We start from the raw sequence: 53,106 nt of genomic DNA, 5'->3' as shown, positions 1-53,106 counted from the left end.
GGTGGCCAATGTGGACAGCGCCTATCTGTATACGCCGGATGATGGCGGGTTCCGCGCCAGGTTGTTTTCGCCCACGGCGGGCATCCCAGAGGACCCGGCAACGGGCTCGGCCAGCGCGATCCTTGCGGCGCAATTGCTGGCTGCGGGTGATCTGCCAGATGGCGAGACGCGGCTGATGCTGCGACAGGGGATCGAAATGGGCAGGCCATCGCAGATCGGTTTTGCTGCGATGGTCGAGAATGCCGCGCTGGTTCAGATCCGAATCAGCGGCCGCGCCGTGAAGGTCGCAGAAGGACGGATCGCCATACCGGAGGACAAGGAATGACCAAGGGTTACTGGATCGCGCATGTCACCGTGGATGATCCCGCCGGGTATGAGGGCTATCGCCAGGCGAATGCGGCGGCCTTTGCGAAATATGGCGGGCGGTTTCTGGTGCGCGGCGGGGCGCAGACCGTGGTTGAAGGACAGGCGCGCCAGCGCAGTGTGGTCATCGAATTTCCCAGCCTCCAGGCCGCGACCGACTGTTTCCACAGTCCCGAATATCAGGCGGCGCTGGCCATTCGCAAACCCGTCAGCAGCGCCGATGTGGTGATCGTCGAAGGGCACAACCCAGAGGTATAACCACTTGTGTTGACGACCGAAAAGGCTATCATTTCGTGATGTTTCGCAACTTGCTGACGCGGCTTTTCGCCGAAGATCCCGAACCAGGCAGAATCGACGCCACCGATGCAGAGGTGGCGCTGGCGGCGCTTTTGGTGCGCGTGGCCCGCGCCGATGACCGTTATCATCAGATCGAGCAGCAGCGAATCGAACAGGTTCTGGCGCGCCGTCGGGGGCTAAGCCCTCAGCAGGCGGCCGAACGTCGCGCCGCTGCCGAAATGATCGAGGCCGAGGCCCCCGATACCGTCCGCTTTACCCGCACGATCAAGGATCGCATCGCGCTGGAGGATCGCTTTGGCGTGATTGCCGCGATGTGGGAGGTCGCCTATTCCGACGAAGATCGCGGCCCGGACGAGGAAACCGTCATCCGCTTGGTTGCCGGGCTGCTGGGCATCAACGACCGTGATTCGGCGCTGGCCCGGCAGCAGGTCTTGGAAAACATGGGCCTGACCAGCAAGGACTGAAAAAGGCGCGGCCGGTCAGGCCACGCCCTCGGCCACCAGCCGGGCCGCGATTCGCGCATAGGCTTCGGCCACCGGACCGTCGTCCAGGGCCACAGGCCGCCCCGCATCGCCGGCAAGCCGCACATCCAGCCGCAAGGGAATCTCGCCCAGGAAGGGCAGATTCAGGGCCGCCGCCTCGGCCGTCACGCCGCCATGGCCGAAAAGATGTTCTTCATGGCCGCAATTCGGGCAGATATAGGTCGACATGTTCTCGATCAGCCCCAGAACCGGGGTTTTCAGCTTGTCGAACATGTCGATGGCGCGGCGCGCATCCAGCAGGGCGACATCCTGGGGGGTCGAGACGATCAGCGCGCCGGTCACCGCCGCCTTCTGGCACAGTGACAATTGCACATCGCCCGTGCCCGGCGGCAGGTCGATCAGCAGCACGTCCAACTCGCCCCAGTTCACCTGACCCAGCAATTGCTGCATCGCGCCCATCAGCATCGGCCCGCGCCAGACCACGGCCTCGCCTTCCTTCAGCATCAGGCCGATCGACATGACGGTGACGCCATGGGCGTGCAGCGGCTCGATCCGCTGGCCATCCGGGCTGGCAGGGCGACCCGAGACCCCCATCATCCGCGGCTGGCTAGGGCCATAGATATCGGCATCCAGCAGGCCGACACGCCGCCCCTGACGGGCCAGCGCAACCGCCAGATTCGAGGTGACCGTGGATTTGCCGACACCGCCCTTTCCCGAACCGATGGCAATGATCCGCGCCACGCCGGGAATCGGCTGCGGACCGGCCTGCGGCTGCGGATGGCGGCCCAACTTGATCGGGGGCGGCTGATCCGCGGCGCGCGCCTGCGCCGTCAGCACGATGGATACCTGCGTCACACCGGGCAGGGCCAGCAGCCGGCGCCGCGCCTCGTCCTCGATGGGGCCAAAGGCGCGGGCCTGATCAGCGTCACGCAGCTCCAGCACGAATCGAACCGTGCCACCGTCAATGCCGAATGCGCGGATCAGATCTGCCTGACCAAGCGTTCCGCCACCCGGAATCTGGATCCCCTCGATTGACGCAAGGGCAACTTCACGGTCGATGCTCATCTCTTAACCTCATTGTCGAATTCTGGCTAAAATGATGGAACCGTATCGCGAGGGCAACAACCGCGTCCAAATGTCGCGCAAACGGGCCAACAGACCCTGCGTCACATCACGGTTTTGCGTCAGAAATGTGGACGCTAACGGCCATACCAGCGAAAATTTGAACGTATTTTCAGCAACTCACGACAATTTAGGTCAGTGCCAGTTATGCAATTACTGCATGGCAGAAATCCGCATCCAGCCATTGTGCAATCGCAGCATTGGGGCCATCTTGTTCTCAACGAAACGCCGGATCATCCGGATCTGGCGAAGACGAGATGAGCAGACGCAAGGAATACGAACATGGCTGCACTTGATCATATCCACGGCAGCGACCGCAAAGAGGCCGGCATCCGCGCCAAGCTGAGCGCCTTTGTCGCCGGCATCCAGGACGCCCGTGCCCGCAACGCCGTTTACCGGCAAACGATCCGCGAACTGAACGCGCTGACCGCACGCGACCTGGACGATCTGGGCATTCACCGCTCGATGATCACCCGCATCGCCCGCGAAGCTGCCTACGGCACCGCGAAGTAAGAAGGTTTCGAATCCCTGGCCCCCTCCTCCTCCCTGGGGCAAGGGTTCAGGCGGCATCCTCCCTCCTCCTCCCTAGAGGATGCCGCCAACAGATTGCAGGATCGCCCGTCCTCCTCCCTAGGGTGATCCTGCCACAGCGGCGGCCCGTCTCCTCCTCCCAGGGCCGCCGCTGACAGAATACGGGGGCACGCTGTCACTCCTCCTCCCTTGACAGTGCCTTCGTCCGCGGTGACCGCCCCTCCTCCTCCCTGGGCATCACCGCACCCCATACGCGGCCCCTCCTCCTCCCTGGGCCAGCGTTGTCGCGGCGGCGCCCCTCCTCCTCCCTGGGCGCCGCCGCTTTTCTTTTGTTCACGCGCACGTTATGGGCGGAATATGCTTAGCTATCAGCACGCATATCACGCCGGGAATCTGGCAGATTTTCACAAGCATGCGCTGCTTGCGGTGGCGCTGGACTATCTGATGCGCAAGGATAAGCCGCTCAGCTATCTTGAAACCCATGCCGGGCGCGGCTTGTACAGGCTGGACAGCGCCGAGTCGCAAAAGACCGGCGAGGCTCAGGCCGGTATCCGCCGGGCCGAGGCCGAAAGCTGGCTACAGGCCGGCCATCCCTATCTGTCCGCACTGGCTGCGGTGCGCGCGGCCCATGGACGGACCGCCTATCCCGGATCGCCGCTGGTGGCGCATTACTTCCTGCGCAAGAAAGACAGCGTGCATCTGGCCGAGCTGCATCCGGCCGAACATGCCGCCCTGTCCTGGGTGGCGGGTTTTGCGACGATCCATCGCCGCGACGGTTTCGCCATGGCGCAGTCGCTGTGCCCGCCGACGCCGCGCCGGGGTCTGATGCTGATTGATCCCAGCTATGAGGTGAAGTCGGAATATGACGATATCCCCCGTCATATCAGCCAGATCGTCCGCAAATGGAATGTCGGCACGATCGCGCTGTGGTATCCGATCCTGACCGACGAGCGCCACCTGCCGATGTTGAAGCGGCTGCGCAGCGATCATCGCGATGCGCTGGTCTCCGAGATCCGCTTTCCACCGATCCGCCCGGATCACAACATGGTCGGATCAGGCATGTTCTGGATCAACCCGCCCTGGGGCCTGGACCGGGAAGCCGCGCGGCTGGAAGAGGCCGTGGCCAAGGCGATGAGCAAGTAACAGAGGGCCGTTCCCGGTCAGAACGGCACGTCATCCCCGCCGGCTGCACCCGAAGGCTGGACATAGGCGGCCTTGATCGTCTTGAAGCCAGTGGTGAATTGCACGGTCAGCGTATCCTCGGCGATGCCCATGATGGTGCCGTTCCCGAATTTCTGGTGAAACACCCGGTCGCCCACGGCAAAGCCCGCTGCCGGATCGGCGTCGATCACCACGGGCGTGCGATGCACAGGCGCCCTGCGAACGGCGGCGTTGGCCTGCATCCGCTTCCAGCCGGGCGAGTTATAGACATCGGCCTGCGCCGCCCGGTCATGCATGTCGGTTCCGGCATTGGCCCCGGCAAAGGCCATCGCCGCGCCATAGCCGCCACCATAGAGGCCGGGCGGGGTCAGCACCTCGACATGATCGGTAGGCAACTCGTCGACAAAGCGCGAAGGCATGCTGGATTGCCACTGCCCATACAGCCGCCGATTGCCGGCAAAACTGATCGTGGCCAGCCTTTCGGCCCGCGTGATGCCGACATAGGCAAGCCGCCGCTCTTCCTCCAACCCCTTGTTGCCACTGTCTTCCATCGCGCGCTGGCTGGGAAACAGCCCGTCTTCCCAACCGGGCAGGAACACGATGGGAAATTCCAGCCCCTTGGCGGCATGCAGGGTCATGATGCTGACCTGTTCGGTCGTCTCGCCCTCGTCCCGATCCATGACCAGCGCGACATGCTCCAGAAAGCCCTGAAGATTGTCGAATTCTTCCAGCGCCTTGACCAGTTCCTTCAGGTTGTCCAGCCGGCCCGGAGCATCGGGCGTCTTTTCGTTCTGCCACATGGCGGTGTAACCGGATTCATCCAGAATCCGCTCGGCCAGTTCGACATGGTTGGCGCTGCTGTCGATTGCATCGGCATGCCAGCGCCCGATGCCGGCCACGAAATCACGCAGGTTGGCCAAGCCCCTGCCGCCCAGATGCCCCTCGTCCACGGCAATCCGCGCGCCTTCCAACAGGCCCACGCCATTTTGCCGCGCAACCGTCTGGATCGTCTTCACCGCCTTGTCGCCAAGGCCGCGCTTGGGGGTGTTCACGATCCTTTCAAAGGCCAGATCATCGGCCGGGCTGACCACCAGCCGGAAATAGGCCATGGCATCGCGAATTTCCTGCCGCTCATAGAAGCGCGGTCCGCCAATCACCCGATAGGGCAGGCCGATGGTCATGAACCGGTCCTCGAAGGCGCGCATCTGATGGCTGGCGCGCACAAGGATGGCGATGTCGTTCAGGCTTGTCCGGCCGATGCTGGCGCGGTGGCCGCCCTGGAATGCCTCGATTTCCTCGCCGATCCAGCGCGCCTCGGCCTCGCTGTCCCAATGGCCGATCAGGCGAATCTTTTCGCCCTCTTCCTCGGCATCGGTCCACAGGGTCTTGCCCAGACGGCCCGCATTCGCGGCGATCAGCCCGGAAGCCGCGGCCAGGATATGCGGGGTTGAGCGGTAATTCTGTTCCAGCCGGATCACCCGCGCGCCGGGGAAATCCTGTTCGAACCGCAGGATGTTGCCCACCTCGGCCCCGCGCCAGCCATAGATCGACTGGTCGTCATCGCCCACGCAGCAAATGTTGCGATGCGCCTGCGCCAACAGCCGCAGCCACATGTATTGCGCGATATTGGTGTCCTGATACTCGTCCACCAGAATATAGCGGAACCGATCCTGCCATTGTTGCAGCACATCGGGATGGGCCTGAAACAGCGTCACGCAATGCATCAGCAGATCGCCGAAATCGACGGCATTCAGCGCAAGAAGCCGGTCCTGATAGGCGGCGTAAAGCTGACCGCCCATGCCGTCAAAGGCCGCGCCCTCGCCCTTGGGCAGCCGCGCCGGGGTGATGCAGCGGTTCTTCCAGCCGTCGATCAGTCCGGCCAATTGCCGCGCAGGCCAGCGTTTTTCGTCGATATTTTCAGCCGCAATCAGCTGTTTCAGCAGGCGCAGCTGATCATCGGTGTCCAGAATGGTAAAGCTGGGCTTCAGATGCAGGCCATCCCTGCCGATCAACTCGGCATGGCGGCGCAGGATCTTGACGCTGATCGAATGAAAGGTGCCCAGCCAGGGCATGCCCTCGACCGCCTCGCCCAGCAACCGGCCAATGCGCAGCTTCATCTCGCGCGCGGCCTTGTTGGTGAATGTCACCGCCAGAATCTGCCCAGGCCGCGCCTTGCCCAGCATCAAGAGATGCGCAATCCGCGTGGTCAGCGCGCGGGTCTTGCCCGTCCCCGCCCCCGCCAGCATCAGAACCGGGCCGTCCAGCGCCTCGACCGCTTCGCGCTGCGCGGCGTTCAACCCCTCAAGATAGGGGGCCGGGCGCGCGGCCATGGCGCGCTGCGACAGCGGCACGGCAGCCTGGAAGGCATCGGTATCATCGAACTGACTCATGCGTGAAACATAGCGATGACCGCCCCACATGGGAAGAGTGTGTTCTTATTATGTTCCCAACATTCGTGAAAATGCCACCTTCGCCACAGAAGCCGTGCAATACGGTCCTTGACGCAAGACCTGTTCCCCTTCAGCAAGGGTGCCGGGTTAACGATCATCAGGAGATTTCCATGCGTCATTTCAGGCCTTTGCTTCTTGCCACCTCAATTGCCTCGCTCTCATTGCCGCTGTCAGGCACGGTCGTGCTGGCGCAGGAACCGGCGCAGGCGGCGACCGGCGCGTGCGGGCAGCCTGTGGCGCTGAATGCCGGCACTCTCAGCTTTGATCAGCAGCCGACGGGCGTGACGGGCGAGTTCGTGCAGCTGACGCGCAACGAACCGCAATATGTGGAAATCACCACCACGGCCCCGATCGCGCTGACCATGGCGACAGATACCAGCCAAAGCGACCCGACGCTGGCGCTGTTCGATCAGCAGGGCAAGGTCGTGACATCGGATGATGATGGCGCTGACGAATCCAACGCACGCATCGTCGCTGCTATGCAGCCCGGCACCTATTGCCTGCAAGTCGATCAGTTCTTTGACCCCGAAACAGCCGGCGCCATCGTGCCCGTCACGGTCGCGCCGGCCCCCGGCCCCGATGCCTGCATCACCAGATCAGATGCGCCGGTCGAGATCGGCACGGGCAGCGACGAAATCATCACCAGTGGGCGGCTGTCCGGTGCCGTGACCATGGCTGTGACCGTCAAGGCCGGCACCGGCGTTCAGATCATGGCCAGCAGCCCCGTCTTTGACACCTTCCTGCGGCTGGAGGATCAGATCGGGCAGCTGGTGTCCGAAGATGACGATGGCGGCGGCGATACCAACAGCAAGCTGGATCTGGTCGCGGAAAACGAGGATCGCACCCTCTGCATCAGCCTGACCGCGCTTGGCGATGACGAAGGCGGGCTTTATGCCCTGTCGATCGCGCCGATCAGAACGCCCGGCTGACCAGGGCGCAGGCCCAACAGCGACGAACGCGCGGCCTGGGTCAGGCCCTGAGCCGCGCGAACAATGCCGGGTCCAGCGATTGCTGGGCAAAGGTCGGGCCATCGGTCAGCACGCTGACCGCGTCATGGGAATGCAGCGATTCCTGATGGCTGGCGACGACGTGGAAATCGCCGAACCGCTCATCCTCGACCAGCGCGCCGGCAAAGGCGCGCACCGCGTCCTCGACAAAGATCGGATTGGCGGCGTTCAACTCGGCAAAGGCCTGCTCATCCTCGCGCTTGACCATCACCTGCGTCTCGGTCGGCACGGCACGGCGGCACAGATCCACCAGATCCTCGAACCAGATCTTTTCCGGCCCCTTCATCACTGCGGAAATCCGCGCGATTGACCGCTGCGAATGCGGCGTGGCCAGCCTGCCGCGCACTTCGCGCGCATGTTCGGACAATTCCAGCGAACAGGGGCAGGTCGAGGAATAGACATAGTCGAAATGCACGATCCGCAGCCGCTGCCCTGCCCGTTCGACCACCTCTTGCGAGATGTCGTAATATTGCCAGCCGGTCAGCCCGGAACGCAGCGATTCAACCCGCACCGGATAGGACAGCCGCATCAGGATGCGCGCGTCAAAGGCGTCCAGATCGGTCTTGTAATCGTCCAGCGCGCCTTCCAGCACCTTCAGGCTGAACTGCTTTTCCGAATGGGCATAGAAGGACCGCATGATCCGGGACATGTTGATGCCCTTGCGATCGGCCTCAAGACTGACGGTGCCGGTCACGCTGGTTTCCAGCGTGATTTCGCCCCCGTCGCGCCGCTGATAGCGGATCGGCAGCCGGAAATTCGAAATACCGACATGCTGGATCGGCTTATGCGCGCCGACAATCAGGCTGGCCGGGCCGTTTTGCAGGTCGGGCAAGCTGGCCTTATAGGCCGCGTCAACCTTGAAATCGGCGTCATAGTCACGCGCCAGCGCGGGATAAGCCGGGATCATCGGACGGTTCTCGGTCATCTGCACTCCTCCAGCCTGTCGGGGCCGCTGCCAGCATATAGGCGCGGTCACCCGAAATCCCAAGCCACGGCGAGCAAATTGGTTCCCGCCCGACCCTGTCAGTTCCCGAACGCCTGCCGCAGATCGGCGATCAGGTCATCGGCACTTTCCAACCCGACGGAAAGGCGCAGCAGGCCCGGCGTGATGCCCAGCCTTGCGCGCTCATCCTCGGACAGGCGCTGATGGGTGGTGGTGGCGGGATGGGTCACAATCGACTTGGCATCGCCCAGATTGTTGGAAATCTTGACCAGCTGCATCCGGTTCAGCGCGGCAAAGGCTGCATCCTTGCCGCCGCGCAGTTCGAAGGCGATCATGGTGCCGCCCGACCCCATCTGCGCCATGGCCAGATCGTGCTGGGGATGATCAGGCAGGCCGGGATAGATCACCCCACTCAGCGCCGGATGGCCCTGCAACGCCTTGGCGATGGCAAGCGCGCTGTCGGCCTGTGCCCGCACGCGCAGATCCATGGTCGCCAGACCGTTCAGCATGATCCAGCTGTGAAACGGGCTGATCGCGCCGCCGGTATGTTTCAGGTAAGGCTCGGCCACCTTGCGGATATAATCGCGCGTGCCGCAGATCACCCCGGCCAGCGCCCGGCCGCCGCCATCAATATGCTTGGTCGCGGAATAGACGACGACATCGGCGCCCAGTTCGACCGCGCGCGAAAAGACCGGCGTGGCAAAGACATTGTCGACCACCACCACGGCACCAGCCGCATGGGCCAGATCGGCGACGGCCTTCATGTCGATCACCTCTAGCGTCGGGTTCGAGACGCTTTCGAAGAACACCGCCCTTGTGCCAGGCCGCAGCGCCGTGCGCCACTGGTCCAGATCGGTGCCGTCGACATAGCTGACCTCGACCCCGAATTTCGCCAGCAGGTCCAGCACGAACAGACAGGACCCGAACAGGGCCCGCGCCGCCACGACATGATCGCCCGGCGCGCAAAGCGAAAACAGCGCGCCATTCACCGCAGCCATGCCGCTGGCCGTGGCAAAGGCGTCTTCAGTCCCTTCCAGCGCGGCGATGCGATCCTCGAACATGCGGCTGGTGGGGTTGCCATAACGGGCATAGATGAATTCGTCCGGGCCGGTCTCGATGAAGCGCGCCTCGGCCTGTTCGGCGGTGTCATAGACAAAGCCCTGGGTCAGAAAAATCGCCTCGGCCATCTCGCCATATTGGCTGCGGCGGGTGCCGTGATGGACCGCCATGGTCCGGGGATGGGCGGGTTTCTGCGGCTTATCGGTCATGATTGCGGCCTTCTTTGCTGTGATTGCGGGTTACAACCAGCCGGCCATCCGCGCAACCAGACATTCGCCAGCACCTGAGCAAGGCGAATCACAATAACCCGACGGCGCAATTTCGCCGATAAGCTTACAATTCAAGATTGAGCCTGCATTGCAGGATGCTCGCAATGGCTTCCGAAATCAGGAATCCCACAAATTCAATTTGGTATTATTGAGTAATTTCAAATGTTTAAACTATCACTGTCGCGCTAACTTTTAGACAGGTTGTGCGGCGAATTACCGCCGATATTTATAACTTAATTTAAGCATTTCGAGTTGCGAGTGAGCCATGGGCAAGTATGAGAAGTTCGGCCAACGCGGTCGTGATCGTGATCGTGATCGTGATCGTGATCGTGATGAAAACGATCGGAAATTCGACCAGCGCGGCAACGACCGGGACCACGACAAGGGCCGCGGTCATGACAAGGGACGCGACCGCGACAACGGCCGCGATCATGACGGCAAGGCAAGACATGATTCGGATCGGCAAGATCATGATCGCGGTGGCCGAGATCATGGTCAGCCCAAAGACGGAGATTGCGGCCTGACAGAACCAACACCTGAAGCCAACTGCGTCAAATGGGTCCTGACTGCCGGCGACGTCGTCGTCGAGGTCCGCGCGACCCTGAATGATGCCGGTGATGTCACCTTCAACTACCAGCTGGTCAGCGGCACCGCCGATCTGAACGGGCTGTATGTCGACATCGACAATGACGGCGGCGCCATTCGGAAACTCGAAGGCGGCAACAATATGAAAGGCTCAAGTTCCGACGGCTTCGATTGGGCCAAGATCATCGGCACGGTGGGCGGCAATGATGCCGACACCACCTCGGGCAGCGTGACGGTTTCGCTGGCCCAGCTGAAGATCGACAGCCTGGCCGATCTGGCCGATGCCGAACTGGGCATCCGCGCAACCAGCGTCGGCGAGAACCGCGACGGCAGCCTGAAGCTGGTGGGAACCGGCACCGCCATCTGCGAGCCGGCAGAGCCCGCAGATCTGTGCGACCGGGCACCCGACGGCCCGAATGTTGCCGGCAAGGTGGCAATGTCGGACAGCCAGATCACCCAGTTGACGCTGAACTTCTATGATGTGACCGGGCCGGCGGCAGGCGATACCAGCGGCGACTGGTTCTACACCGTAACGCTGAACGTGCCCGCCGAGATGGGCGAGGATCCCGATGCCTATCTGGATCAGATCGTCGCCATGCTGATCGAGCAGGACCCCTATGTCACGGCCGATCTGCTGCTCAAATCGGTCATCGTCACCGATTGCCACGGCGAGCAGGCGAATTATGGCATCGCCTATGACAGCGACATCCCCAATGGCGAAGGTGCCGACGACCTGCCCTGGACGGTGTTTTTCGACTATGACCATGTTCTTGACGAAAACACCGATATCGCCGGTCACACCGACGCGACCTATGATCTGACCATTTCAGACGACGAGTTCCTCTTCGCCTGATCCAGAAAGCCCCCCCAGCAAGAACGAACGGCGGCCCCAGTGGCCGCCGTTCTTTTATGTCGCAGGGTTAGCGCCGCTCACAGATAGTCGCCGCGCTGCAATCCGTATTTCGCCATCTTCTCGTTCAGCGTCCGGCGCGGCAGGCACAGTTCTTCCATCACGCTGGCGATGCTGCCCTTGTGGCGGCGCATGGTGTTGTCGATCAGCATCTTTTCAAAGCTTTCGACATATTCCTTCAGCGGCTTGCCCTCGGTCGTGGTGGCCTGCTGGTTGTCGTCACCATCCGCCATCAGAAGCGAGGCGATGGACCCCGACCCGCGCCTGTTTTGCAGCACGGCACGTTCGGCCACATTGATCAGCTGACGGATATTGCCGGGCCAGGGCGCCTGCAACAGCTGCGCCGCCTCTTGCGCGTTTACCTGCGGCGGCTCGCAGCCATATTCCTCGCTGAACTGTTCCGTCATGCGGGTGAACAGGGCAAGAATATCCTCGCCCCGCGCACGCAGCGGCGGCAGGGTGATCTTCAACGCCGACAGCCGATAGAAAAGATCCGGGCGCAGCGAATCCTCGGCCTTGCGCCCCTCGCCACGCGCGTTCGAGATGGCGATGATCCGGGTTTCGGCCGGCACGCCCTGATCGCTGATAAAGGCCAGCAGACGGGCCTGAAGCGGCTCGGACAGGGCCTCAATATCCTCAAGGCACAGGGTTCCTCCGCGCGCCTCTTCGACCGCTGGCACGCCGTTTTCCATCGGCCCGAACAGGCGGACCGTCAGCGCCTCGTCATTATAGGCCGCACAGGATACGGGCACGAATTTCTTGCTGGCCCGCGGACCGACCGCATGCAGCGCATGGGCCACCAGCGTCTTGCCGGTACCGGTTTCGCCGTCAATCAGAACATGGCCATCGGCCTGACCCAGATCCAGAATATCCTCGCGCAGGCGTTCCATCACCGGGCTGGTGCCGATCAGCTTGGACATGACCTGCTGGCCTTCGGACAGATCGCGGCGCAGGGCGCGGTTATCCAGCGTCATCCGCCGCGATTGCGTGGCCTTCTTGGCCAGTTCGGTCATACGATCGGGGTTGAACGGCTTTTCCATGAAGTCGATGGCCCCAAGACGCATCGCCTCAACTGCCATGGGCACATCGCCGTGACCGGTGATCATGATGACCGGCAAGCCGGAATCGACCCCCATCAGCCGCTTCAGAAAGGCCATCCCGTCCATGCCGGGCATGCGGATATCAGTGACCACCACACCGGGCCAATCCGGCCCGATCACCTTCAGCGCCTCTTCGGCGCTGGCGAAGGTCTCGGTCTGAAAGCCCGACAACACCAGCCACTGACTGATCGATTCCCGCATATCGGGTTCATCATCAACGATCGCGATTTTCAGTTTACGTGCCATTGGCCATCCTCGTCATTCGTTGTTCATTCGGCCGCAAGCGGCGCCCCACCCTGTGGGTCTGGCGCATCACGCCGTGTATCGGGCTCGAACAGCGGCAGTTCCACCAGGAACACCGCGCCCCCGCCCGTTTCATTATGGGCCGTCAGACGCCCTCCGAAATCGGCAACAATACCGGAAGAAATCGCAAGACCGAGACCGGTTCCCTCGCCCGGCTTCTTCGTCGTCCAGAAAGGTTCAAACAGTTTTTCCAGATCTGCAACACCCGGCCCGTTATCGCGAACGGACACATAGGCGTGAGAACCGGCGCTGACCGACAGCTCGATCATCGCGTCGCGGCGCGATTTCACGGCATCGACAGCATTGCGCAGCAGGTTGATGATCACCTGCTCCAGCCGGATGCGATCAGCCAGGACCATCACCTTCTCGCGCGGAAAGATATGGCTGACCCTGATCGTTCCAGTCCGCAGCTGCGGTTCCATCATCGTCAGTGCGGCCGAAACGCTGGCGCGCAGATCGACCGGCTCGACGGCCTCGCCGCCCTTGCGGGCATAGCTTTTCAGCTGCCGGGTGATGGATCCCATCCGCTCGACCAGATCGTCGATGCGCTGAAAGCTGGACAGCGCTTCCTCGGGGCGACCGCGCTGCAATAACAGCCGTGCTCCGGCCAGATAGGTCTTCATCGCAGCAAGGGGCTGGTTCAACTCGTGGCTGACGCCGGCCGACATCTCGCCCAAAGCCGCCAGCTTGGAACTTTGCTGCATCGTCTGTTCGGCCACGCGCAATTCCCGCTGCACGCGCACGCGCTCGGCGATCTCGGCCTTCAGCCGGCTGTTCAGCGCCCGCAGATCCGCCGATTCACGCATGACGGCGGCCGATTTCACCCGCTCGCGACGCGACAGCATATAGAAGGTGGCGGCCAGCAGGATCGCAAAACCCATGATTTCCAGCGCGAGGATGCCATTCACCCGCTCGCGGATCGAATCATAGGTCGCAAAGGACACCATTCGCCAACCGCGGAACGGAATGCGGGCCTCGGTCTGCATCACCGCGCGGCCCTGCACATAGGCATCCGGCGGCATGTTGGTCCAGTCGGCCGTCACCTGATAAGCCCGCTCGATCGCCGTAGGGGCCGAGCGTACGGCCAAGGCCACGGGCAGGGTCAGGCCACGCCAGCGAGGCTCGGTCGTCAGGATGATCGTTCCGCCGCTGTCCAGCACCGCCACCGCATCGGATATGCCGGCCCAGGACCGTTCCAGCCGGGTCAGATCGGCCGCCACCACGATGACGCCCACGGCCTTGCCATCCGCGACGACGGCGCGGGAATAGGTGAATTCATTCCCGCCCGCATCGTTCTGACTGACGGTAAAGACGGTATCACGCGACCGCAGCGCATCGACGAAATAGGGCCGCGTGACATCATTCGTGCTCAGCACCTGTCGATCGGTCGCCGCCACCGTCCGGCCCGACGCATCCAGCAACCGGATCGAGGCGACGTTGATTTCCTTCTGGGCCGCGATCAGCCGGGCCGAGGTCGACGAAAAATCCTGCCCGTTCAGCGATCCGATCAGCGCCGGATCACGCGCCAGCAAAAGCGGCACCACCGAGGTGCGCTGCAATTCCGACCGCAGGTTCCCGATATACAAGGCCGAGCGCAGCTCTTGCCGCACCCGCGTCGTTTCCGAGAAGCGTTCTGTCAGCCAGGCATTTGTGACCCATAAGACGACCGCCGCTGTCACCAGAATCAGCGCAATGGCCGCACGCAACCACCACGGATTACGCAGGGGCGCATCCGATTCCGTATCGGACAGGCGATCCGGTTTCGCTTCTCTTGCCAATCCGCAAATCCATCAAACGGCAATGCATCACAGCAATCTAGGGCCAGAACGGGTTCGGCTCAAGTCAGGCGGCGACAGCCTGCCCCACGAGGGCACGAAACAGCACCGCCCCGTCATTGCCACCCAGCGCCGGATCGGCGGCGCGTTCGGGATGGGGCATCATCCCCAGAACCCGGCGATTGTCCGAGAAAACGCCGGCAATATCGGCCACCGAACCGTTGACCGGCGCGGCATAGCTGAAGGCCACACGCCCTTCCCCCCGCAGCCGGGCCAGCCCTTCGGCGTCGATCTGATAATTGCCATCATGATGGGCGATGGGCACGGTGATCCGCTGCCCGGCCTGGTAGCCAGCGGTAAAGGCGGTATCGACGGCCTCGACCCGCAATTCGACCGGCTTGCACAGATAGGTCAGCCCGTGATTGCGCATCAGCACCCCCGGCAGCAGGCGCAGTTCGGTCAGTACCTGAAAGCCATTGCAGATACCGATCACATAGCCGCCCCGAGCCGCATGATCGCGCAGCGCCGCCGCGATGGGCGAATGCGCCGCAATGGCACCACAGCGCAGATAATCCCCATAGGAAAACCCGCCCGGCACCGCGACCAGATCCGTTCCGGCCGGCAAGGCCTCGTCCTTGTGCCAGACCCTTGCGACATCCGCGCCCGCCTGTTCCAGCGCAACGGCCAGATCGCGATCGCAATTCGATCCGGGAAAGGTAATGACGGCGGCTTTCATAAGACGGCTCCTGCTGGGCGACGCCTTCTCTTACCGCAGCCATCGGCCAGAAAAAAGGGGGCGCTGCCCCCACCGCCCGTTCCGGGCGGCCCCCCTGGGATATTTGGATCAAAGCGAGGCGAAATTCTTCTTCATCCAAATATCCCCGCCGGAGGCAAAAAGGGCCGGGCGATACGCCCGGCCCGTTATCCTGCGCCTCAGTTCAGCGCCTTGTTCAGATATTCGTCAACCTTTTCCAGATAGCCCATGGTCGTCAGCCATTTCTGATCCGGCCCCACCAGCAGCGCCAGATCCTTGGTCATGAACCCATCTTCCACGGCCTGAACGGTGACTTTTTCCAGCGTGGTGGCAAAGTTCATCAGCGCATCATTCCCGTCCAGCTTGGCGCGGTGCTTCAGCCCGCCCGTCCAGGCATAGATCGAGGCAACCGAGTTGGTCGAGGTGGCGTTGCCCTTCTGATGCTCGCGATAGTGGCGGGTCACGGTGCCGTGCGCGGCCTCGGATTCCACGATCTTCCCATCGGGCGTCATCAGAACCGAAGTCATCAGCCCCAGCGAGCCAAAACCCTGCGCCACGGTATCCGACTGCACGTCGCCGTCATAGTTCTTGCAGGCCCAGACATAGCCGCCCGACCATTTCAGCGCCGATGCGACCATGTCGTCGATCAGGCGGTGTTCATAGGTGATGCCGGCCTTCTTGAACTTCTCGGCGAATTCCGCGTCGAACACTTCCTGGAACAGATCCTTGAAGCGACCGTCATAGGCCTTGAGGATGGTGTTCTTGGTCGACAGATAGACCGGCACGCCGCGGTTCAGGCCATAGTTCATGCTGGCGCGGGCGAAATCGCGGATCGAATCGTCCAGGTTATACATGGCCATTGCCACACCCGAACCGGGCGACTGGAACACTTCATGCTCGATCGTCTCGCCATCGTCACCGACGAATTTGATCGTCAGCTTGCCCTTGCCGGGAAAGCGGAAATCGGTGGCGCGATATTGGTCGCCAAATGCGTGGCGGCCAACGATGATGGGCTTGGTCCAGCCCGGCACCAGCCGCGGCACGTTCTTGGCGATGATCGGCTCGCGGAAGATCACACCGCCAAGGATGTTGCGGATCGTTCCATTGGGGCTGCGCCACATCTTCTTCAGGCCAAATTCCTCGACCCGCTGTTCGTCCGGGGTGATGGTCGCGCATTTCACGCCAACACCGTATTTCTTGATCGCCTCGGCCGCGTCCACCGTGATCTGGTCATCGGTGCGGTCACGTTCCTCGATGCCGAGGTCGTAATATTTCAGGTCGACGTCCAGATAAGGCAGGATCAGCTTCTGCTTGATGAAATCCCAGATGATCCGGGTCATTTCGTCGCCGTCGAGCTCGACGACGGGGTTTTCTACCTTGATCTTCGACATGGTGGCTCCCTTCGATTACTATCGGCTTTGCGGGCGGCTATACTGCCATATCAGCGGAAAGGAAAGACGGTATGCGATTGTATGCATTCCTTTTGGCATCATGTCTTGTGATGGCAGCCGCGACACAGGCAGGGCCATTCCTGCCAGGGATCAAAGGCTGAACAAGCAGCGCGGCGGGATGTCCGACGGCATCGACCAAATATTGCGCGCAGGCGCGATTCTGCGCCGACTCACCCCGCGAAATGCAAACGCAAACGCCGATGCAACGCCGCCCAAAGCCGTGGGGCGCCACGCGCGACCTTCTCGCCCACCCGCGTTTCGATATCAGCCAGCGTGACCCCATAGTCGACCCAACCCGCCCCGCCCGACAGCAGGTTCTGCACCACCGGCTGCGCCCGGTCCAAGGCCTTGGCAAAGACCGCATCAGGTGTTTCGGTCGCCTCGAACTCCTGCCACAGCGCGTACAGCGCGGCGGCTTGCGATGGCGGCAGCAGCCCGAATATCCGCCGCGCCGCCGCAGCCTCGGCGGCCTGCACCTCGACCGAGCCATGCGCCTGGCCGCCTGCGGAATGCAGCGGCACATCGCCCACATCGATCTCGACAAGATCATGGATCAGCAACATGCGGATCACCCGGCCGATATCAATGCCGGCGCCAGCCTGATCGGCCAGGATCAGCGCATATAAAGCAAGATGCCAACTGTGCTCCGCGCTGTTTTCCTGCCGTGACCCGTCAATCAGCGTATTGGCGCGATAGACCGATTTCAGCCGATCCGCCTCGGCCAGAAACCGCAGCCGGCGGGTCAGATCCCCCTCGGGGGGCGCCTCGCCCGCAAGCAACACCCCGGCCGCCGCCATCGCCTCGGGCCATTCTTCCCGCAGCCGCGCGGCCCTGCCACCGGCAAGATTGTCGCGAACGATGGTCACGTGATCGGACAGGGGCTGCGGCGCCATCAGCACCTGAAACAGCGGCTGTGCATGATCCATCCGCTTGGCCATGACCGCATCATCGTCAGCGACCTGCTCAAACCCTTGCCACAGCGCGATCAGGGCATCGGGCCCGGCGGCCATCCCCATGATCCGCGCCGCCGCCTGCGCCTCGGCCCGCGCCAGCGCATCGCGATCATGCTCCAGATGGATCGGCTGGTCGCCCACGTCGATCTCGACCAGATCATGCAACAGCAACATGGCAATGGCGCGATCCGACGCCCCGAAAACCAGCGCCCACAGCGCGACATGCCAGCTGTGTTCGGCGCTGTTCTCGGGCCGCGACAGATCCATCAGCGCATTCGCCCGCAGGACCGATTTCAGCCGGTCGGCCTCGGCCAGAAAGGCCAGGTTCCGCACCAGCCCTGCCGCTTCTTCTTCATCCAAATATCCTGGGGTCCGGGGCAAAGCCCCGGCTTGCCCTGTCACCGCGTGGTCTCGGTCAGCCTGCGGCGCACATAGGTCTGCACAAGGTCGATCATCGGCTTCATATGCGCCTCATCATCGCGGAAGAAGTGATCAGCGCCCTCGATTTCCTCATGCGTCACGGTGATGCCCTTCTGCTCGGCCAGCTTGCCCACCAGTGTCTGCGTATCCTTGGGCGGCGCCACACGGTCGGCGGTGCCATTCACGATCAGCCCCGAGGACGGGCACGGCGCCAGGAAGCTGAAATCATAGACATTGGCCTGCGGCGCGACCGAGATAAAGCCGGTGATCTCGGGCCTGCGCATCAGCAGCTGCATCCCGATCCACGCGCCAAAGCTGAAACCGGCGACCCAGCAATGCTTGGAATTGGGGTTCATCGCCTGCAAATAATCCAGTGCCGAGGCGGCATCTGACAGCTCGCCAATACCCTGATCAAACTCGCCCTGCGACCGGCCGACTCCGCGGAAATTGAACCGCATCACGGTGAAGCCCATGTTATGAAAGGCATAATGAAGGTTATAGACGACCCGGTTATTCATCGTCCCACCATATTGCGGGTGCGGATGCAGCACGATGGCAATTGGCGCGTCGGGCTTGCCGGGCTGGGGGTGATAGCGGCCTTCCAGACGTCCTTCGGGACCGGGGAAAATCAACTCGGGCATGGGCTTCCTTCGCGGACAGGGATTTCTTGACGCTAATGCGGTCGGGCTCTAGATCACACTATCTGGTGCGCGCATGCGAAAAGCGCAAGAACAGGCGTCTGCGGCATAGCGCAGCGCCACGGCACGCGTCAAGAAAACCGCACCGCAGGATGCACAGACCGAGGAGGGACCGGAATGAAGCTGTCGACCAAGGGCCGTTATGCCGTCATCGCATTGACCGATCTGGCCATCGCCCGTTCCGACGACCTGACCTCGCTGGCCGAAATCGCCGAGCGTCAGGATATATCGCTGGCCTATCTGGAACAGCTGTTTGTCCGCCTGCGCCGCGCCGGGCTGGTTGACAGCGTCCGTGGCCCCGGCGGCGGCTACAAACTGGCGCGCACGCCCGAAACCATCCGCATCGCCGATGTGCTGGAGGCGGTGGACGAAACCGTCAGCGCGCTGCACGTGGGGGCGGGCGCGTCGGGCGGGGTGTCGGGGTCGCGGGCGCAGACGCTGTCGAACCGGCTGTGGGAAAGCCTGTCGGCCAATGTCTATGTCTTCCTGCACAATCACACCCTGGCTGATGTCGCCAGAAACCAGCTGCTGCCCTGCCCCGCCTTGCCGCAGATCCTGCGGGTCGTGGACGAATAGCCCCACGGCAATCGACACTATCCGCAATCCGCGCCGCCGCACCGGACATTCCGGCGGCGGCGTTTTTCGTCCAGCCGCGCCGATGCCATGAATCCGCGCCTTTGCCGGAATAATCGGTGTGACGGTTCGTTGTCCGTTTTGTGACGCCAAACAAAACAGACGTGCCCTGTTCGGGGCGCAGCGAACCGATTGGAACAGACCGATGGCCAAGAAAACGACCCAGGACAGCACCGACTTTGCGCTGACCGATAGCGATAGCGATCCAGATACCGATACCAGCCAGAAGCCGCATCAACCCGAGCCGGCGCTGACGATCACGGCCGATCCCGCGTCGGAAACACCGCCACCGGACCCGACGGCCGGGGACACCGCCGATCAGGCCGAGACAATCGGCGATGCGCCCACGAAATCCGGCAAGAAGAACAAGAAAGCAAACAAGGACAAACCCGCCGAGGACCCGCTGCCCGGCAGCAACAAGGCGGTCGAGACCATGTTCCGCAACGCCTATCGCGCCGAACTGGACACCATCGCCCTGGCCGCGACAAAGGCCAATATCATGATCTCACTGAACGGTTTCATCATCTCGGCGCTGATGATCTCGGGCGCGTTCATCTTTGCCTCGTCGCCGGCCTTTCTGATGCCAGCGGGGGTTTTCATGTTTACCGCCGCAACCTCGATCATCTTCGCGCTTCTGGCGGCCTCGCCGGAACGGGCGGATCTGTTCAAGACGATCTGGGGCTGGATGTGCGATGTCCGGCATCGCCGCGCCGGGCTGGGCGATCTGCGCCGGCGGCTGTTGCAGGCCAGTCGCCCCCGGTCCGAGGAACAGGTCAATCTGCTGATCTATGAGGACCGTGTCCGCCTGTCGCGCGACGAGCATTGGCAGCAGATGCAGGCCCTGATGCGCGACCGCGAGCAGGTCTATTTCAGCATGAGCGACCATCTCTATTGGCTGGGCACGGTCACTGACCGCAAGTTCCGGCTGCTGAATCTGTCCTATACCGCCTTCCGTTGGGGCTTGCTGGCCTCGCTGATCTGTTTCATCGGGCTGAAATTCGTGCTGGGCGTCGTCGCCACCGCCGAGACCCACAATACCGTGCGGCTGCGCAGCATGGGCATCGGCGAGTTCGAGGCGATCTATGAACCCTCGGCCGTGCAGCAACTGCCCGACGGCCGCATTCTCGTCGTCGAGGACGAGCCCGACCGCGCCATCAGCCTGCTGACCTTTGCCGAGGATGGCAGCCTGACCGAGGATCACGGCTCGGGGTTGAAGATCATGCGTGGCTTTGGCCGTCAGCTGGACGATCTGGAAGGGCTTTCCATCGACGACAGCGACCGGATCTATGCCACCACCTCGCATTCGCTGACCAACAAGGGGGTCAGCAAACCCGACCGCGAACAGCTGATGCGGTTCCGCATCTCGGGCGGAAATATCGGGGAAATACAGACCTATACCGGGCTGCGCGATGCGCTGATCAACTCGGCCGTGATCCGCGACGAACTGGCCGCCCAATCCGGCGCGACCGCCGATTTCAAGGATCTCAACATCGAGGGCCTGGCACATGTGGCCGAGAAAAACCAACTTTATGTCGGCTTGCGGTCGCCGCTGGCCGGGGACCAGTCGGTGATCGTGGTGATCGAGAACCCGGACGCCCTGTTCGACCGAGGTGCCGAGCCGCGCTTTGGCCCTCCCATCCTGCTGCCCCTGCAAGGCGGCGGCATCCGGGCGCTGAGCTTTGACCCGATCCTGCGCAGCTTCCTGATCGTGAACGAGATCGAGGGCTATGAGGGCAACCGCTATTCCCAGCTATGGAGCTGGAGCGGCGAGCCCGCAGCCGAGCCCGAGCCGATCGCCCTGCCCGACATCATCAATCTGAACAATGTCGAATCCATCGACTCGATCGTCGTGGACGGCCAGCCCCGCCTGCTGATCATGAGCGACGAGGGCAGCGAGAAGAAGAACGAACCGGCGCGCTATATGATGCTGGATTACGAACAGTTGCAGCGCTGATCGGGAATGATGACGATCACGCCGCGCGTGCCGGCCCTGCGGCGCGCGCGGTTTCTATGGCCTCGGACGGGTCGGGTCCGCCGTCGCGGCGCCCACCCCTGCCCGTTCCGAATAACGGTCGACCAGCTGATCGCGATGCTGGCGGGTCAGCACGGTAAAGCGGACCAGTTCCTCCATCACATCGACGATACGCTCGTAAAAGGACGAGGCGCGCATCCGGCCATTCTCGTCGAATTCCTGCCAGGCGCGCGCGACCGACGACTGGTTCGGGATGGTGAACATCCGCATCCACCGGCCCAGAACCCGCATATTGTTCAGCGCGTTGAAGCTTTGGCTGCCGCCGTTGACCTGCATCAGCGCCAGACAGCGCCCCTGCGTCGGGCGGATGCCCCCCATCGACAGCGGGATATGGTCGATCTGCGCCTTCATCAGCCCGGACATCTGGCCGTGGGTCTCGGGCGTGGACCAGACCATCGCATCGGACCAGATCGCATGATCGCGCAATTCGGTGATGGCGGGGTGACCGTCCTTGTGCTGGTCGGGAAAAGGCAGGTCCGAGGGATCGAAAATCCGCGTTTCGGCCCCCATCTGCCGCAAAATACGGGCCGCCTCTTCCGCAGCAAGACGGGAATAGCTTTGCTGGCGCAGGCTGCCATACAGCAGCAGCACCCGGATCGGATCGCCCGTCGGCCCAAGGTCAGCCGCGGGATCGGGGCGGAAACGCCCGCGATCCAGCGCCGGCAGATGGTCGGGATCGGAAAGGGCGCTCAGCCGCATCAATCGGCCGACCCTGGTGGCAACTGCTGAAAGACCGTTTCCTTCGGCCGCGCCAGACGGGTGCCCTGCGGGGAAAAGACCAGCGGGCGTTCAATCAGGCGCGGCTCGCGCGACAGCGCCTCAAGCAGCGCGTCGCCATCCAGCGCCCGCACGTCATCTGGTGCATCCTTGCGGCGCAGCAGATCGCGTGGCGTCCCGCCCATCGCCGCCACAGCCGCGCGCAATTCCGCCACGGAAGGCGGATCCTGCTGATAATCGCGCACCACAGGCGCAACCCCGGCATCGCGCAGGGCCCCCAGCACAAAGCGCGAGGTCGAACATTTCGGATTGTGCCAGATGGTATAGTCGCCGGCCATACGCCCCCCCGTTTTCTTCAGCGGAACCTAGCCCGAGGCATCCGGGATGGGAAGCGCGGTCGAGTTCTTGATTTCCTCCATCGACAAAAGCGCGGTGACGTTGTGAATCCTGACCTCGCTGATCAGCGACTGATAGAAGCGATCATAGGCCCGCGCGTTCTTGACCTGCACCTTCAGGATATAGTCGATGTCTCCCGCCAGCCGATGCGCCTCGATCACCTCGGGGCGTTCGCGCAGCGCCTTCAGGAACCGCGCGGCCCAGTCTTTTTCGTGTTCGCTGGTGCGGATCAGGACGAAGAAACAGGCCTCCAGCCCCAGGGCCTCGGGGTCGAGAATCGCCACCTGCCGGCGGATCACCCCGGCCTCGCGCAGCTTGCGGATTCGGTTCCATACAGGGGTTTTGGATGCCCCCACCCGATCCGCGATCTGGTCCAGCGACAGGCTGGCATCCTCTTGCAGCAGGGACAGGATTTTTCTATCCACCTCGTCCAGCCGGACAGGTGTTTGTGCATGTGCAGCATTGCTGGAAACATGTTCCGACATCAGAGGCCCAATCATTGTATCGTCCTTATTTCCCAGACCCCGCTGCCAAAATCCAGAACAATTTTCTATATTAGAGACATCCACCGAAAGGGCAGAAAGATGAGCAAAGCCTTCACTCCGACAGCCGCCAAACCCGGCGTCATCACCGCAAACAACCTGCGGGAAGGCCACAACGTCTGGATGTGCGAGGACGGCTGGACGACCGATCCCGCCAAAGCCACCCTGTTCGAGGACGAAGCCATCGCCGATCTGGCGATGTTGCAGGCGATCGGTCAGGCCAATCTGGTGGTCGGCCCCTATCTGGTCGAGGCGCGGCGCGGCCCCAATGGCCCCGAGCCGACCCATTTCCGCGAGGCGTTCCGCCAGCGCGGTCCTTCCAACTATTTCCACGGCATTCAGGCCGACAAGAAAACCGAGGCCAGCCATGTTTGACGCCCGCCCGATCGACACCGAATATGTCCGCCATCGCGCCGCGCAGTTCCGCGCGCAGGTGGCCCGCCGCCTTGACGGCAGCCTGACCGAGGACGAGTTCCGCCCGCTGCGCCTGATGAATGGCGTCTATCTGCAACTGCACGCCTATATGCTGCGGGTTGCCATCCCTTACGGCACGATCAGCCCCGACCAGATGCGCACGCTGGCCCTGCTGGCCGGCAAATGGGACAAGGGTTACGGCCATTTCACGACCCGCCAGAACATCCAGTATAACTGGCCCAAGCTGGTCGACATCCCCGATATGCTGGACGCACTGGCCGCTGTCGGGATGCACGCCATCCAGACCTCGGGCAATACCATCCGCAACACCACGACCGACGTTTTCGCCGGCGCGGCCGCGGATGAGCTGACCGATCCGCGCCCCTATGCCGAACTGATCCGGCAATGGTCGACCGACCATGCGGAATATCAGTTCCTGCCGCGCAAGTTCAAAATCGCCATCTCGGCCGGCAAGCGTGACCGCGCGCTGGTGACGGCCCATGATATCGGCCTGCGTATCGTCGAACAGGATGGCAAGCTGGGCTTTCAGGTCTTTGTCGGCGGCGGCCTTGGCCGCACGCCCATGCTGGGCCAGGTGATCCGTGATTTCCTGCCGGAAGAGGATCTTCTGCCCTATCTGGAAGCGATCATCGCGACCTATAACCTGTCGGGTCGCCGCGACAACAAGTACAAGGCCCGGATCAAGATCACCGTGGCGGAACGCGGCATGGAGGTGTTCCGCGCCGAGACCGAGGAAGAATTCCTGCGCCGCCGCGCCGAATTTACCGGCGTCGACCGCGACGCGCTGGACCGCTATCGCGCCCGCTATGCCGCGCCGGAATTCCGCCTGGCCCCGACCGAAAACTATGACGCGGCCCGCGCCGCCCGCCCGGCCTTCCGCAGTTGGACGGATACCAACCTGCACGCCCATCGCGCGCCGGGTTATACCAGTGTGGTCATCACGCTGAAGGCGCCGGGCACCACGCCGGGCGACGCCTCGGCCGAACAGATGAACCTCTTGGCCGATCTGGCCGAGCAATACGGCCATGGCGACCTGCGCATCAACCACGACCAGAACGTCGTGCTGCCGCATGTCCATGTCTCGGACCTGCCCGCCATCTATGACGCGCTGCTGCCTGCGGGTCTGGCAACGGCGAATGCCGGCAAGACCAGCGACATCATCGCCTGCCCCGGCATGGATTACTGCGCGCTGGCCACGGCCCGCTCGATCCCGATCGCGCAGGATATTTCCGACCACTTCCGCGCCAACGGGCTGGAGGACGAGATCGGCCAGCTGAAGATCCGCATCTCGGGCTGCATCAACGCCTGCGGCCATCACCATCTGGGCCATATCGGCATCCTCGGGCTGGATCGCGCGGGCGTCGAGAATTACCAGATCACCCTTGGCGGCGACGGTTTTGACATCCCGGCCATCGGCGAACGTGCCGGTGCGGGCTTCCCCGCGGAAGAGGTCGTGCCCGCCATCGACCGCCTGATGCGCGCCTATCTGGAAAACCGTCAGGACGAGAACGAGCCCTTTATCGACGCCTATCGCCGTCTTGGCGTGGCGCCGTTCAAGGCGGCGCTTTACCCGGAGAAGGTGGATGCTTGATCAAACACTCGACAGCCGCGCCCTGCGCCTGAACGAGCGGTATCGCCACCACGCGGCGACCGAGGTTCTGCGCCGCGCGGTCAGCGATCCCGACCTTGGGCGGGTGGCGCTGGTGTCCTCTTTCGGGGCGGAATCGGTGGTGCTGCTGCATATGGTCAGCGTCGTGGCGCCGGGCCTGCCGGTCCTGTTCATCGACACGCAGATGCTGTTCCCCGAAACGCTGGAATATCAGCGCGAGGTGGCGAAGAAGCTGGGGCTGACCAATGTTCAGATGGTCGGCGCCACCGATGCCGAAATCGCCCGCCACGATCCCGACGGCACACTGCACCAGTTCAGCACCGATGCCTGCTGCGATTTCCGCAAGACCGTGCCGCTGGAACGCGCCCTGTCCGGCTTTGACGCCTGGATCACCGGGCGCAAGCGCTTCCAGGGCGGTCAGCGCACCGCGCTGGAATTCTTCGAGCCAGAGCCGCCCGCCCGCCTGCGCATCAACCCGCTGGCCCATTGGCGCAGCGAGGACGTGCAGGATTACATGGCCGAGAACAACCTGCCCCGGCACCCGCTGGTGGCCAAGGGTTACCCCTCGATCGGCTGCGCGCCGTGCACCTCGCCGGTGAAACCGGGCGAAGATCCGCGCGCAGGCCGTTGGCGCGGCTCGGAAAAGACCGAATGCGGCATTCACTTCATCGGCGGGCGCATGGTACGCGTCCCCCAAGGCGGAAAGGTTCCGGCATGAGCGATACGATCATCGTCCAGGATGACGGCTTTCACCCGGCAGGTGCGCCGGCCGAGGTGACGCTGGCATCGGACACCGCACCTTCGGAGCTGGCGGATTACATCCATCGCAACCTCATCGCCATCGACTTTCCGGCCATGGGCGACGGGCGCGGCTTCACCCTGGCCCGCCGCCTGCGCGCGCTTGGCTTTCAAGGCCGGTTGCGCGCGACCGGCAAGCTGATCGCGGATCAATATGCGATGGCCCGCCGCGTCGGCTTTGACGAGGTCGAGATTTCGGCCGAACTGGCTGCGCGCCAGCCACAGGACCAATGGCTGGCCCGCGCCGATTGGCAAAGCTGGGACCACCGCGCCCGGCTGGCGGGATAGACCGGGCCTTTCGCCTGGCCGCCGCATGACCTAAAGACATCAGGACGAATGACTATGACGCTGGACCTTACCGTGACCAACGCCACCGCCGCCGACAAGCCGGCCAAGACCCTGCCCGACGCCCAGACCGTGACGGCTGTGCGGCACTGGAACGACCACCTGTTTTCGTTCCGGGTGACGCGGCCTGCCAGCCTGCGCTTTCGCTCGGGCGAATTTGTCATGATCGGGCTGCCGGGCGATAACGGCAAGCCGTTGCTGCGCGCCTATTCCATCGCCTCGCCCAATTGGGATGACGAGCTGGAATTCTATTCGATCAAGGTGCCGGACGGACCGCTGACCTCGAAGCTGCAACATATCCAGCCGGGGGATGAGATCATCCTGCGCCCCAAACCCGTGGGCACGCTGGTTCTTGACGCGCTGCTGCCGGGCAAGCGGATGTGGTTCCTGGCCACCGGCACCGGCATCGCGCCCTTCGCCTCGCTGATGCGCGACCCCGAAACCTATGAACGGTATGAGCAGGTCATCATGATGCATACCTGCCGCAATGCCGATGAACTGGCCTATGGCCGCGAACTGGTTGAAAACCTGCGCAACGACCCGCTGCTGGGCGAACTTTACGGCGAGGAATTCGCCTCGCGCCTGCTTTACTACCCAACGACGACGCGGGAAGAGACGCCGTTCATGGGCCGCATCACCGACAACCTGACCTCGGGCAAGGTCTTTACCGACCTGAACCTGCCGCCCATGTCGGTTGAAAACGACCGTGCCATGATCTGCGGCAGCCTGGCCTTCAACATCGACGTCAAGGCGGTGCTGGAAGGTTTCGGCCTGACCGAGGGCGCCAATTCGGACCCCAAGGAATTCGTGGTCGAGAAGGCGTTCGTCGGCGACGGCGTCTGAGGGGCGTTGCCCCTCGCCGTCTGGCGACGGCTCCCCCCAGGATATTTTCATGAAGAAGAAAGGGCGCCCGAGGTCTCGTGGCGCCCTTTCTTCTTCATACAAATATCCCACGGGGGTGCGGGGGTGTGAAACCCCCGCTGCTGCGATCAGAAGAACGCCTGAAGTCCGGTGATGGCGCGACCCAGAATCAGCGCATGGACGTCATGCGTGCCCTCGTAGGTATTCACCGTTTCCAGGTTGGCCATATGCCGCATCACCTGGAATTCTTCGGAAATCCCGTTGCCGCCATGCATGTCGCGGGCCCAACGCGCGATCTCCAGCGCCTTGCCGCAATTGTTGCGCTTGATCAGCGAAATCATTTCCGGTGCGGCCTGTGCCTCGTCCAGCAGGCGGCCGACGCGCAGGCTGCCTTGCAGGCCAAGCGAAATCTCGGTCAGCATGTTCGCCAGTTTCAACTGGTGCAGCTGGGTCTGGGCCAGTGGCTTGTTGAACTGCTTGCGATCAAGCCCGTATTGGCGGGCGGCGTGCAGGCAGAACTCGGCCGCGCCAAGAACGCCCCAGCTGATGCCATAGCGCGCCCGGTTGAGGCAGCCGAACGGCCCCTTCAGCCCCTCGACATTGGGCAGCAACGCATCCTCGCCGACCTCGACACCTTCCATCACGATCTCGCCGGTGATCGAGGCGCGCAGGGACAGCTTGCCGCCGATCTTGGGGGCGGAAAGGCCCTTCATCCCCTTGTCCAGAACAAAGCCGCGAATCTTGCCGCCATGGGCCTCGGATTTGGCCCAGACCACGAAGACATCGGCGATGGGCGCGTTCGAGATCCACATCTTGGACCCGGTCAGCACATAGCCATTGGCGGCTTTCTTCGCGACCGTCTTCATGCCCGCAGGGTCGGATCCGGCATCGGGTTCGGTCAGACCGAAACAGCCGATCCACTCGCCCGAGGCCAGTTTCGGCAGGTATTTCTGCCGCTGCTCCTCTGACCCATAGGCGTAGATCGGATACATCACCAGCGAGCTTTGAACCGACATCATGCTGCGATAGCCGCTGTCCACGCGCTCGACCTCGCGGGCGATCAGGCCATAGCTGACATAGCTGGCGCCAAGCCCGCCATATTCCTCGGGGACGGTGACGCCCAGCAGGCCCATCTCGCCCATTTCACGAAAGATTGCGGGGTCGGTCTGTTCGTCGCGATAGGCCGCGATCACGCGCGGTTGCAGCTTGTCCTGGGCATAGGCGCGGGCTGCGTCGCGCAGCATCCGCTCATCCTCGGACAGCTGATCCTCCAGCCGGAACGGGTCTTCCCAATCGAAGCGACCCAGATCGGGCGCGTCCTTCGCCTTCAGCTTCGCGGCCATGGCGTTCTCCTCATCCAATTTCTGCCGAAAGGCATAGGCCCCTGTCGGCGGGCTGGCAATGCCAGCCGTTCACGGCGGGGTCACGCGCTTGTTTGGAACCGGCTGGATCATCGCCTGTTATCAATGCATCAACGGATCATTCCGAAGACAGGGAAAGGGACCTTCATGCGCCGGATCATTCACAATTCAACGGCGATTATCGCCTGCGCCGCGCTGCTGCTGCCGCAGATCGCCGCAGCCGAGCTGCGCCTGCCGAATGATCAGGCCAGAAGCGAGGCCTCGCGCCGGGCCGGGGTGATGCCCAACCTGGCCAATGCCCTGCAAATCGAGCTGGACAAGGGCCTGACCGCCGATGGGCTGATCTGCGCCAATGGCGATCCCCGCCCCTGCGGCGACAAGGTGCGGCTGCTGACGCCGCGCGGTGTCGCCGTACAGGTGACCCGGAACGGCACCATCATCCTTGCCCCGCGCAGCCAGCAGGTGAACCGCGCGGATGCCGCCGGCAATCTGACGCCGCTGCCCGATGTCCGGGGCGCATCCGCCAATCCCGCGGCCAATGCGGCGCAGGACGATCCCGAAGCGCTTGCCCGCGCCTTGCAGCGGCGGCTTGCCGATGGCGAGGCCGAGGCAACCGCGGAAAAGGCAGCACGCGCGATCCGCCGCAACGCGGTGCAGGATGAAACCGCAGCACCAGCGCCCGCCCCGCGCCAGCCCGGCCTGACTGGCAAGGTTCTAAACGACGCACAGGACCGCCGCACGCAGGCCGAGGCCGAGGCGCGGGCCGATGTTCAGGCACAGGCCGAGGCACGGGCGCGGGCCGAAAACCGCGCCGCACAACGGCCGGAACGACGCCCCGAGACCCGGCCCAATACCGCCCCTTCGGCCGAGACAACCGATTCGGTGGCCGGGGCGCTGGCGGCCGCGCTGGCCGCTGCCCAGCAGGACGGCGATGCAGCAAAGGGCGGCCAGCTGCGCCTGTCACAAGGCGAGGCCGCGCAGCGCCAGCGCAATGGCCAGCCTGGGCTGGCTGCGACGCTGGATCGCGAACTTGCCGCCGGACTGGCGGCGGACGATCTGGTCTGCCAGACGGGCGAGGCGCCGCCCTGCGCCGAAGGCGTCGCGCTGATGACGCCAAAGGGCGTCGCCGTTGCGTTGCGGGACAACCAGCTGACGATCCTGCCGATCGCGCGCCAGACCAATACGGTGGATGCCGCCGGCGCGGTCATCCCCCGCGCCCCCGAAGCCGACACGGTCGAGACCGTCGCCGCCAGGGAAGCCGCCAAAGAGGCGACCGCCCCTGCCGCCGCAGCGCTGGAGGCTGTTGACGGGGCCGGGCGTGTGGTCAAGGAACAGCGGGTGACCGACGAAAACACCCGCAGCTCGGCCGAGGATTTCGAAGCCAGCCTGCGCGCCGCGCTGGCACAGGCGGACCGGCCGGCCGGGACGGCAGATGGGCAGTCGAACACTGTGGCGGGATCGGATGATGACGACGACAACGATCTGGCCAAGGCGCTGATCCTTGGCCTTGGCGCGGTCGCCGTGGGCCAGATGCTGAACAACAACCGGCAGGTCGCGCTCAGCACGCCTGACCGGGTCGTCGTCCAGCGCCCCGATGGCAGCCAGGAGGTGATCAAGGACGAGGTCGCGCTTCTGCGCCAGCCGGGCAGCACCGTGACGACCGAGGATTTCGACGACGGCAGTTCCCGCACCATCGTCACCCGCGAGGATGGCAGCAAGGTGGTAACGATCCGCGATGCCGATCTGCGGGTGCTGCGCCGGACCCTGATCGCCGCCGATGGCAAGACCACCCGGCTGATCGACGACACAGCCGGGGTGCAGCCGGTCGACGTGGCCAGCCTGCCTGCCCCCGCCCCGGTGCTGCCGGCGACCGGCGGCACCCTGTCCGAGGAAGAACTGCGCGACGCCTTGCAGCGCGAGGCGAATATCGACCGCCGCTTTACCCTTGGCCAGATTCGCAACATCCCCGAGGTGCGCGCGCTGGTGGCCCCGGTGAATATCGACGCGATCACCTTTGATACCGGCTCGGCCGCGATCAACCCGGATCAGGCGCGGCAGCTGGCCGGGCTGGGTCGGGTGATTCAGGATGCCATCAACCGCAACCCGCAAGAGATCTTCATGATCGAAGGACATACGGACACGGTCGGCGCGGGCGCGATGAACCTGGCCCTGTCGGACCGTCGCGCGGAATCGGTCGCCCTTGCGCTTAGCGAATATTTCGACGTGCCGCCTGAAAACATCGTGGTTCAGGGCTATGGCGAGCAATTTCTGAAGGTCAGGGCCGAAGGCGATATCCGCGCGAATCGCCGCGCCTCGGTCCGCAGGATCACCGACCTGCTGCAAACCGCAACCGCCAACTAGGGCCATCGGGCACCGGATGAACAATACGAAAAAGGCCGCGGGGATACCGCGGCCTTTCTTATGCGTTTCAAGGCATTGCTGCCCATATTACAGAAAACGCGGGAACTCGATCTTGGGGCAGCGATCCTGGATCACGGTCACGCCCCGACGCCGGGCCTGTGCCGCCGCCGCATCGTCATAGACGCCAAGTTGGGTCCAGATCACCCGCAAACGCGGCAAATGGGCCAAAGCCTGGTCAACAATATCCTGCACGGCCTCGGAACGACGAAAGATATCAACCATCTCGACACCGGCCTCTGCCGGGATCGAGGCAAGGTCGGCAAAGACCTCTTCGTCAAGGATCTCGCTGCCCGCATGGCCCGGATTTACGGGAATCACACGGATGCCCTGCGATTGCAGGTAACGGGCGACGCCCCAGCTGGGGCGATCCTGATTCGGTGATAGGCCAACCATCGCAACAACGCGAATTTCGCGCGCGATTTCAGCGATTTCGCGGTCGATCAGATCGGACTGCTCGATGGTCATGGCAGCGCTTTGTGTCATGGCAGGTCCTCATCCAAAGGTTGCAACAGCCTCGCATATAAAAGGCGCCCGGTCCAGAAGTCTGGCCGGGCGCAAGTCGCGGAACGAGGGACAGTGATCCGAACATGACCGTTCCGGGGTCATGTTCTATAGTGATAAATGGGTGACGCGGACCAAAAGTTCCAGACCCGTCGCAGATTCGTGATGCCAGCGCTATTTCAGCGAAGCCCAGACCCTGCGCGCTTCCATCAGAATCGACTTGGGGTCCTGCATGAATCGGCGCTGATCGTCGTCGGAACGCAGCAGATAGACACGCTGGCCAATGATCACGAAATGGCGCGGGTCACCCGGCTCGCGCCGTCCATTGGACAGGGCCACGGGGCAAAAGCCGTTCAGCCCCGGCGCGAAGGATCGGGGATCGGCCTCGAACTGCGCGCGGTTCTCGACGCTGGCGAAATGCCAGATCATCCCCTTCCACATGGTCGAGATGTCATTGCGCCCCGGCACGGCACGCCCCTCGGACTGATAGCCGACAGGGTCAAAGCCACCAAGCGCCCAATCCTGCGACAGGGCGGGCGAGACATGGGACAGCAGCGCGAAAAGAACGATCAGCAGAGGCTTCATGGCAGGGTCGATTCTGGAACCCTGCAAATCTGGCAGCGCGGCGGGCGATTCTCAATGCGCTCGCGCAGGTTGTCGCGCTGATGTGACCTTACTGCCGCGTCGCTGCATAGAGTGCAACGGCCGCCGCGTTGGATACATTCAGCGATCCGAAATCGGCGGCATAGGGAATGCGGGTGATATAGTCGCACAACTCGATCGTTCGGTCGCGCATCCCCGGCCCTTCCGCGCCCAGCACCAGACAGACCGCCCGCCCCGGCAGATCGGCCAGCAGATCAGGCAGCATCTGTTCGCCGGTGCCATCCAGCCCGATCAGGATGAACCCCATTTCCTTCAGAGAGATCAGCGCATCCGCCAGATTGGGCACGCGCAGATACGGTTGCCGTTCCAGTGCGCCGGACGCCGTCTTGGCCAGCGCGCCGGTTTCGGGCGCAGAATGGCGGGCCGGCGCGATGACCGCGCGGGCACCGAACACTTCGGCCGAACGCAGGATCGCCCCGATATTATGCGGATCCGTCACCCGGTCCAGCGCCAGCAGCAGCGGCCGCGTCTCGCCGGGTGCCTCACGCAACGCAACCTCACTGATACTGCCCCATTTCAGCGGCCGAACCTCAAGCGCGGCGCCTTGATGCACGCTTTCGGCGGCCAGTGGGACGGTCTTGTCAAAGACGCGGGGATCGGTGATTTCCGGCTCGATCCCGGCCGTATCCTCGCCAAGCCTGTCCAGCGCGTTGCGTGTCACCACCAGCCGCAGCTTTTCCCGCGCCGGATTGGCCAGCGCATCGCGCACCGCATGCAGGCCGAACAGCCAGACTGTCTCGGCCGCCGAGGCGCGACGCGCGCGTTCCTTGTCGATCACCCATGTGGGCTTTTTCGGCTTCCCTGGCTTCTGGGTCATCAGATCCCCCTGCTGCTTTGATCCACATGGCGCACAAGCCATGTCGCGCGCAAGCCCCGGAAATCCGCTTGACGCCCCCCGACACGCCCGCTAATCACCGCTCACGCCGAAGCGTACGGCGGGCGACGAGCTGCAAGGTGCGGCAGCGGACTGTAACTCCGCCGGGGAGACCCATGCCTGGTTCGATTCCAGGGTCGCCCACCACTTTCCTTCAATTTTCAGGTCGTTTTGTGCTGATGCAGCCTGTGTCGGTGTTATGTTGACGTCCGACATCGAATGTTGCGACAGGCAACATGACAGGTAAAGTCGTGAAGATCGGCCGGGTTTCGATAGAATGACCATCGCCAGCCGGTTGCCCATGGATGGATTGCGTTGCAATCTGGGCTGAATGTTGTGGGCGAAATGCGATGACAAAGAATGTATTTCTAAGCGTTGGCGGCACCGCGAACGAAGCGCAGGAAAAATTCGTCGCCGCGCTTGAGGCCCGTCTGCGCGCCGAAGGACTGGTTCCGAACACGGTAGGCCGCAACACCTTTTCAGCGGATGCGCCGCTCAAGACCGTTGAAAATCTTATGTCCAGTTGCGACGGCACGATCGTTCTGGCCCTTGAACGAACCTTGTTGGAACGTGGCGTCGAACGGCGCGGGGGGCCGAAAGAACGTGCGCTTTCAGGCGTCAGGTTTGCGACCCCCTGGAACCAGATCGAGGCAGCGATGTCCTATGCCTACGGCAAGCCGCTGCTCGTTATCGTAGAGGATGGGGTGAAGGCCGAAGGTCTGCTTGAACCCGGCTATGACTGGTATGTTCAGAGCGTGCCATTGGAAACGGCAAGCCTGAACTCGATCGAATTCAATGGCGTTTTGGCGAGCTGGAAGCAAAAGATCAGTGCCTTGCCCGGAAAGGAAAAGCCTGCGGCGCCGTCGCCCGGCGACATGACGATAGCCGAGCTTGTCGGCGCGATGAAACCCAAGCAACTGTGGTCGCTGATTGGTGTAGCGTCCGGGGTCGTTGCAGGCGCGTTTGCATTCGGTGCCAAGCTGCTTCCGTAAAGATGCCTCGGGACAAGCCTGGACATCTGTGCCTGCCACCCCGCCAAACCCCGATCATGCGGCAAAACCGCGCTGCCTGCGCTGTGATTGTTGACGACCGGTGATAGCTGGCCTATCGCTGACAGATATGCGGAACTCTCGCTATGCGGGTGTTATTGTATTTAAACTTCCGCATGGATTGTTTGCGGTTGTTCGCGCCGGCAGTCCTCGGCGCAAGAGGTTACGATGACCAAAGCCCCAGCAAAGACTGGCAAGCGCCCCGGCAAGACCAAGGCGAAACCCGCGACGCCGTTCAACATCCTCATCGTCGCGCAATCGGGCAGGCTGGAACATCAGGCGCTGATCTTTGCCGCAAGCCTGCGGGCGATGTCCCCCGACTGGCAGGGCAGGCTGATCGTGGCCGAGCCGGAACCGGCCGGCGCATGGGAGGGGCATCAGACCATGATCGGCCCCGAACATCGCGCGCTGCTGACGCAGATGGGCGCGCAGATCACCCCTTTCAGGGCGCAGCATTTCGGCGCGTCTTACCCTCATGGCAACAAGATCGAGGCACTGGCCACCCTGCCCCCGGATCAGCCCTTCATGTTTTTTGACACGGATACGCTGATCCTGGGTGCGCTGGACCGGTTGCCGCTGGATTTCGATTGCCCCGCCGCCTCGATGCGACGCGAGGGAACCTGGCCGCTGCCGCCGATCTATGGGCCGGGCTATGGCCAGATCTGGCAGTCGATGTATCGCCGCTTTGGGTTGGATTACGACAGCACGCTGGACCTGTCTCAACCCGACGAGCATTGGGAACGCTATCTGTTTTTCAATGCCGGCTGGTTCTTCGGTGCCGACCCGGCCCGCTTCCATCAGCGTTTTCAGGACTGGGCGCTGACCATCCGCGATGATCCGCAGGACGAATTGGCAAATCAGGTGCTGGACCCGTGGCTGGATCAAGCCGTGTTGCCGCTGGTGATCCATTCCTTTGGCGGAGGCCGGCCCGGCCCTGATCTGGCCGGGCTGGATGGCGAGACGACCTGCCATTACCGCAACCTGCCGCTGCTTTACGCCCGCGAATCCGACAGGGCGGTCGAGGCGCTGGAATCGGCCACCGCGCCCAACCGGATCAAGCGGGTGCTGCGCGACTGGCAACCGGCGCGCAAGCTGATCTATCAGGGCAAGGGCCGCGACAAGGTCCGCCCGCTTTTCGCAGATACGCCTCTGCCCCCGCTGGAACGGCCGATCCGTCATCTGTTGAAGGAAAAGGGCTGGTGGCTGCTATAGTGCCGGGCCGGGGGCGGGGCCGGCATCGTGATCAGGGCGATGGCGGCTGTCGCCCATCGGCCGCATGGGCAATGACCGACGCGCGATCGGGAAGATCGGCGCCCTCCAGCAAGGCCAGCGCCAGCCAGCGGGCAACCTGAGGGGCGGCGACACTGGTTCCCGACATGTCTGCCCGGCTGCCCGACAGACAGCCATGGGCCATCACGCCAGAAACAAGCCGGCTGCGGTCAGATTGCGCCAGCAGATCGCCCGGACTGCCCGACAACAGAAGCCCCGAATACCGCGCGACTTCGCTGCCACTTGCCCCGGCCGTGGCGACGGTCACACCATTGCCGCCAATCGCCCCGCCCACGCGCAATTGGGTGTCGCCCGACCCATAGGCATTTGCCGTCCCCCGCCGACGCAGGACCGAGCGGGGATCGGCCGGGTCGTCGTCCAGCGGATGACCGGATGGTCCTTGCCCCTGATAGGCCTGATCGTAAAGCCGTGACTGCCGCCTTGTGCCGGGAAAGGTCGACAGCCGGTCATCGCGCTGCACGTCGATATCCATCACCGTCGCGGGCCCATCTGTCAGGGTCAGTTGCCAGAACCCGCTCGGCGCACCATGCAAGGCCCGGCTGTCCACGGGCAGGGTCGGCGCGGCGATCAGCGTCAGGCATTGGCGCCAGTAACGCTCGCCGCTTTGGCGCCGGCGGATCTGGCGGAACTGACGATAGGCGCGGGCGATCTCGACCCCGCCGGCCATCAGCTTGCTGATGCCGTCCCGCTGGTCGCAGAAATCGGTGGCTGCGACCTGCCCACCCGGCAGGGTCAGCGACAATTCGATCCCCGGCTGATCGCCGGGCTGCGCTTGCCTTGGGCCCCAGATCTCGACCACGTTCGGGGTGGGGTCATCGGGCGGGATCTGCCATTGGACCGATTGCCCCTTGGCGATCTGGCCATGCAGCCGTTCCAGCCGGTGATTGCCCGAGGGCAGCACGAAATGCACCGGATGCAGGTGATCGCGCGTGTTCAGCGCGATCAGGTCCTGCAATTGCACCAGACCCAGGCTGCCGTCGCGCGGCCCGGCGGTAACCCCATAGGACAGGTTGATCACCACCGGCACCGGCCCGACCCGACCCGCCGCCTGCAATCGGGCCGCCAGCCTGCGCGCGCGATTGACGATGAAGATGATCGCGGCCTGCACGAAATAGGGGGCAAAGGCGCCGGACGTATCGGCAACCAGATGATCGGGCAGGCTGACCGCGATGATGGGCAGGTTGCGGCTGTCGGGATCATCGGGCGACAACCCCGCCGCCAATCCGGCGACCGCCGCGCCATGGCTGATCCGCGCGGCCAGCCCCGGCCCAAGTCGCCGCCCCTCCCGCCCGTCGCGGCGCAGGCCAAGCGCGCCCGTCTGGCGATAGGTCTGTTCCTCGGACAGCAGGCCGCCATCGGGCCGCCGGCGCAGCAGATCCAGCCCGACCCCGCGCAATTCGCGCCCAAACGGCAGATCGCCCCCGGCCGATGCGGGCCGATCCGGTGCCGCCCCCTGCATCCAGATCGCGGCCACGCGGCTGTGACCCGAGGCCGTGGAAAAGGCGCGATGGGCAAAGGGGATGGCATGGTCGATCACGCCCATGATCACTGCCCGCACCGGGTCAGAGGGCATGGCCTGCGGCGACAAAAGCCCGCCCGTTCCGGTCCCGATCGCTGGCGAAAACCCGGTCAGCGCCATGGCATCGCCGCAATCGGCCAGCGCCAATTCGTCCAGAAGCGTCTGGAACAGCTGCTCATCCAGCAATGGCTGATCGGGCGGCTCTACCATTGGCTAGAATGTCCCCTCGATCAGCCGCGCCAGTGCCTCGCGCCGGCCAAGCTGTTCGGCAGGGTCATTTGCAACGGCCCCCGGCCCGCCCGGACCATAGGTCATGTAATGGGCCAAGGGCGAGGCATCTGCGGTAAAGCCGCGCAGATCCTCGGCCGAGGCCGGAACGAAACGTGGGCCTTCCCCGGCATCCGACGCTATCCCCATCTGCGCCCCCAATCCTCGATGGCCGCGCGCCACAGCTGGCCAGCGATCGGCGCGGGCAGGACCGAGACGCGCTCATACGATGTCAGCGCACGATGGCCGGTCATCGCATTGACCAGCTTATCAAGATAGAAATCGCCGTCATCGCCGCTTGCCGCATCGGGCCACATCCCGGCATCGAAGCCGATCGCGCGCACCATCGAATGTTCATCCACACCGCTCAGCGCGCCCATCCGCTGCAACAAGGTATTGGCCACCGTGATCCCCAGCAACGCACCGGCCGCGCTGTCGATCGGATAGTGCACCCCCGCGACCGTGCGATTCGCGGCAATCCGAGCGGCCATGCGGAACAGCTGGTTATCGGCGGCGGGCACGACCTCGCCCCCCGGCTGGCTGCGGTTCAGAGCCGCAAGGATCGTGGCCATGCTGAAGGCCTGCGTGGCATGGCCGCTTGGATAGCTGCCATGGGTGGGGGTGTCGATCAGCGGCTGCAACCGGTCCGAAAACAACAGCGGCCTGCGGCAGCCGATCAGCAGCTTGACCCGCTGGACGATGGACGAGGTGACGGCATCGGTCACCGCCAGCAGGGAAACCACCCGGCGCGTCTGCGGCGCCCCCAGAAAGGGCAGCAATGGCGCAAAGAACGGAACGATATCCTGCGCCTGCGCGATGATTTCGGGCAGGCGCTCAAGCCGCAGATCGGCATAGCCTGCGATCAGCGCAAGCTGATCCCGCAGCAGCGCGTCCGACGGTGCTTGCAGCTGGAACAGGACCTGAGGATCGCCGTCAACCGACCGAACGGTGACCTGAACCTGCTCGGCCGGATCGGTCTGGCTGCCGGTGACGCGAAAATCCTCCATCAACTCGCCGGCAAGGATGGCGATGGCAAATCGGGGATCCAGATTCTCCAGCCGCTGAAACTGGGTCTGCTTGCGCGGCGGCCCTTCGACCGTGTCCAGCGCACCACCGCCGACAATGCCATCGCGGGCCAGCGCCACCGCAAGCGCCAGCTGATAGCTGTCAATTCCGCCTCCTGAATTCTGGTGGGCTTGATGCGCCTGTTGCGCTTGGTGGGCCTGATGCGCCTGATGCGCTTGCAGAAGACTAAGCAATGACATTGTGAACCTGGCTCTGTGGTCGGGCATTCCCTAATGATCACACCATGTTAACATGAAAGTGGTTTGGGAATTGAGGAATTTGAAACCGCGCCCATGGGACTGACCCTTTACCTTCTGGGTCCGATTCGACTGGTGTGCCCGGCAAGGGGCGACGCCACGCCCTCTGGCCAAAAGGCCCGTGCGGTGCTGGCGCTTCTTGGGACGGCGCATGGATTGCGCATGGCCAGATCCCAGTTGCAGGACAAATTATGGAGTGACAGCCCCCCCGACCGTGGATCGGCCAGCCTGCGACAAGCGCTGCGCGAGATCAGGCAGGCCCTGGGTGATTCGCGCGCGGCCCTGATCGCCGGCGTTGGTTGGGTCGGACTGGATGCGGCGCAGATCGCCGTCGATCTGGACCATCCCTATCAGAACGGGTTGGCCAAGGCCGAGTTTGCGGCGGACCTGGACATTCGTGACCCGGAATTCGACGACTGGCTGCGCGACATGCGGATGCAGTTCGAGAACCGGCCAGGTCCTTCCGCCCGGCCAGAAGCCACCCAGCCAGCTGCCGTCGCCGAACCGCCACCTGCCCCGCCGCTGGCCACCGCCCCGACACAACTGCTGAAATTGCTTGTCGGACCGCCTGCGGCATTGGATATGCGGGCCAGGCTTGGCGCCACCGTGCTGCTGCAAGAGGCCTGCTGGCGGGCGGCGGAACTGCTGCCGGCCGAGATGATCCAGGATGACGGTGGCACCGCACGCGCCGAAGACAACCCCGGCCCCGCGCTGGAGGTCTCGGCCGTGGCCTCGCAGCAGGGTCAGCATATCGTCGTTCTGGTCTCGATCCGGCAGGCCGGCACGCGACGCGCGGCGACGGTGCGTCGCTTTGCCTGGCCGGCCGATCAGGAACTGGATCACATGCCGCAGGCGATCCGGCAACTGACGGTCGAGCTGTTGGCATCGGCAAAGCCCCTGGCCATGCGCGAAAACGCCATCACCCTGTGGGATGTGTTCGAGTTCGATCAGGCCCGTTTGGCTGATACCGACATGCAGTTGCAACGGCTTCAGGAAGAACATGTCCTGCGCGCCGGCACATTCATGGCGCTGCGGGCCTATATCCGCTCAACGCTGGTGATCGAGCGGCTTGTCCCTGACCCCGCAGCCACCCTGGAAGAGGCCGAGGAAATCGCCACCCTTGCGCGGATCGCGGCGCCCGGAAACGCGACGGTTCTGGGCATATCGTCGATCCTGATGACGCTGGCCGGCAAGAGTGACATCGCCCGCGAATTTGCCCTGCTGGCCGAACAGGCCGATCCGCAGGAAAGCTTTGGCCGGCTGGCCAAGTCGCAGGCCTTGTTGGATGGCGGCATGGGCGAAGCTGCCTATTCCAATATCGAAAGCATGCGGGCCAGCCTGCTGGCCTCGGTCGCGCCGGCCACCTGGTTGATGCGCCGGGCGATGACCGAGGTGCGGCTTGGCTTGTTCGAAAAGGCCGAGCTGTCCACCGCAACGGCCCACGCCTTCGCCCCGACCAACCATGCGGCGCTGCGGTTTCTGGGTGCGCTGCGATCCGCACGGGGCGATGACGAAGGCGCCGCAAACAGCTTTGCCAAGCTGCGCCTGCTGGAACCCGGATTCGAGCCGGCATTCCTTGCCAATCCGAATTACCCGGCAGGGACGCTGCGTGCGGCGGGGCTGATCAAGGGTTAATCACCCGCGCAGCCTTGATCAACAGCGCCCGGTAAAGACGTGGCCGCCGCCGGCAGCGGGGCGAATGTCGATCTCGGCCGGCTTTCCGCCACCGCATTCCATACTGGCCGCCTGCGCCGCCACCTCGTCGCGCGTCCAGGCCGACCCCGCACTGCCACGGAAGGAACCGCCCGACAGCGTGTCGATGCTCAGCTCATTGGCGCCAACCGCGCCCGCAGCCGCGGGCTGGGCCGCACCCGGCTGCGGCGGGGGCGGCGCGCCGCAAGCCGTCAGCAAGGCCAAGACACCAATCGCCGCGTATCGCATTCTCATCTGCCCGTCCCCCACTGCAACAATCGCGCCCGCAGGTTCCCACCGCATCTGCCACGCGGTCAACCCCGCGCCGCCCGCCCTGAAACGAAAAACGCCCCGCTTGCGGCGGGGCGTTGATCCTGTCGATCGGGCTGGCCTGACGGCTTAGCCTTTTTCTTCGATGATGACGGCCAGATGCGGGATCTTGGCGACCATTCCGCGCACGGCCGGGGTATCTTCCAGCTCGCGGGTGCGGTTCATCTTGTTCAGGCCCAGGCCTTTCAGCGTCTCGCGCTGGATGGCGGGGCGGCGGATCGGCGAGCCGATCTGCTTGACGACGATGGTTTTAGCCATTGCAGCCTCTCCTTACGCTTCGACAGCGGCGTCAGCCGGCTTGTCGTTCGAGCCCAGGATGTCGGCCACCTTCTTGCCGCGACGCTGCGCGACCGAGCGGGGGCTGGCTTCCTGCTTCAGACCGTCCAGAGTGGCGCGGATCATGTTATAGGGGTTCTGCGAGCCAAGCGACTTCGCAACAACGTCCTGAACGCCCAGCATCTCGAACACGGCGCGCATCGGACCGCCGGCGATGATGCCGGTGCCCGGAACGGCGGTGCGCATCACGACGCGGCCCGCACCGTGGCGGCCTTCGATGTCGTGGTGCAGGGTGCGGCCGTCACGCAGCGGCACGCGGACCATGTTGCGCTTGGCCTGCTCGGTTGCCTTGCGGATCGCCTCGGGGACCTCTTTGGCCTTACCCTTGCCGAAGCCGACGCGGCCACGCTGATCGCCGACAACGACGAGTGCAGCAAAGCCAAAGCGCTTGCCGCCCTTGACGGTCTTCGAGACGCGGTTGATCGCGACCAGACGATCGGCGAATTCCGGGGTTTCCTCGCGCTCTTCGCGGCGGCCCCGACGGTTTTCACGTTCTGCCATATGGCATTCCTTCATATCTGGCGCGATCCGCGCCGTTAAATCCGATCCCGGTGGATACAACATCCCCGGATCATCGGGATGGCGCGGCCCAAGGGACACGCCACCCACAAGATCAGAACTTCAGACCGCCTTCGCGGGCTGCGTCGGCCAATGCCTTGACCTTGCCGTGGAACAGGAAGCCACCGCGATCGAAGATCACCTCTTCGACGCCCGCCTTCTTGGCCCGCTCGGCAATGGCCGCGCCGATCTTGGCGGCGGCCTCGACGTTGTTCTTGCCCACAACGCCCAGATCCTTCTCCAGCGTGCTGGCCGAGGCCAGGGTCACGCCGTTCAGGTCGTCGATGACCTGAACCGAGATGTTCTTCGACGAACGGTGAACCGACAGACGCGGGCGGCCATTGGCCTGGGCCCGCAACTTGTTCCGCACGCGCAGGCGGCGCTTCTGGAACAGCTCTAGTTTTTTCAGTGCCATTTTTGCGCCCCTTACTTCTTCTTGCCTTCCTTGCGGAAGACATATTCGCCCTTGTAGCGAATGCCTTTGCCCTTATAGGGCTCGGGCTGACGCCACTCGCGGATATTTGCGGCAACCTGACCGACCAGCTGCTGGTCGATGCCTTCCACGACGATCTCGGTCTGCTTGGGCGAGGTGATCGTCACCCCGTCCGGCGTTTCGAAATTCACTTCGTGGCTGTAACCAAGCGACAGCTTCAGGGTCTTGCCCTGCATCGCGGCCCGGTAACCGACGCCCTGGATTTCCAGCTCTTTCTTGAAGCCTTCCGAAACGCCAACCGTCAGGTTCTCGACCATGCTGCGGGTCATGCCCCACTGCTGGCGCGCACGCTTCGACAGGCCGCGCGGCTTCACCGAAACCGCACCGTCTTCCAGAACCAGATCGACATCGTCGGTCGCGGTGAAGGAACGGCTGCCCTTCGGACCCTTGACCTCGATGGTCTGGCCCTTGATCTCGGCCGTAACGCCCTTGGGCAGTTCGACCGGCTTTTTACCAATACGAGACATCCTGCCCTCCTTAGAACACGGTGCAGAGGACTTCGCCGCCGACATTGGCGTTGCGAGCCGCTGCATCCGTCATCACGCCTTTCGGCGTCGAGACGATGGAGACACCCAGACCCTGACGGACCTGCGGGATTTCCTTGGCGCCGGCATAGACGCGACGGCCGGGCTTCGACACGCGTGCCAGCGTGCGGATGACCGGGGCGCCATCGTGATACTTCAGCCCGATTTCCAGCTCTTTATGGCCTTCGGGCGTGGTCACTTCGTCATAGCCACGGATGTAGCCTTCGGATTTCAGCACATCCAGAACCCAAGCGCGCAGCTTGCTGGCCGGGGTGCGGACGGTCGATTTGCCGCGCATCTGAGCGTTGCGGATGCGGGTCAGCATATCGCCGAGAGGATCGTTCATATTCATTTTCGCCCCCTTACCAGCTGGATTTGACCAGACCGGGGATCTTGCCGTTCGAGCCAAGCTCGCGCAGCATGATCCGCGACAGTTTCAGTTTGCGGTAATACGCATGCGGACGACCGGTCAGTTGGCACCGGTTGTGCAGGCGCGTCGCCGAGGAGTTGCGCGGCAGTTCGGCCAGCTTCAGCGAAGCCTTGAACCGCTCTTCCATCGGCAGGTCCTGGTTGCGGACCACCTCGGCCAGCGCGGCGCGCTTGGCGGCGAACTTCTTGACCAGTGCTTCGCGCTTCTTCTCGCGCTCGACCATGGATTTCTTAGCCATATCGTCTTTCCCTCCGCGATCAGCTGTTGAACGGCATGTTGAACAGTTTCAACAGCGACTTCGCTTCCGCGTCGGTCTTCGCGGTGGTGCAGATGATGATGTCCATCCCCAGAACTTCGTCGACCTTGTCGAAGTTGATTTCCGGGAACACGATCTGTTCCTTCAGGCCCATGGCATAGTTGCCACGACCATCGAAGGACGAGCCCTTCACGCCGCGGAAGTCGCGGACGCGGGGCAGCGCGATGTTGATCAGGCGATCGAGGAATTCGTACATCCGGTCGCCACGCAGCGTCACCTTGGCACCAAGCGGCATTTCCTCGCGAACGCGGAAGCCCGCGATCGAGTTCTTGGCCTTCGTGATGACAGCTTTCTGACCGGCGATCAGCGACAGTTCCTCGGCGCCCTGCTTGACCTTCTTGGTGTCGCGGACAGCCTCGCCGATGCCCATGTTCAGGACGATCTTGTCCAGCTTGGGGATCTGCATGTCGTTCTTATAGCCGAACTCTTCCTTCAGGGCAGCGCGAATGGCTTCGCGATACTGGGCCTTCAGGCGCGGGGTGTATTTGGATTGGTCCAGCATCAGATCACGTCTCCCGTGGTCTTGGCGAAACGGACCTTCGCATCACCTTCCACGCGGAAGCCAACGCGGGTCGCTTTGCCGTTCTTGTCCAGCAGAGCCAGGTTCGACAGGTCGATCGGCATGGCAACCGGAATACGGCCACCCTGCGATGCCTGGGTCTGACGACGGTGACGGATGGCGATGTTGACGCCATCAACCACGGCCTTGTTCTCTTTCGGGAACACGGCGGTGATTTCACCCTGCTTGCCCTTGTCCTTGCCGGTCAGCACGACGACCTTGTCGCCTTTTTTCAGCTTGGCAGCCATTACAGCACCTCCGGCGCGAGCGAGATGATCTTCATGAAGTTCTTGGCGCGCAGCTCACGAACGACCGGCCCGAAGATACGGGTGCCGACCGGTTCGCCCTGGTTGTTCAGGATGACGGCGGCGTTGCGGTCGAAACGGATCGAGGTTCCGTCTTCGCGCGTGACTTCTTTTGCGGTGCGCACGACGACGGCTTTACGCACGTCGCCCTTTTTGACGCGGCCCCGCGGGATGGCTTCCTTGACGGATACGACAATGATGTCGCCCACCGACGCATAGCGACGGTGCGAACCACCCAGGACCTTGATGCACTGAACCCGGCGTGCGCCAGAGTTGTCAGCAACATCCAGATTGGTCTGCATCTGGATCATTTGGTTTCTCCCGACCTTTGGGGACTTACGCGTTCAGCCCCAGGGTTTCGATTGGTCTGGCCCGATTTCAGGCGCAGGATCAGGCGGTCGCCTGCTCCTCCGTCAGAACGGTCCAGCGTTTGGTTTTCGAAATCGGCGCGCATTCGATGATGCGAACGGTGTCACCGATCTTGAACTGGTTTTCCGCGTCATGCGCCCGGTATTTCTTGGACGAACGGACGGTTTTGTGCAGCAGCGGGTGCTTGAAGCGGCGCTCGACCAGAACGGTGACGGTCTGTTCGTTCTTGTCGCTGACGACCGTGCCTTGCAGGATGCGTTTGGGCATATCGGTCCCCTCAGTTCGACGCAGCGGCTTCCGCCGCTTTCTGGTTCAGAATGGTTTTCACACGCGCAACGTCGCGGCGCACGGCGCGCATACGGGCGGTGGATTCCAGCTGGCCGGTGGCCTGCTGGAAGCGAAGGTTGAACGCTTCTTTCTTCAGCGCGACAAGCTGATCCTTCAGCTGGTCGGGCGTCTTGTCTTTCAGTTCCTGCGCTTTCATGCGCCTCTTTCCTTTCAACATCACCGGAGAGCCCCGCTTGCACGGGCCACCCTGATTCCGGTGGAGTTTCGTGATGAAGGCTGGCTCATACACACTGTTGAGAGTGTTGGCAACCTATCGCTAAGGAATTTCGTGCCCACGAAGGTCGGTCCGCTCCAAAAATTTAAAAGCAATAATAAGGCTTGATGTGCGTTAATTTATCAGTTATACAGAGATTACTTATCATTCAAATGGAGGCTTTTGATGGAAGAAGGTGAAATTGAGTTTGAAAACTTTGCCGAGCTGTCTGAGTTGGTAGACAAATGGCAAGGGGTCGTGACGTGTAGCATGGAACTCCTTCGTGACGCGGCCGGGGCGCAAAAGCTCGGCAAGCACGTGGTGAAGGGCATCAGCGATGAACTGGCGAAGAGGGGGCTACGCCACTATCCGAAGGACCTTCCTTTGGTTCAGTGGGAATCTGCGCGCATATATCGTGTCGGCACGCCCGCAGGAAAATTGATCGCCGCAGTGTTAGACATCGACGACGAGGATAGTAATGCGGAAATTCGTCGCATGGCCGGAGGCGATGATGCTGAGCGAATTCAGCGAATCAGGGAAATAGTTTGCGACTAAAGAGAGAGGCCCCGCCGGTCGCCCGGCGGGGCCTGTCGTCAGATGCGCGCAGGGCGCAATTTTTTTACCAGTCGGCGCGTTCGACGATACGACATTTGATCGGCAGCTTCATCGCACCAAGGCGCAGGGCCTCGCGCGCGGTGACGTCGTTCACGCCGTCGATTTCGAACATGATCCGGCCGGGATGCACGCGGGCAGCCCAGAAATCGACCGAACCCTTGCCTTTACCCATCCGCACTTCGGTCGGCTTCGAGGAAACCGGCACGTCCGGGAAAATCCGGATCCAGACCCGGCCCTGACGCTTCATGTGGCGGGTGATCGCGCGGCGGGCCGCTTCGATCTGGCGGGCGGTTACACGCTCTGGCTCGGTCGCTTTCAGCGCGAACGAGCCAAAGTTAAGCTCGAAACCGCCCTTGGCTTCGCCGTGGATGCGGCCCTTGAACTGTTTGCGGAACTTCGTCCGTTTCGGTTGCAGCATCTTTCTTTCTCCTTACCGGGCGTCGCGGCGCGGACCGCGAGGGGCCGGGCCTTCCTGAGCCTCGGCCGCGCGGCGGTCACGGGCCTGCGGATCATGTTCCATGATCTCGCCCTTGAAGATCCACACCTTCACCCCGATGATCCCATAGGGGGTCGTGGCTTCCGACAGCGCATAGTCGATATCGGCGCGCAGGGTATGCAGGGGCACACGGCCCTCGCGATACCATTCGGTCCGCGCGATTTCTGCACCGCCAAGACGACCGGCGACGTTCACACGGATGCCCAGGGCACCCATGCGCATCGCGTTCTGCACCGCACGCTTCATCGCACGACGGAAGCTGACGCGACGCTCAAGCTGCTGGGCGATCGATTCGGCCACCAGTTGCGCGTCCAGTTCCGGCTTGCGAACTTCGACGATGTTCAGCGAAACTTCGCTGTCGGTGAACTTGGCCACCTTCTTCTTCAGCTCTTCGATATCGGCGCCTTTTTTGCCGATGATCACGCCCGGACGTGCAGCATGGATCGTGACGCGGCACTTCTTGTGCGGACGCTCGATGATCACGCGGCTGATGCCGGCCTGCTTGGCTTCGGTGTGGATGAAGTCCCGGATCTTCAGGTCTTCAAGCAGCAGATTGCCGTAGTCCTTGTCATCCGCATACCAGCGGCTGTCCCAGGTGCGGTTGACCTGGAGGCGCATCCCGATGGGGTTAACCTTCTGACCCATTACGCTTGCTCCTCAATCTGGCGCACCTTGATGGTGATTTCCGAGAACGGCTTCATGATCTTGCCATAGCGGCCACGGGCACGCGGGCGACCGCGCTTCATGACCAGGTTCTTGCCAACCCAGGCTTCGGCGACGATCAGGCTGTCGACGTCCAGACCATGGTTGTTTTCAGCATTGGCGATGGCCGACTGAAGGCATTTCTTCACGTCACCGGCGATGCGCTTGTGCGAGAAGGTCAGGTCGGCCAAAGCCTTGTCCACCTTCTTGCCACGGATCAGCTGCGCGACAAGATTCAGCTTCTGCGGCGAGGTGCGCAGCATCTTGGTCTTCGCGAAAGCTTCGTTTTCCGCCACGCGGCGCGGATTCTGTTCCTTACCCATGACGATTACTTCCTCTTGGCTTTCTTGTCCGCCGCGTGACCGTAATAGGTCCGGGTCGGCGAGTATTCACCGAATTTCTGGCCGATCATTTCCTCGGTGACGTTCACCGGGATATGCTTGTGGCCGTTATAGACACCGAAGGTCAGGCCGACAAATTGCGGCAGAATGGTCGAGCGACGCGACCAGATCTTGATGACATCCGACTTGCCCGCATCGCGGGCCTTCTCGGCCTTGCGCAGCACATAGGCGTCGACAAAAGGCCCTTTCCAAACAGAACGTGCCATGGATTAGCGCCCCTTCTTCTTCGCATGACGCGACCGCAGGATATACTTGTCGGTCGCTTTGTTGCTGCGCGTCTTCTTGCCCTTGGTGTCCTTGCCCCAGGGCGTAACCGGCGTGCGGCCACCCGAGGTCCGGCCCTCACCACCACCATGCGGGTGGTCGATCGGGTTCATGGCGACACCGCGGACAGACGGGCGGATGCCCTTGTGGCGGTTGCGGCCGGCTTTACCAAGGTTCTGGTTCGAATGGTCGGCATTCGACACAGCGCCAATGGTTGCCATGCATTCCTGGCGAACCAGACGCAGTTCGCCCGAGGACAGGCGGATCTGGGCATAGCCACCGTCACGGCCGACAAACTGGGCATAGGTGCCAGCCGAACGCGCGATCTGACCGCCCTTGCCGGGCTTCAGTTCCACGTTGTGAACGATCGTGCCGATCGGCATGCCGCTGAAGGGCATGGCGTTACCGGGCTTCACGTCGACCTTGGCGCCTGCGATGACGCTGTCGCCAACGGCCAGACGCTGCGGAGCCAGGATATAGGCCTGCTCGCCGTCTTCATACTTGACCAGTGCGATGAACGCGGTGCGGTTGGGATCGTATTCGATCCGCTCGACCGTCGCCGCCACGTCGAACTTGGTGCGCTTGAAATCGACGATGCGATACAGGCGCTTTGCCCCGCCACCCTGGCGGCGCATGGTGATCCGTCCGGTGTTGTTCCGGCCGCCCTTCTTGGTCAGACCCTCGGTGAGGGACTTGACCGGACGACCTTTCCAAAGCTCCGAACGGTCGATCAGAACCAGCCCGCGCTGGCCAGGCGTCGTCGGTTTATACGACTTCAATGCCATCTTTCTGTCTTCCGTTGCTTTGGTCCCTGCCCCGCGAACGGGGTGAAGGGTCCGTTTCAGTCAAAAATCGCGCGGCCCCCGTTTCGCACGGGGGCCGCAGATTCGCGGCTGTCTATCAGAGGCCCGTCGAGACGTCGATAGAGTTGCCTTCTTCCAGCGTCACATAGGCTTTCTTGACATCGCTGCGGACGCCCTTGATGCCCCGGAAACGCTTGGTCTTGCCTTTGGTGATGGTGGTGTTGACCGCCTTCACCTTCACCCCGAACAGCGCCTCGACAGCAGCCTTGATTTCAGGCTTGCTGGCCGATTTCTGAACCTGGAACACAACACCGTTGTTTTCCGAGGTCATGGTCGCTTTTTCGGTGATGATCGGCTTGACGATCACATCATACTGTTCTGCTTTCGCGCTCATTTCAGGCGAGCCTCCAGAGCTTCGACACCAGCGCGCGTGATCACCAGCGTGTCACGCTTGAGGATGTCATAGACATTGGCACCCATCGAGGGCAGCACATCGACGCCTTCGACGTTGCGGGCGGCGCGGGCAAAGCCCTCGTTCACCTCGGCGCCGTCGATGACCAGGACACGCTTCCAGCCGTTCTCGCGAACCGCCTTGGCGACGGCCGAGGTCTTGGCATCAGCCAGATCCAGGCTGTCCACGATGACCAGTTCACCCGCGACGGCCTTGGCCGACAGCGCGTGACGCAGACCCAGGGCCCGCACCTTCTTGGGCAGGTCAAAGGCGTGGCTGCGCGGGGTCGGGCCCTTGTAGACACCACCGTGACGGAAGATCGGGGCCTTCTTGGAACCGTGACGTGCGCCGCCGGTGCCCTTCTGGCGATAGATCTTCTTGGTCGAATAGCTGACCTCGGACTTGCCCAGCACCGAATGGGTGCCGGCCTGAGCCTTGGCGCGCTGCCAGCGCACGACGCGTTGCAGGATGTCGCCGCGCGGCTCCAGCCCGAAGATCTCGTCGGCCAGCTCGATGGACCCGGCCTTACCGGAGTCCAGCTTGATCACATCGAGTTTCATTCCTTGTCTCCTTCGGGCGCAGCATCGCCACCGGCAGCCTTGTCAGCCTCGATCGAGGCCTGGGCATCGGCTTCGGCAGCAGCCTGTGCAGCGGCTTCGGCTTCGGCCGCGGCCTTGCGGGCGGCTTCTTCCTCGGCGGCGGCGGCGGCGGCAGCTTCGTCGGCCAGACGTTTTGCTTCGGCGGCAGCCGAACGCAACGCGGCGGGATAGATCAGGTTGTCAGGCGTCGCCTTCTTGACGGCGTCCTTGACGGTGACCCAGCCACCTTTCGAACCCGGAACCGAACCCTTGACCATGATCAGGCCACGGTCGGCATCGGTGCGGACAACTTGCAGGTTCTGGGTCGTGACGCGCACAGCACCCAGATGACCAGCCATTTTCTTGCCCTTGAACACCTTGCCGGGGTCCTGGCACTGGCCGGTCGAACCATGCGAACGGTGGCTGATCGACACGCCGTGCGAGGCGCGCAGACCACCGAAGTTGTGGCGCTTCATGGCGCCCGCAAAGCCCTTACCGATCGAGGTGCCGGCGATATCGACGAACTGACCGGCGAAGTAATGGTCAGCCGTGATTTCCTCACCGACATTGATCAGGTTTTCTTCGGCCACGCGGAATTCCGCGATCTTGCGCTTGGGCGCGACCGAGGCTTTCGCGAAATGGCCGCGCAGCGCGGCAGTGGTCCGCTTGGCCTTGGCGTCGCCCGCACCCAGCTGAACGGCGACATAGCCGTCACGCTCGGTGGTGCGCTGCGCCACGACTTGCAGATTGTCCAGTTGCAGGACGGTAACGGGAACCTGACGGCCGTCCTCAAGGAACAGCCGGGTCATGCCCAGTTTCTTGGCGATGATACCAGTACGCAGCATGATGCCCCCTTAGACTTTGATCTCGACATCCACGCCAGCGGCGAGGTCGAGCTTCATCAGGGCGTCAACGGTCTGCGGGGTCGGATCGACGATATCCAGCAGACGCTTGTGGGTACGGATTTCCCACTGGTCGCGCGATTTCTTGTCGATATGGGGGCCACGCAGAACGGTAAATTTCTCGATCTTGTTCGGCAGCGGGATGGGGCCACGAACGGTCGCACCGGTGCGCTTGGCAGTGTTCAGGATTTCCTGGGTGCTGGCATCCAGCACGCGGTAATCGAACGCCTTGAGCCGGATACGAATGGTCTGACTTTGCATAGTCAATCCCTCTCACGGGGAGTTTCAGTTGAGAGGCTGACCACGCACCACGCGCCGCCAGCGTCGAACCGCATAAAAAAATTGCAAGGCCGCCCCCATAGCGGGCGGCCCTGGCAATGGCAACCGATTCCTTGAGGAAGGGATGCGATGGCGGGCTTATGGAGTAAACCTGCGGCAGCGTCAAGCCGTTGGCTGCGTCACCTGACACAACCGATCAAACCGGGATTGATCGGACCAGCCGGGCCCGAAACCAGCCAGCAAGATCCGCATATCCCAACTCGCCCGACGCGACCTGCACAACAAGATCATCTACCGGCGCATCGTCAGGGATGCCAAGCACATAACCGCCCCTGTCGATCGGCAGTTCGACCGGCAACCGCGCCGTCAGCTTGTTCGCGTCAACGAACCCATGATTGCCAACCATGCTGTGCAGCAGCGCGGCACATTTCTGGTCGATCCGATGGTGATAGCCTGAATAGGGCCGGGCCAGTCCTGACTGGATCAGGTGCAGGCTGCTGGTCCCTTCACGGCCACCAAAGGTCAGCGCCTCGTCATGCAATGCGATTGCATCGGCAAGCATGACCCGATAGTGCCGCCTGGCGATCTGCCAGTCTCCGCAGCGCGGCGCCGCGCTTGTCCGCGGTTTTCCTGACCGATGACAGGGTTTCGGCGCTTACCTTTCCTCTGGCTCCATCGTTGGTCTGAACCTCGCTGAACTGCCCGGTCTGAGCGTCCCGCTTGATCCAACCTCCCTTCACGGGCGTGACAATCCTTGTAGGTTTCTTCATCATCATACCCAGTAGAACTGTCAGTTTCCCTGCAAAGATGGCGCGCGCCAGCGCAGGATGCGAAATCTGTGCGGCGCGGTCCTGAACGCCCCGCCCTATGCCTTTCGCCAGCCATTTTCGCCATAACTCAATTCTGATACCTCGGGCTCCCCGAACCCCGCCTGCCCCATCGGCGCAATATGCCGCTCGATGCGCAGGTCATCGCCGTCAAAGTCCAGCACCGCGAACTCGTTCTGCAAATCGGTCTCGCGCGCGCAAAGTGCCGTCCCCGCCTGAACTTGCAACAGATGCCGATGGCCAAGGTCCAGCAGCTCCTCGGCCGCCCACCGATGCAGATGGCCCGACAGCGCCACCCGCACACCTGCTGCCTCGAACCGGGCCAGCGCATCGGGGGCGTCGCGGGCCAGTTCCTTGTCGACCTGCGGCAATTGCTGAAGCGGATGGTGCAGCGCGACGATGTTCACCTCAGGCACCGCGATGCTGGCGGTGATGCGGTCGACATCCTCGCCATGCACGACGCCGCGCTGCCAGGCAAGGGGATCAACACTGTTCACGCCAAAGACCCGCGCCCGGCAGGCCACCTTTGCGGGCGCGCGGTCGGGGCTGATCTGCCGGTCATATTCGGCATAGGGCCACAGAAACCGCACCGGGATATTATACAGCGGCACGTCGTGATTGCCCGGCACCGCCATCAGCGGGGCCGTGATGCGCGACAGGAACTTCGCAGCAGCTTCAAACTGCTCTGGCCGGCCGCGATGCGTCAGATCGCCGGTCACGACCACCAGATCCACCCGGGCGGCATTCACACGTTCCAGCAGCGGGCCGACCAGCGCCGCGCGATGGAAGCCGAAATGCAGGTCGGAAAGATGCAGAATGCGGGTCAAGCCTCGGCCTCCGCCGTCTTGTTACGGCCATCAGCGGGGACCAGCACCTTCAACTCTTCATGCCGGACCTTCAGACGCAGGGGCGCCATCATCACCGATTTTTCGCCGTCATGCGCGACAAGCTGGCGCTTTTTCGGTGTGTCGATGGTCAGTTCATCCGTCAGGATCAGGTCGAAATCGCTGTCCTGCGCCGAAAACCCCATCGCCAGCCGCAGGGCCGAGCGCATCAGCGGCAGCGGTTTTCGCGCCTTGGCGATCAGCACCGCGAACTGACCGTCGCGGGTCGCATCGGCGCCCTCCAGCCCGAAACTGTCCAGCTGAAAGGCGCTGCGGGCGACAAAGACCAGCGCGGTGGTGAAGTGCTTTTCCTCGCCCTCGATCCGCGCGGTCAGGTCCATTGGACGGCGCAGCCGGCGCATGGCCACCAGCACCGACCAATAGGCGGCGATCCGGGACCGGCCCCAACGGCGATAGATGCTTTCTCGGGTCTTCAGTATATGCGGATAGGCGCCAAGGCTGACATTGTTCAGAAAGACCAGCCCCTCTATATCACCGATATCCACCTGCCGGACCTTGGCATCGCTGATGGTGTCCAGCGCGTCCTCAAGCGTTTCGCCGACGCCCAGATCACGCGCGAAATAGTTGAAGGTGCCGCCGGGAATGACGCCCATCACCGTGTCGGTGCCCGACAGCGCACCGGCCACGGCCGATTGCGTGCCATCGCCGCCCGCCGCGACGACGATGTCGAAACCATCATCCACCACCTGCTGCGTCAGCCGGACGATATCGCCCCCATGCGCCGTCTGGCGCAGATCGAATTCGGCGCAATGCGGTTCCAGCGCCTCGCGGATGGTCTTCTTGAAGGCATCGTCATCCTTGCTTCCCGAACCCAGGTTCAGGATGACGCAAAGACGCTTGTCGGACAGATCAATTGGGTTATCGGGCATGGTGTCCTGCTGTGTTCAAGGTTCAGGACACAACCCGCGTGTGGCGGAGGGGTTTCACCTGATCGCCCGCAGCCGCCGCAACGAAAAAGACCGCCCCTTTCGGAGCGGCCCTTGTTCTTGTCCCGGCAAGGTGCGTGCAAGCACGCACCCTACGTCATCACTTGATGATCTTCGACACCACGCCGGCGCCGACCGTGCGGCCGCCTTCGCGGATCGCGAAGCGCAGCTTTTCTTCCATCGCGATCGGGGCGATCAGCTCGACCTCGAACTTCAGGTTGTCGCCCGGCATCACC

63 protein-coding genes, 1 tRNA gene and 1 pseudogene (1 of these 65 only partly in view) are annotated in these 53,106 nt (G+C 63.1%); 20 read left to right on the top strand and 45 right to left on the bottom strand.

Annotated elements, in window-relative coordinates:
* The 3 genes in view from FNJ84_RS18360 to FNJ84_RS18350 are tightly spaced (at most 38 nt apart) and all read left to right on the top strand, a layout consistent with a single transcriptional unit that may run on beyond the window.
* A protein-coding gene (locus FNJ84_RS18360) for a PhzF family phenazine biosynthesis protein (RefSeq protein WP_143794725.1) crosses the window boundary here: on the top strand, window positions 1-325 show its 3' portion. Its footprint begins 548 nt before the window's first position; the window shows 325 of its 873 coding nt (coding positions 549-873); the start codon falls outside the window, past its left edge; it ends in the stop codon at window positions 323-325.
* The gene (locus FNJ84_RS18355) at window positions 322-621 is read left to right on the top strand and encodes a DUF1330 domain-containing protein (protein WP_143794724.1); all 300 of its coding nucleotides are present in this window, start codon (window positions 322-324) and stop codon (window positions 619-621) included. The genes FNJ84_RS18360 and FNJ84_RS18355 overlap by 4 nt, the downstream gene beginning before the upstream one ends.
* Before the next feature lie 38 nt (window positions 622-659).
* Window positions 660-1,124, top strand: coding sequence for a TerB family tellurite resistance protein (locus FNJ84_RS18350; protein WP_143794774.1), 465 nt, complete (start codon window positions 660-662; stop codon window positions 1,122-1,124).
* Window positions 1,125-1,139: 15 nt separating this feature from the next.
* Here the strand turns inward: FNJ84_RS18350 and FNJ84_RS18345 are convergent, their stop codons facing one another.
* A complete protein-coding gene (locus FNJ84_RS18345) occupies window positions 1,140-2,207 on the bottom strand; it encodes an Mrp/NBP35 family ATP-binding protein (RefSeq protein ID WP_143794723.1) in 1,068 nt (355 codons plus the stop codon).
* Window positions 2,208-2,546: 339 nt separating this feature from the next.
* On the opposite strand from FNJ84_RS18345, the gene FNJ84_RS18340 reads away from it, so the two are divergent.
* Window positions 2,547-2,777, top strand: coding sequence for a DUF1127 domain-containing protein (locus tag FNJ84_RS18340; RefSeq protein WP_143794722.1), 231 nt, complete (start codon window positions 2,547-2,549; stop codon window positions 2,775-2,777).
* Window positions 2,778-3,152: 375 nt separating this feature from the next.
* Window positions 3,153-3,938 (top strand): 23S rRNA (adenine(2030)-N(6))-methyltransferase RlmJ, encoded by a 786-nt coding sequence (locus FNJ84_RS18335; RefSeq protein WP_143794721.1) that lies wholly within the window; start codon window positions 3,153-3,155, stop codon window positions 3,936-3,938.
* A 17-nt stretch (window positions 3,939-3,955) separates the two neighbouring features.
* On the opposite strand, the gene FNJ84_RS18330 is transcribed toward FNJ84_RS18335, so the two are convergent.
* On the bottom strand, window positions 3,956-6,346 hold the full coding sequence (locus FNJ84_RS18330; RefSeq protein ID WP_143794720.1) for an ATP-dependent helicase: 2,391 nt from the start codon (window positions 6,344-6,346) through the stop codon (window positions 3,956-3,958).
* A 170-nt stretch (window positions 6,347-6,516) separates the two neighbouring features.
* On the opposite strand from FNJ84_RS18330, the gene FNJ84_RS18325 reads away from it, so the two are divergent.
* Entirely contained in the window at window positions 6,517-7,335 is an 819-nt protein-coding gene (locus tag FNJ84_RS18325) for a hypothetical protein (protein WP_143794719.1), read from the top strand.
* 40 nt (window positions 7,336-7,375) lie between these two features.
* Here the strand turns inward: FNJ84_RS18325 and folE2 are convergent, their stop codons facing one another.
* Together folE2 and metZ are read right to left on the bottom strand one after the other, a co-directional pair.
* Window positions 7,376-8,338, bottom strand: coding sequence for a GTP cyclohydrolase FolE2 (folE2, locus tag FNJ84_RS18320; protein ID WP_143794718.1), 963 nt, complete (start codon window positions 8,336-8,338; stop codon window positions 7,376-7,378).
* 98 nt (window positions 8,339-8,436) lie between these two features.
* Window positions 8,437-9,624 (bottom strand): O-succinylhomoserine sulfhydrylase, encoded by a 1,188-nt coding sequence (gene metZ / locus FNJ84_RS18315; RefSeq protein ID WP_143794717.1) that lies wholly within the window; start codon window positions 9,622-9,624, stop codon window positions 8,437-8,439.
* A 325-nt stretch (window positions 9,625-9,949) separates the two neighbouring features.
* On the opposite strand from metZ, the gene FNJ84_RS18310 reads away from it, so the two are divergent.
* Complete coding sequence (locus tag FNJ84_RS18310; RefSeq protein ID WP_143794716.1) at window positions 9,950-11,122, top strand: hypothetical protein; 1,173 nt, start codon at window positions 9,950-9,952, stop codon at window positions 11,120-11,122.
* Between the two features lie 77 nt (window positions 11,123-11,199).
* On the opposite strand, the gene FNJ84_RS18305 is transcribed toward FNJ84_RS18310, so the two are convergent.
* The 6 genes from FNJ84_RS18305 to FNJ84_RS18280 form a co-directional block, all read right to left on the bottom strand.
* Entirely contained in the window at window positions 11,200-12,525 is a 1,326-nt protein-coding gene (locus tag FNJ84_RS18305) for a sigma-54 dependent transcriptional regulator (RefSeq protein ID WP_143794715.1), read from the bottom strand.
* Window positions 12,526-12,548: 23 nt separating this feature from the next.
* Complete coding sequence (locus FNJ84_RS18300) at window positions 12,549-14,333, bottom strand: ATP-binding protein (RefSeq protein ID WP_370454611.1); 1,785 nt, start codon at window positions 14,331-14,333, stop codon at window positions 12,549-12,551.
* A 91-nt stretch (window positions 14,334-14,424) separates the two neighbouring features.
* Window positions 14,425-15,093, bottom strand: a complete 669-nt coding sequence (gene purQ, locus FNJ84_RS18295; protein WP_143794714.1) for a phosphoribosylformylglycinamidine synthase subunit PurQ — start codon at window positions 15,091-15,093, stop codon at window positions 14,425-14,427.
* A gap of 197 nt (window positions 15,094-15,290) precedes the next feature.
* Window positions 15,291-16,502, bottom strand: a complete 1,212-nt coding sequence (locus FNJ84_RS18290; RefSeq protein WP_143794713.1) for an NADP-dependent isocitrate dehydrogenase — start codon at window positions 16,500-16,502, stop codon at window positions 15,291-15,293.
* A gap of 230 nt (window positions 16,503-16,732) precedes the next feature.
* Complete coding sequence (locus tag FNJ84_RS18285) at window positions 16,733-17,875, bottom strand: HD domain-containing protein (RefSeq protein ID WP_255471290.1); 1,143 nt, start codon at window positions 17,873-17,875, stop codon at window positions 16,733-16,735.
* A 38-nt stretch (window positions 17,876-17,913) separates the two neighbouring features.
* Window positions 17,914-18,576 carry an alpha/beta hydrolase gene (locus FNJ84_RS18280; protein WP_143794712.1) on the bottom strand — a complete coding sequence of 221 codons (663 nt, stop codon included), beginning with the start codon at window positions 18,574-18,576 and terminating at the stop codon, window positions 17,914-17,916.
* A 174-nt stretch (window positions 18,577-18,750) separates the two neighbouring features.
* On the opposite strand from FNJ84_RS18280, the gene FNJ84_RS18275 reads away from it, so the two are divergent.
* Both FNJ84_RS18275 and FNJ84_RS18270 read left to right on the top strand, forming a co-directional pair.
* A complete protein-coding gene (locus FNJ84_RS18275) occupies window positions 18,751-19,209 on the top strand; it encodes an Rrf2 family transcriptional regulator (protein ID WP_143794711.1) in 459 nt (152 codons plus the stop codon).
* 202 nt (window positions 19,210-19,411) lie between these two features.
* The gene (locus tag FNJ84_RS18270) at window positions 19,412-21,220 is read left to right on the top strand and encodes a Pycsar system effector family protein (protein WP_143794710.1); all 1,809 of its coding nucleotides are present in this window, start codon (window positions 19,412-19,414) and stop codon (window positions 21,218-21,220) included.
* A 54-nt stretch (window positions 21,221-21,274) separates the two neighbouring features.
* Here FNJ84_RS18270 and arsH read toward each other — a convergent pair whose 3' ends face one another.
* The 3 genes from arsH to FNJ84_RS18255 are packed head-to-tail and all read right to left on the bottom strand — an operon-like array spanning window position 21,275 to window position 22,911.
* Complete coding sequence (gene arsH / locus FNJ84_RS18265; RefSeq protein WP_143794709.1) at window positions 21,275-21,997, bottom strand: arsenical resistance protein ArsH; 723 nt, start codon at window positions 21,995-21,997, stop codon at window positions 21,275-21,277.
* On the bottom strand, window positions 21,997-22,353 hold the full coding sequence (locus tag FNJ84_RS18260; protein WP_143794708.1) for an ArsC/Spx/MgsR family protein: 357 nt from the start codon (window positions 22,351-22,353) through the stop codon (window positions 21,997-21,999). The genes arsH and FNJ84_RS18260 overlap by 1 nt, the downstream gene beginning before the upstream one ends.
* A gap of 27 nt (window positions 22,354-22,380) precedes the next feature.
* Window positions 22,381-22,911: an Lrp/AsnC family transcriptional regulator gene (locus tag FNJ84_RS18255; RefSeq protein ID WP_255471289.1), complete on the bottom strand. Its 531-nt coding sequence runs from the start codon at window positions 22,909-22,911 to the stop codon at window positions 22,381-22,383.
* A gap of 84 nt (window positions 22,912-22,995) precedes the next feature.
* Here FNJ84_RS18255 and FNJ84_RS18250 point away from each other — a divergent pair, with 84 nt between their 5' ends.
* From FNJ84_RS18250 to FNJ84_RS18230, 5 genes are read left to right on the top strand one after another with little or no spacing between them, the layout of a single operon-like run.
* Window positions 22,996-23,328 carry a DUF2849 domain-containing protein gene (locus FNJ84_RS18250; RefSeq protein ID WP_143794707.1) on the top strand — a complete coding sequence of 111 codons (333 nt, stop codon included), beginning with the start codon at window positions 22,996-22,998 and terminating at the stop codon, window positions 23,326-23,328.
* Window positions 23,321-24,979 (top strand): nitrite/sulfite reductase, encoded by a 1,659-nt coding sequence (locus FNJ84_RS18245; protein ID WP_143794706.1) that lies wholly within the window; start codon window positions 23,321-23,323, stop codon window positions 24,977-24,979. Before FNJ84_RS18250 ends, FNJ84_RS18245 begins: the two co-directional genes overlap by 8 nt.
* On the top strand, window positions 24,972-25,715 hold the full coding sequence (locus FNJ84_RS18240; RefSeq protein ID WP_143794705.1) for a phosphoadenylyl-sulfate reductase: 744 nt from the start codon (window positions 24,972-24,974) through the stop codon (window positions 25,713-25,715). The genes FNJ84_RS18245 and FNJ84_RS18240 overlap by 8 nt, the downstream gene beginning before the upstream one ends.
* The gene (locus tag FNJ84_RS18235) at window positions 25,712-26,083 is read left to right on the top strand and encodes a DUF934 domain-containing protein (protein WP_143794704.1); all 372 of its coding nucleotides are present in this window, start codon (window positions 25,712-25,714) and stop codon (window positions 26,081-26,083) included. Before FNJ84_RS18240 ends, FNJ84_RS18235 begins: the two co-directional genes overlap by 4 nt.
* A 54-nt stretch (window positions 26,084-26,137) precedes the next feature.
* Window positions 26,138-26,983 carry a ferredoxin--NADP reductase gene (locus tag FNJ84_RS18230; RefSeq protein ID WP_143794703.1) on the top strand — a complete coding sequence of 282 codons (846 nt, stop codon included), beginning with the start codon at window positions 26,138-26,140 and terminating at the stop codon, window positions 26,981-26,983.
* 146 nt (window positions 26,984-27,129) lie between these two features.
* Here the strand turns inward: FNJ84_RS18230 and FNJ84_RS18225 are convergent, their stop codons facing one another.
* Window positions 27,130-28,344 (bottom strand): acyl-CoA dehydrogenase, encoded by a 1,215-nt coding sequence (locus tag FNJ84_RS18225; protein ID WP_143794702.1) that lies wholly within the window; start codon window positions 28,342-28,344, stop codon window positions 27,130-27,132.
* A gap of 165 nt (window positions 28,345-28,509) precedes the next feature.
* Here FNJ84_RS18225 and FNJ84_RS22470 point away from each other — a divergent pair, with 165 nt between their 5' ends.
* A complete protein-coding gene (locus tag FNJ84_RS22470; protein ID WP_255471288.1) occupies window positions 28,510-30,723 on the top strand; it encodes an OmpA family protein in 2,214 nt (737 codons plus the stop codon).
* Between the two features lie 87 nt (window positions 30,724-30,810).
* Here FNJ84_RS22470 and FNJ84_RS18215 read toward each other — a convergent pair whose 3' ends face one another.
* From FNJ84_RS18215 to FNJ84_RS18205, 3 genes are all read right to left on the bottom strand, one after another.
* Window positions 30,811-31,266, bottom strand: coding sequence for a CoA-binding protein (locus FNJ84_RS18215; RefSeq protein WP_255471287.1), 456 nt, complete (start codon window positions 31,264-31,266; stop codon window positions 30,811-30,813).
* A gap of 192 nt (window positions 31,267-31,458) precedes the next feature.
* The gene (locus tag FNJ84_RS18210; RefSeq protein WP_143794701.1) at window positions 31,459-31,869 is read right to left on the bottom strand and encodes a YHS domain-containing (seleno)protein; all 411 of its coding nucleotides are present in this window, start codon (window positions 31,867-31,869) and stop codon (window positions 31,459-31,461) included.
* A gap of 88 nt (window positions 31,870-31,957) precedes the next feature.
* Complete coding sequence (locus tag FNJ84_RS18205; protein WP_143794700.1) at window positions 31,958-32,764, bottom strand: RNA methyltransferase; 807 nt, start codon at window positions 32,762-32,764, stop codon at window positions 31,958-31,960.
* Between the two features lie 120 nt (window positions 32,765-32,884).
* Between FNJ84_RS18205 and FNJ84_RS22075 the strand changes: the two genes are divergently transcribed.
* The 3 genes from FNJ84_RS22075 to FNJ84_RS18195 all read left to right on the top strand — a co-directional run bounded on the left by FNJ84_RS22075 (window position 32,885) and on the right by FNJ84_RS18195 (window position 35,082).
* A tRNA-Tyr gene (locus FNJ84_RS22075) sits at window positions 32,885-32,968 on the top strand.
* 203 nt (window positions 32,969-33,171) lie between these two features.
* Window positions 33,172-33,813, top strand: coding sequence for a hypothetical protein (locus tag FNJ84_RS18200; protein ID WP_143794699.1), 642 nt, complete (start codon window positions 33,172-33,174; stop codon window positions 33,811-33,813).
* Between the two features lie 225 nt (window positions 33,814-34,038).
* Entirely contained in the window at window positions 34,039-35,082 is a 1,044-nt protein-coding gene (locus FNJ84_RS18195) for a hypothetical protein (protein ID WP_255471286.1), read from the top strand.
* Between the two features lie 31 nt (window positions 35,083-35,113).
* Here the strand turns inward: FNJ84_RS18195 and FNJ84_RS18190 are convergent, their stop codons facing one another.
* Genes FNJ84_RS18190 through FNJ84_RS18180 form a run of 3 tightly spaced genes read right to left on the bottom strand, consistent with a single transcriptional unit; the run spans window position 35,114 to window position 38,211 of the window.
* A complete protein-coding gene (locus FNJ84_RS18190) occupies window positions 35,114-36,889 on the bottom strand; it encodes a hypothetical protein (protein ID WP_143794698.1) in 1,776 nt (591 codons plus the stop codon).
* Between the two features lie 3 nt (window positions 36,890-36,892).
* On the bottom strand, window positions 36,893-37,096 hold the full coding sequence (locus tag FNJ84_RS18185; protein WP_143794697.1) for a hypothetical protein: 204 nt from the start codon (window positions 37,094-37,096) through the stop codon (window positions 36,893-36,895).
* Entirely contained in the window at window positions 37,087-38,211 is a 1,125-nt protein-coding gene (locus FNJ84_RS18180; protein ID WP_185968597.1) for a phosphatase PAP2 family protein, read from the bottom strand. Before FNJ84_RS18180 ends, FNJ84_RS18185 begins: the two co-directional genes overlap by 10 nt.
* Before the next feature lie 93 nt (window positions 38,212-38,304).
* Between FNJ84_RS18180 and FNJ84_RS18175 the strand changes: the two genes are divergently transcribed.
* Window positions 38,305-39,903, top strand: a complete 1,599-nt coding sequence (locus tag FNJ84_RS18175; protein ID WP_143794695.1) for an SARP family transcriptional regulator — start codon at window positions 38,305-38,307, stop codon at window positions 39,901-39,903.
* Window positions 39,904-39,921: 18 nt separating this feature from the next.
* Here FNJ84_RS18175 and FNJ84_RS18170 read toward each other — a convergent pair whose 3' ends face one another.
* The 12 genes from FNJ84_RS18170 to rpmC all read right to left on the bottom strand — a co-directional run bounded on the left by FNJ84_RS18170 (window position 39,922) and on the right by rpmC (window position 44,664).
* Window positions 39,922-40,215, bottom strand: a complete 294-nt coding sequence (locus FNJ84_RS18170; RefSeq protein ID WP_143794694.1) for a hypothetical protein — start codon at window positions 40,213-40,215, stop codon at window positions 39,922-39,924.
* Window positions 40,216-40,359: 144 nt separating this feature from the next.
* Complete coding sequence (rpmD, locus tag FNJ84_RS18165; RefSeq protein ID WP_101499580.1) at window positions 40,360-40,548, bottom strand: 50S ribosomal protein L30; 189 nt, start codon at window positions 40,546-40,548, stop codon at window positions 40,360-40,362.
* 12 nt (window positions 40,549-40,560) lie between these two features.
* Window positions 40,561-41,127, bottom strand: a complete 567-nt coding sequence (rpsE, locus tag FNJ84_RS18160) for a 30S ribosomal protein S5 (RefSeq protein ID WP_143794693.1) — start codon at window positions 41,125-41,127, stop codon at window positions 40,561-40,563.
* Window positions 41,128-41,239: 112 nt separating this feature from the next.
* Window positions 41,240-41,599: a 50S ribosomal protein L18 gene (gene rplR, locus FNJ84_RS18155; RefSeq protein ID WP_143794692.1), complete on the bottom strand. Its 360-nt coding sequence runs from the start codon at window positions 41,597-41,599 to the stop codon at window positions 41,240-41,242.
* Between the two features lie 11 nt (window positions 41,600-41,610).
* A complete protein-coding gene (rplF, locus tag FNJ84_RS18150; RefSeq protein WP_143794691.1) occupies window positions 41,611-42,144 on the bottom strand; it encodes a 50S ribosomal protein L6 in 534 nt (177 codons plus the stop codon).
* Window positions 42,145-42,154: 10 nt separating this feature from the next.
* Window positions 42,155-42,553, bottom strand: coding sequence for a 30S ribosomal protein S8 (rpsH, locus tag FNJ84_RS18145; RefSeq protein WP_185968596.1), 399 nt, complete (start codon window positions 42,551-42,553; stop codon window positions 42,155-42,157).
* Window positions 42,554-42,563: 10 nt separating this feature from the next.
* On the bottom strand, window positions 42,564-42,869 hold the full coding sequence (rpsN, locus tag FNJ84_RS18140) for a 30S ribosomal protein S14 (protein WP_143794689.1): 306 nt from the start codon (window positions 42,867-42,869) through the stop codon (window positions 42,564-42,566).
* A gap of 19 nt (window positions 42,870-42,888) precedes the next feature.
* Complete coding sequence (gene rplE / locus FNJ84_RS18135) at window positions 42,889-43,449, bottom strand: 50S ribosomal protein L5 (protein ID WP_143794688.1); 561 nt, start codon at window positions 43,447-43,449, stop codon at window positions 42,889-42,891.
* The gene (gene rplX / locus FNJ84_RS18130) at window positions 43,449-43,754 is read right to left on the bottom strand and encodes a 50S ribosomal protein L24 (RefSeq protein ID WP_143794687.1); all 306 of its coding nucleotides are present in this window, start codon (window positions 43,752-43,754) and stop codon (window positions 43,449-43,451) included. Before rplX ends, rplE begins: the two co-directional genes overlap by 1 nt.
* Entirely contained in the window at window positions 43,754-44,122 is a 369-nt protein-coding gene (gene rplN / locus FNJ84_RS18125; protein ID WP_090746457.1) for a 50S ribosomal protein L14, read from the bottom strand. The genes rplX and rplN overlap by 1 nt, the downstream gene beginning before the upstream one ends.
* 79 nt (window positions 44,123-44,201) lie before the next feature.
* Window positions 44,202-44,447, bottom strand: a complete 246-nt coding sequence (rpsQ, locus tag FNJ84_RS18120) for a 30S ribosomal protein S17 (RefSeq protein ID WP_143794686.1) — start codon at window positions 44,445-44,447, stop codon at window positions 44,202-44,204.
* A 10-nt stretch (window positions 44,448-44,457) separates the two neighbouring features.
* Window positions 44,458-44,664 (bottom strand): 50S ribosomal protein L29, encoded by a 207-nt coding sequence (gene rpmC / locus FNJ84_RS18115; RefSeq protein WP_143794685.1) that lies wholly within the window; start codon window positions 44,662-44,664, stop codon window positions 44,458-44,460.
* A gap of 243 nt (window positions 44,665-44,907) precedes the next feature.
* Between rpmC and FNJ84_RS18110 the strand changes: the two genes are divergently transcribed.
* Window positions 44,908-45,276 (top strand): hypothetical protein, encoded by a 369-nt coding sequence (locus tag FNJ84_RS18110; protein WP_143794684.1) that lies wholly within the window; start codon window positions 44,908-44,910, stop codon window positions 45,274-45,276.
* Window positions 45,277-45,340: 64 nt separating this feature from the next.
* Here the strand turns inward: FNJ84_RS18110 and rplP are convergent, their stop codons facing one another.
* From rplP to tuf, 13 genes and pseudogenes are all read right to left on the bottom strand, one after another.
* Window positions 45,341-45,754, bottom strand: a complete 414-nt coding sequence (gene rplP / locus FNJ84_RS18105; protein WP_143794683.1) for a 50S ribosomal protein L16 — start codon at window positions 45,752-45,754, stop codon at window positions 45,341-45,343.
* Between the two features lie 12 nt (window positions 45,755-45,766).
* Window positions 45,767-46,477 (bottom strand): 30S ribosomal protein S3, encoded by a 711-nt coding sequence (gene rpsC, locus FNJ84_RS18100; RefSeq protein ID WP_143794682.1) that lies wholly within the window; start codon window positions 46,475-46,477, stop codon window positions 45,767-45,769.
* Window positions 46,477-46,857 carry a 50S ribosomal protein L22 gene (gene rplV / locus FNJ84_RS18095; protein ID WP_143794681.1) on the bottom strand — a complete coding sequence of 127 codons (381 nt, stop codon included), beginning with the start codon at window positions 46,855-46,857 and terminating at the stop codon, window positions 46,477-46,479. Before rplV ends, rpsC begins: the two co-directional genes overlap by 1 nt.
* A gap of 5 nt (window positions 46,858-46,862) precedes the next feature.
* Window positions 46,863-47,141: a 30S ribosomal protein S19 gene (gene rpsS, locus FNJ84_RS18090; protein WP_143794680.1), complete on the bottom strand. Its 279-nt coding sequence runs from the start codon at window positions 47,139-47,141 to the stop codon at window positions 46,863-46,865.
* 3 nt (window positions 47,142-47,144) lie between these two features.
* Entirely contained in the window at window positions 47,145-47,984 is an 840-nt protein-coding gene (gene rplB / locus FNJ84_RS18085; protein WP_143794679.1) for a 50S ribosomal protein L2, read from the bottom strand.
* A gap of 115 nt (window positions 47,985-48,099) precedes the next feature.
* Window positions 48,100-48,396, bottom strand: a complete 297-nt coding sequence (locus FNJ84_RS18080) for a 50S ribosomal protein L23 (protein ID WP_143794678.1) — start codon at window positions 48,394-48,396, stop codon at window positions 48,100-48,102.
* Complete coding sequence (gene rplD, locus FNJ84_RS18075) at window positions 48,393-49,013, bottom strand: 50S ribosomal protein L4 (protein ID WP_143794677.1); 621 nt, start codon at window positions 49,011-49,013, stop codon at window positions 48,393-48,395. The genes FNJ84_RS18080 and rplD overlap by 4 nt, the downstream gene beginning before the upstream one ends.
* Entirely contained in the window at window positions 49,010-49,876 is an 867-nt protein-coding gene (rplC, locus tag FNJ84_RS18070; protein ID WP_143794676.1) for a 50S ribosomal protein L3, read from the bottom strand. Before rplC ends, rplD begins: the two co-directional genes overlap by 4 nt.
* A 9-nt stretch (window positions 49,877-49,885) precedes the next feature.
* Window positions 49,886-50,194, bottom strand: a complete 309-nt coding sequence (gene rpsJ, locus FNJ84_RS18065; protein WP_101459506.1) for a 30S ribosomal protein S10 — start codon at window positions 50,192-50,194, stop codon at window positions 49,886-49,888.
* A 214-nt stretch (window positions 50,195-50,408) separates the two neighbouring features.
* Window positions 50,409-50,774: a type II toxin-antitoxin system death-on-curing family toxin gene (locus FNJ84_RS18060; protein ID WP_143794675.1), complete on the bottom strand. Its 366-nt coding sequence runs from the start codon at window positions 50,772-50,774 to the stop codon at window positions 50,409-50,411.
* A 303-nt stretch (window positions 50,775-51,077) separates the two neighbouring features.
* Window positions 51,078-51,866 (bottom strand): metallophosphoesterase, encoded by a 789-nt coding sequence (locus FNJ84_RS18055; RefSeq protein ID WP_143794674.1) that lies wholly within the window; start codon window positions 51,864-51,866, stop codon window positions 51,078-51,080.
* Entirely contained in the window at window positions 51,863-52,813 is a 951-nt protein-coding gene (locus FNJ84_RS18050) for a diacylglycerol kinase family protein (RefSeq protein ID WP_143794673.1), read from the bottom strand. The genes FNJ84_RS18055 and FNJ84_RS18050 overlap by 4 nt, the downstream gene beginning before the upstream one ends.
* A gap of 157 nt (window positions 52,814-52,970) precedes the next feature.
* Window positions 52,971-53,106 (bottom strand): annotated as a pseudogene (gene tuf, locus FNJ84_RS18045) (elongation factor Tu); the annotation flags it as partial.

Origin of the sequence: Paracoccus sp. M683, from assembly GCF_007096355.1 — a bacterium.
Lineage (GTDB): Bacteria > Pseudomonadota > Alphaproteobacteria > Rhodobacterales > Rhodobacteraceae > Paracoccus.
The sequence above is the reverse complement of the archived record's forward strand: the minus strand, read 5'-3'. Positions and strand labels throughout refer to the sequence as shown.

What these genes read in the sequence shown, in the direction of transcription:
- FNJ84_RS18355 (WP_143794724.1), top strand. Translation starts at nt 322, where the DNA reads ATGACCAAGGGTTACTGGATCGCGCATGTCACCGTGGATGATCCCGCC.
- FNJ84_RS18350 (WP_143794774.1), top strand. Translation starts at nt 660, where the DNA reads ATGTTTCGCAACTTGCTGACGCGGCTTTTCGCCGAAGATCCCGAACCA.
- FNJ84_RS18345 (WP_143794723.1), bottom strand. Translation starts at nt 2,207, where the DNA reads ATGAGCATCGACCGTGAAGTTGCCCTTGCGTCAATCGAGGGGATCCAG.
- FNJ84_RS18340 (WP_143794722.1), top strand. Translation starts at nt 2,547, where the DNA reads ATGGCTGCACTTGATCATATCCACGGCAGCGACCGCAAAGAGGCCGGC.
- FNJ84_RS18335 (WP_143794721.1), top strand. Translation starts at nt 3,153, where the DNA reads ATGCTTAGCTATCAGCACGCATATCACGCCGGGAATCTGGCAGATTTT.
- FNJ84_RS18330 (WP_143794720.1), bottom strand. Translation starts at nt 6,346, where the DNA reads ATGAGTCAGTTCGATGATACCGATGCCTTCCAGGCTGCCGTGCCGCTG.
- FNJ84_RS18325 (WP_143794719.1), top strand. Translation starts at nt 6,517, where the DNA reads ATGCGTCATTTCAGGCCTTTGCTTCTTGCCACCTCAATTGCCTCGCTC.
- folE2 (WP_143794718.1), bottom strand. Translation starts at nt 8,338, where the DNA reads ATGACCGAGAACCGTCCGATGATCCCGGCTTATCCCGCGCTGGCGCGT.
- metZ (WP_143794717.1), bottom strand. Translation starts at nt 9,624, where the DNA reads ATGACCGATAAGCCGCAGAAACCCGCCCATCCCCGGACCATGGCGGTC.
- FNJ84_RS18310 (WP_143794716.1), top strand. Translation starts at nt 9,950, where the DNA reads ATGGGCAAGTATGAGAAGTTCGGCCAACGCGGTCGTGATCGTGATCGT.
- FNJ84_RS18305 (WP_143794715.1), bottom strand. Translation starts at nt 12,525, where the DNA reads ATGGCACGTAAACTGAAAATCGCGATCGTTGATGATGAACCCGATATG.
- purQ (WP_143794714.1), bottom strand. Translation starts at nt 15,093, where the DNA reads ATGAAAGCCGCCGTCATTACCTTTCCCGGATCGAATTGCGATCGCGAT.
- FNJ84_RS18290 (WP_143794713.1), bottom strand. Translation starts at nt 16,502, where the DNA reads ATGTCGAAGATCAAGGTAGAAAACCCCGTCGTCGAGCTCGACGGCGAC.
- FNJ84_RS18280 (WP_143794712.1), bottom strand. Translation starts at nt 18,576, where the DNA reads ATGCCCGAGTTGATTTTCCCCGGTCCCGAAGGACGTCTGGAAGGCCGC.
- FNJ84_RS18275 (WP_143794711.1), top strand. Translation starts at nt 18,751, where the DNA reads ATGAAGCTGTCGACCAAGGGCCGTTATGCCGTCATCGCATTGACCGAT.
- FNJ84_RS18270 (WP_143794710.1), top strand. Translation starts at nt 19,412, where the DNA reads ATGGCCAAGAAAACGACCCAGGACAGCACCGACTTTGCGCTGACCGAT.
- arsH (WP_143794709.1), bottom strand. Translation starts at nt 21,997, where the DNA reads ATGCGGCTGAGCGCCCTTTCCGATCCCGACCATCTGCCGGCGCTGGAT.
- FNJ84_RS18260 (WP_143794708.1), bottom strand. Translation starts at nt 22,353, where the DNA reads ATGGCCGGCGACTATACCATCTGGCACAATCCGAAATGTTCGACCTCG.
- FNJ84_RS18255 (WP_255471289.1), bottom strand. Translation starts at nt 22,911, where the DNA reads ATGATTGGGCCTCTGATGTCGGAACATGTTTCCAGCAATGCTGCACAT.
- FNJ84_RS18250 (WP_143794707.1), top strand. Translation starts at nt 22,996, where the DNA reads ATGAGCAAAGCCTTCACTCCGACAGCCGCCAAACCCGGCGTCATCACC.
- FNJ84_RS18245 (WP_143794706.1), top strand. Translation starts at nt 23,321, where the DNA reads ATGTTTGACGCCCGCCCGATCGACACCGAATATGTCCGCCATCGCGCC.
- FNJ84_RS18240 (WP_143794705.1), top strand. Translation starts at nt 24,972, where the DNA reads ATGCTTGATCAAACACTCGACAGCCGCGCCCTGCGCCTGAACGAGCGG.
- FNJ84_RS18235 (WP_143794704.1), top strand. Translation starts at nt 25,712, where the DNA reads ATGAGCGATACGATCATCGTCCAGGATGACGGCTTTCACCCGGCAGGT.
- FNJ84_RS18230 (WP_143794703.1), top strand. Translation starts at nt 26,138, where the DNA reads ATGACGCTGGACCTTACCGTGACCAACGCCACCGCCGCCGACAAGCCG.
- FNJ84_RS18225 (WP_143794702.1), bottom strand. Translation starts at nt 28,344, where the DNA reads ATGGCCGCGAAGCTGAAGGCGAAGGACGCGCCCGATCTGGGTCGCTTC.
- FNJ84_RS22470 (WP_255471288.1), top strand. Translation starts at nt 28,510, where the DNA reads ATGCGCCGGATCATTCACAATTCAACGGCGATTATCGCCTGCGCCGCG.
- FNJ84_RS18215 (WP_255471287.1), bottom strand. Translation starts at nt 31,266, where the DNA reads ATGACACAAAGCGCTGCCATGACCATCGAGCAGTCCGATCTGATCGAC.
- FNJ84_RS18210 (WP_143794701.1), bottom strand. Translation starts at nt 31,869, where the DNA reads ATGAAGCCTCTGCTGATCGTTCTTTTCGCGCTGCTGTCCCATGTCTCG.
- FNJ84_RS18205 (WP_143794700.1), bottom strand. Translation starts at nt 32,764, where the DNA reads ATGACCCAGAAGCCAGGGAAGCCGAAAAAGCCCACATGGGTGATCGAC.
- FNJ84_RS18200 (WP_143794699.1), top strand. Translation starts at nt 33,172, where the DNA reads ATGACAAAGAATGTATTTCTAAGCGTTGGCGGCACCGCGAACGAAGCG.
- FNJ84_RS18195 (WP_255471286.1), top strand. Translation starts at nt 34,039, where the DNA reads ATGACCAAAGCCCCAGCAAAGACTGGCAAGCGCCCCGGCAAGACCAAG.
- FNJ84_RS18190 (WP_143794698.1), bottom strand. Translation starts at nt 36,889, where the DNA reads ATGGTAGAGCCGCCCGATCAGCCATTGCTGGATGAGCAGCTGTTCCAG.
- FNJ84_RS18185 (WP_143794697.1), bottom strand. Translation starts at nt 37,096, where the DNA reads ATGGGGATAGCGTCGGATGCCGGGGAAGGCCCACGTTTCGTTCCGGCC.
- FNJ84_RS18180 (WP_185968597.1), bottom strand. Translation starts at nt 38,211, where the DNA reads ATGTCATTGCTTAGTCTTCTGCAAGCGCATCAGGCGCATCAGGCCCAC.
- FNJ84_RS18175 (WP_143794695.1), top strand. Translation starts at nt 38,305, where the DNA reads ATGGGACTGACCCTTTACCTTCTGGGTCCGATTCGACTGGTGTGCCCG.
- FNJ84_RS18170 (WP_143794694.1), bottom strand. Translation starts at nt 40,215, where the DNA reads ATGAGAATGCGATACGCGGCGATTGGTGTCTTGGCCTTGCTGACGGCT.
- rpmD (WP_101499580.1), bottom strand. Translation starts at nt 40,548, where the DNA reads ATGGCTAAAACCATCGTCGTCAAGCAGATCGGCTCGCCGATCCGCCGC.
- rpsE (WP_143794693.1), bottom strand. Translation starts at nt 41,127, where the DNA reads ATGGCAGAACGTGAAAACCGTCGGGGCCGCCGCGAAGAGCGCGAGGAA.
- rplR (WP_143794692.1), bottom strand. Translation starts at nt 41,599, where the DNA reads ATGGCACTGAAAAAACTAGAGCTGTTCCAGAAGCGCCGCCTGCGCGTG.
- rplF (WP_143794691.1), bottom strand. Translation starts at nt 42,144, where the DNA reads ATGTCTCGTATTGGTAAAAAGCCGGTCGAACTGCCCAAGGGCGTTACG.
- rpsH (WP_185968596.1), bottom strand. Translation starts at nt 42,553, where the DNA reads ATGAATATGAACGATCCTCTCGGCGATATGCTGACCCGCATCCGCAAC.
- rpsN (WP_143794689.1), bottom strand. Translation starts at nt 42,869, where the DNA reads ATGGCTAAGAAATCCATGGTCGAGCGCGAGAAGAAGCGCGAAGCACTG.
- rplE (WP_143794688.1), bottom strand. Translation starts at nt 43,449, where the DNA reads ATGCTGGACCAATCCAAATACACCCCGCGCCTGAAGGCCCAGTATCGC.
- rplX (WP_143794687.1), bottom strand. Translation starts at nt 43,754, where the DNA reads ATGGCTGCCAAGCTGAAAAAAGGCGACAAGGTCGTCGTGCTGACCGGC.
- rplN (WP_090746457.1), bottom strand. Translation starts at nt 44,122, where the DNA reads ATGATCCAGATGCAGACCAATCTGGATGTTGCTGACAACTCTGGCGCA.
- rpsQ (WP_143794686.1), bottom strand. Translation starts at nt 44,447, where the DNA reads ATGCCCAAACGCATCCTGCAAGGCACGGTCGTCAGCGACAAGAACGAA.
- rpmC (WP_143794685.1), bottom strand. Translation starts at nt 44,664, where the DNA reads ATGAAAGCGCAGGAACTGAAAGACAAGACGCCCGACCAGCTGAAGGAT.
- FNJ84_RS18110 (WP_143794684.1), top strand. Translation starts at nt 44,908, where the DNA reads ATGGAAGAAGGTGAAATTGAGTTTGAAAACTTTGCCGAGCTGTCTGAG.
- rplP (WP_143794683.1), bottom strand. Translation starts at nt 45,754, where the DNA reads ATGCTGCAACCGAAACGGACGAAGTTCCGCAAACAGTTCAAGGGCCGC.
- rpsC (WP_143794682.1), bottom strand. Translation starts at nt 46,477, where the DNA reads ATGGGTCAGAAGGTTAACCCCATCGGGATGCGCCTCCAGGTCAACCGC.
- rplV (WP_143794681.1), bottom strand. Translation starts at nt 46,857, where the DNA reads ATGGGTAAGGAACAGAATCCGCGCCGCGTGGCGGAAAACGAAGCTTTC.
- rpsS (WP_143794680.1), bottom strand. Translation starts at nt 47,141, where the DNA reads ATGGCACGTTCTGTTTGGAAAGGGCCTTTTGTCGACGCCTATGTGCTG.
- rplB (WP_143794679.1), bottom strand. Translation starts at nt 47,984, where the DNA reads ATGGCATTGAAGTCGTATAAACCGACGACGCCTGGCCAGCGCGGGCTG.
- FNJ84_RS18080 (WP_143794678.1), bottom strand. Translation starts at nt 48,396, where the DNA reads ATGAGCGCGAAAGCAGAACAGTATGATGTGATCGTCAAGCCGATCATC.
- rplD (WP_143794677.1), bottom strand. Translation starts at nt 49,013, where the DNA reads ATGAAACTCGATGTGATCAAGCTGGACTCCGGTAAGGCCGGGTCCATC.
- rplC (WP_143794676.1), bottom strand. Translation starts at nt 49,876, where the DNA reads ATGCTGCGTACTGGTATCATCGCCAAGAAACTGGGCATGACCCGGCTG.
- rpsJ (WP_101459506.1), bottom strand. Translation starts at nt 50,194, where the DNA reads ATGCAAAGTCAGACCATTCGTATCCGGCTCAAGGCGTTCGATTACCGC.
- FNJ84_RS18060 (WP_143794675.1), bottom strand. Translation starts at nt 50,774, where the DNA reads ATGCTTGCCGATGCAATCGCATTGCATGACGAGGCGCTGACCTTTGGT.
- FNJ84_RS18050 (WP_143794673.1), bottom strand. Translation starts at nt 52,813, where the DNA reads ATGCCCGATAACCCAATTGATCTGTCCGACAAGCGTCTTTGCGTCATC.